Annotated in this window: 68 protein-coding genes, 1 tRNA gene and 1 other annotated feature (1 of these 70 running past the window's edge); of the genes, 51 read left to right on the top strand and 18 right to left on the bottom strand. The window is 45.2% G+C overall.

Annotation, left to right across the window (positions count from 1 at the left end; all coding sequences use genetic code 11):
- From NIES208_RS10720 to NIES208_RS10690, 7 genes are all read right to left on the bottom strand, one after another.
- Positions 1–694, bottom strand: the 5' portion of a protein-coding gene (locus NIES208_RS10720) for a DnaJ C-terminal domain-containing protein (RefSeq protein WP_075892562.1). Its footprint begins 266 nt before the window's first position; 694 of the gene's 960 nt are visible here — the first part of the coding sequence; it begins with the start codon at positions 692–694; its stop codon lies beyond the left edge, outside the window.
- Positions 695–792: 98 nt separating this feature from the next.
- Positions 793–3,096, bottom strand: a complete 2,304-nt coding sequence (dnaK, locus tag NIES208_RS10715) for a molecular chaperone DnaK (RefSeq protein ID WP_075892560.1) — start codon at positions 3,094–3,096, stop codon at positions 793–795.
- 108 nt (positions 3,097–3,204) lie between these two features.
- Positions 3,205–4,110 carry a tetratricopeptide repeat protein gene (locus NIES208_RS10710; protein ID WP_084176603.1) on the bottom strand — a complete coding sequence of 302 codons (906 nt, stop codon included), beginning with the start codon at positions 4,108–4,110 and terminating at the stop codon, positions 3,205–3,207.
- A gap of 90 nt (positions 4,111–4,200) precedes the next feature.
- Positions 4,201–4,401 (bottom strand): hypothetical protein, encoded by a 201-nt coding sequence (locus NIES208_RS10705; RefSeq protein ID WP_075892558.1) that lies wholly within the window; start codon positions 4,399–4,401, stop codon positions 4,201–4,203.
- An 86-nt stretch (positions 4,402–4,487) separates the two neighbouring features.
- Positions 4,488–4,832 (bottom strand): HepT-like ribonuclease domain-containing protein, encoded by a 345-nt coding sequence (locus tag NIES208_RS10700; protein ID WP_075892556.1) that lies wholly within the window; start codon positions 4,830–4,832, stop codon positions 4,488–4,490.
- Positions 4,822–5,178 (bottom strand): nucleotidyltransferase family protein, encoded by a 357-nt coding sequence (locus NIES208_RS10695; protein WP_084176602.1) that lies wholly within the window; start codon positions 5,176–5,178, stop codon positions 4,822–4,824. Before NIES208_RS10695 ends, NIES208_RS10700 begins: the two co-directional genes overlap by 11 nt.
- 79 nt (positions 5,179–5,257) lie before the next feature.
- Positions 5,258–5,992, bottom strand: a complete 735-nt coding sequence (locus NIES208_RS10690) for an HAD family hydrolase (RefSeq protein WP_075892554.1) — start codon at positions 5,990–5,992, stop codon at positions 5,258–5,260.
- Between NIES208_RS10690 and NIES208_RS10685 the strand changes: the two genes are divergently transcribed.
- A complete protein-coding gene (locus NIES208_RS10685; protein ID WP_235641373.1) occupies positions 5,991–6,926 on the top strand; it encodes a tetratricopeptide repeat protein in 936 nt (311 codons plus the stop codon). The two genes, NIES208_RS10690 and NIES208_RS10685, sit on opposite strands and share 2 nt — an antisense overlap.
- A gap of 32 nt (positions 6,927–6,958) precedes the next feature.
- Here the strand turns inward: NIES208_RS10685 and hslO are convergent, their stop codons facing one another.
- The 3 genes from hslO to NIES208_RS10670 form a co-directional block, all read right to left on the bottom strand.
- Positions 6,959–7,855: an Hsp33 family molecular chaperone HslO gene (hslO, locus tag NIES208_RS10680; RefSeq protein ID WP_075892552.1), complete on the bottom strand. Its 897-nt coding sequence runs from the start codon at positions 7,853–7,855 to the stop codon at positions 6,959–6,961.
- Positions 7,856–7,974: 119 nt separating this feature from the next.
- The gene (locus tag NIES208_RS10675) at positions 7,975–9,303 is read right to left on the bottom strand and encodes a PrsW family glutamic-type intramembrane protease (RefSeq protein ID WP_084176601.1); all 1,329 of its coding nucleotides are present in this window, start codon (positions 9,301–9,303) and stop codon (positions 7,975–7,977) included.
- A 115-nt stretch (positions 9,304–9,418) separates the two neighbouring features.
- Positions 9,419–9,619 carry a hypothetical protein gene (locus tag NIES208_RS10670; protein WP_075892550.1) on the bottom strand — a complete coding sequence of 67 codons (201 nt, stop codon included), beginning with the start codon at positions 9,617–9,619 and terminating at the stop codon, positions 9,419–9,421.
- Positions 9,620–9,995: 376 nt separating this feature from the next.
- Between NIES208_RS10670 and ureA the strand changes: the two genes are divergently transcribed.
- Positions 9,996–10,298: an urease subunit gamma gene (gene ureA, locus NIES208_RS10665; protein WP_075892548.1), complete on the top strand. Its 303-nt coding sequence runs from the start codon at positions 9,996–9,998 to the stop codon at positions 10,296–10,298.
- On the opposite strand, the gene NIES208_RS10660 is transcribed toward ureA, so the two are convergent.
- Positions 10,299–10,853 (bottom strand): GNAT family N-acetyltransferase, encoded by a 555-nt coding sequence (locus NIES208_RS10660; protein WP_075892546.1) that lies wholly within the window; start codon positions 10,851–10,853, stop codon positions 10,299–10,301.
- Positions 10,854–11,026: 173 nt separating this feature from the next.
- Here NIES208_RS10660 and NIES208_RS10655 point away from each other — a divergent pair, with 173 nt between their 5' ends.
- From NIES208_RS10655 to NIES208_RS10645, 3 genes are all read left to right on the top strand, one after another.
- A complete protein-coding gene (locus tag NIES208_RS10655) occupies positions 11,027–12,076 on the top strand; it encodes a diguanylate cyclase domain-containing protein (protein WP_225875295.1) in 1,050 nt (349 codons plus the stop codon).
- A 109-nt stretch (positions 12,077–12,185) separates the two neighbouring features.
- On the top strand, positions 12,186–12,917 hold the full coding sequence (locus tag NIES208_RS10650) for a MotA/TolQ/ExbB proton channel family protein (protein WP_459382888.1): 732 nt from the start codon (positions 12,186–12,188) through the stop codon (positions 12,915–12,917).
- The gene (locus NIES208_RS10645; RefSeq protein ID WP_075892542.1) at positions 12,910–13,617 is read left to right on the top strand and encodes an ExbD/TolR family protein; all 708 of its coding nucleotides are present in this window, start codon (positions 12,910–12,912) and stop codon (positions 13,615–13,617) included. Before NIES208_RS10650 ends, NIES208_RS10645 begins: the two co-directional genes overlap by 8 nt.
- On the opposite strand, the gene tmk is transcribed toward NIES208_RS10645, so the two are convergent.
- The 3 genes from tmk to NIES208_RS10630 all read right to left on the bottom strand — a co-directional run bounded on the left by tmk (position 13,586) and on the right by NIES208_RS10630 (position 17,749).
- Positions 13,586–14,218, bottom strand: a complete 633-nt coding sequence (gene tmk / locus NIES208_RS10640; protein WP_075892540.1) for a dTMP kinase — start codon at positions 14,216–14,218, stop codon at positions 13,586–13,588. The genes NIES208_RS10645 and tmk overlap by 32 nt on opposite strands.
- Complete coding sequence (locus NIES208_RS10635) at positions 14,218–15,438, bottom strand: FAD-dependent oxidoreductase (protein ID WP_075892538.1); 1,221 nt, start codon at positions 15,436–15,438, stop codon at positions 14,218–14,220. Before NIES208_RS10635 ends, tmk begins: the two co-directional genes overlap by 1 nt.
- Before the next feature lie 166 nt (positions 15,439–15,604).
- Positions 15,605–17,749 carry a polyribonucleotide nucleotidyltransferase gene (locus tag NIES208_RS10630; protein ID WP_075892536.1) on the bottom strand — a complete coding sequence of 715 codons (2,145 nt, stop codon included), beginning with the start codon at positions 17,747–17,749 and terminating at the stop codon, positions 15,605–15,607.
- A gap of 562 nt (positions 17,750–18,311) precedes the next feature.
- On the opposite strand from NIES208_RS10630, the gene rplC reads away from it, so the two are divergent.
- The 31 genes from rplC to prfA all read left to right on the top strand — a co-directional run bounded on the left by rplC (position 18,312) and on the right by prfA (position 35,319).
- Entirely contained in the window at positions 18,312–18,950 is a 639-nt protein-coding gene (gene rplC, locus NIES208_RS10620; protein WP_075892532.1) for a 50S ribosomal protein L3, read from the top strand.
- A 139-nt stretch (positions 18,951–19,089) separates the two neighbouring features.
- Positions 19,090–19,722: a 50S ribosomal protein L4 gene (gene rplD / locus NIES208_RS10615; RefSeq protein WP_075892530.1), complete on the top strand. Its 633-nt coding sequence runs from the start codon at positions 19,090–19,092 to the stop codon at positions 19,720–19,722.
- Positions 19,715–20,020 carry a 50S ribosomal protein L23 gene (locus NIES208_RS10610; protein WP_075892528.1) on the top strand — a complete coding sequence of 102 codons (306 nt, stop codon included), beginning with the start codon at positions 19,715–19,717 and terminating at the stop codon, positions 20,018–20,020. Before rplD ends, NIES208_RS10610 begins: the two co-directional genes overlap by 8 nt.
- Positions 20,021–20,042: 22 nt before the next feature.
- Positions 20,043–20,870, top strand: coding sequence for a 50S ribosomal protein L2 (gene rplB / locus NIES208_RS10605; protein WP_075892526.1), 828 nt, complete (start codon positions 20,043–20,045; stop codon positions 20,868–20,870).
- A gap of 34 nt (positions 20,871–20,904) precedes the next feature.
- The gene (gene rpsS, locus NIES208_RS10600; protein ID WP_015136293.1) at positions 20,905–21,183 is read left to right on the top strand and encodes a 30S ribosomal protein S19; all 279 of its coding nucleotides are present in this window, start codon (positions 20,905–20,907) and stop codon (positions 21,181–21,183) included.
- A gap of 16 nt (positions 21,184–21,199) precedes the next feature.
- On the top strand, positions 21,200–21,559 hold the full coding sequence (gene rplV / locus NIES208_RS10595; protein ID WP_075892524.1) for a 50S ribosomal protein L22: 360 nt from the start codon (positions 21,200–21,202) through the stop codon (positions 21,557–21,559).
- 46 nt (positions 21,560–21,605) lie between these two features.
- A complete protein-coding gene (gene rpsC / locus NIES208_RS10590) occupies positions 21,606–22,328 on the top strand; it encodes a 30S ribosomal protein S3 (RefSeq protein ID WP_075892522.1) in 723 nt (240 codons plus the stop codon).
- A gap of 66 nt (positions 22,329–22,394) precedes the next feature.
- Positions 22,395–22,814: a 50S ribosomal protein L16 gene (gene rplP / locus NIES208_RS10585; protein ID WP_075892520.1), complete on the top strand. Its 420-nt coding sequence runs from the start codon at positions 22,395–22,397 to the stop codon at positions 22,812–22,814.
- Between the two features lie 3 nt (positions 22,815–22,817).
- Complete coding sequence (rpmC, locus tag NIES208_RS10580; RefSeq protein WP_015136289.1) at positions 22,818–23,024, top strand: 50S ribosomal protein L29; 207 nt, start codon at positions 22,818–22,820, stop codon at positions 23,022–23,024.
- Between the two features lie 20 nt (positions 23,025–23,044).
- Positions 23,045–23,284 (top strand): 30S ribosomal protein S17, encoded by a 240-nt coding sequence (gene rpsQ / locus NIES208_RS10575; RefSeq protein WP_075892518.1) that lies wholly within the window; start codon positions 23,045–23,047, stop codon positions 23,282–23,284.
- Between the two features lie 36 nt (positions 23,285–23,320).
- Positions 23,321–23,689, top strand: a complete 369-nt coding sequence (gene rplN, locus NIES208_RS10570; RefSeq protein ID WP_015136287.1) for a 50S ribosomal protein L14 — start codon at positions 23,321–23,323, stop codon at positions 23,687–23,689.
- Positions 23,689–24,039 carry a 50S ribosomal protein L24 gene (rplX, locus tag NIES208_RS10565; protein WP_075892516.1) on the top strand — a complete coding sequence of 117 codons (351 nt, stop codon included), beginning with the start codon at positions 23,689–23,691 and terminating at the stop codon, positions 24,037–24,039. The genes rplN and rplX overlap by 1 nt, the downstream gene beginning before the upstream one ends.
- A gap of 80 nt (positions 24,040–24,119) precedes the next feature.
- The gene (rplE, locus tag NIES208_RS10560) at positions 24,120–24,665 is read left to right on the top strand and encodes a 50S ribosomal protein L5 (RefSeq protein WP_075892514.1); all 546 of its coding nucleotides are present in this window, start codon (positions 24,120–24,122) and stop codon (positions 24,663–24,665) included.
- 25 nt (positions 24,666–24,690) lie between these two features.
- Positions 24,691–25,092 carry a 30S ribosomal protein S8 gene (gene rpsH, locus NIES208_RS10555; RefSeq protein WP_075892512.1) on the top strand — a complete coding sequence of 134 codons (402 nt, stop codon included), beginning with the start codon at positions 24,691–24,693 and terminating at the stop codon, positions 25,090–25,092.
- A gap of 33 nt (positions 25,093–25,125) precedes the next feature.
- Positions 25,126–25,665, top strand: a complete 540-nt coding sequence (gene rplF, locus NIES208_RS10550; protein WP_075892510.1) for a 50S ribosomal protein L6 — start codon at positions 25,126–25,128, stop codon at positions 25,663–25,665.
- 5 nt (positions 25,666–25,670) lie between these two features.
- Positions 25,671–26,033 (top strand): 50S ribosomal protein L18, encoded by a 363-nt coding sequence (rplR, locus tag NIES208_RS10545; protein WP_075892508.1) that lies wholly within the window; start codon positions 25,671–25,673, stop codon positions 26,031–26,033.
- Between the two features lie 35 nt (positions 26,034–26,068).
- Positions 26,069–26,590: a 30S ribosomal protein S5 gene (rpsE, locus tag NIES208_RS10540; protein WP_075892506.1), complete on the top strand. Its 522-nt coding sequence runs from the start codon at positions 26,069–26,071 to the stop codon at positions 26,588–26,590.
- Positions 26,591–26,639: 49 nt separating this feature from the next.
- Positions 26,640–27,086, top strand: coding sequence for a 50S ribosomal protein L15 (rplO, locus tag NIES208_RS10535; RefSeq protein WP_075892504.1), 447 nt, complete (start codon positions 26,640–26,642; stop codon positions 27,084–27,086).
- Positions 27,087–27,180: 94 nt separating this feature from the next.
- Positions 27,181–28,497 carry a preprotein translocase subunit SecY gene (gene secY, locus NIES208_RS10530; RefSeq protein ID WP_075892502.1) on the top strand — a complete coding sequence of 439 codons (1,317 nt, stop codon included), beginning with the start codon at positions 27,181–27,183 and terminating at the stop codon, positions 28,495–28,497.
- Positions 28,498–28,555: 58 nt separating this feature from the next.
- Positions 28,556–29,119 (top strand): adenylate kinase, encoded by a 564-nt coding sequence (locus NIES208_RS10525; RefSeq protein ID WP_075892500.1) that lies wholly within the window; start codon positions 28,556–28,558, stop codon positions 29,117–29,119.
- A 30-nt stretch (positions 29,120–29,149) separates the two neighbouring features.
- The gene (gene infA / locus NIES208_RS10520) at positions 29,150–29,374 is read left to right on the top strand and encodes a translation initiation factor IF-1 (RefSeq protein ID WP_006276978.1); all 225 of its coding nucleotides are present in this window, start codon (positions 29,150–29,152) and stop codon (positions 29,372–29,374) included.
- A gap of 164 nt (positions 29,375–29,538) precedes the next feature.
- Positions 29,539–29,652, top strand: coding sequence for a 50S ribosomal protein L36 (rpmJ, locus tag NIES208_RS10515; protein WP_006515920.1), 114 nt, complete (start codon positions 29,539–29,541; stop codon positions 29,650–29,652).
- 72 nt (positions 29,653–29,724) lie between these two features.
- On the top strand, positions 29,725–30,102 hold the full coding sequence (gene rpsM, locus NIES208_RS10510) for a 30S ribosomal protein S13 (protein ID WP_075892498.1): 378 nt from the start codon (positions 29,725–29,727) through the stop codon (positions 30,100–30,102).
- A 100-nt stretch (positions 30,103–30,202) separates the two neighbouring features.
- Positions 30,203–30,592, top strand: coding sequence for a 30S ribosomal protein S11 (rpsK, locus tag NIES208_RS10505; RefSeq protein WP_075892496.1), 390 nt, complete (start codon positions 30,203–30,205; stop codon positions 30,590–30,592).
- A gap of 93 nt (positions 30,593–30,685) precedes the next feature.
- The gene (locus NIES208_RS10500) at positions 30,686–31,627 is read left to right on the top strand and encodes a DNA-directed RNA polymerase subunit alpha (protein ID WP_075892494.1); all 942 of its coding nucleotides are present in this window, start codon (positions 30,686–30,688) and stop codon (positions 31,625–31,627) included.
- A 58-nt stretch (positions 31,628–31,685) separates the two neighbouring features.
- Positions 31,686–32,036, top strand: a complete 351-nt coding sequence (gene rplQ / locus NIES208_RS10495) for a 50S ribosomal protein L17 (RefSeq protein ID WP_075892492.1) — start codon at positions 31,686–31,688, stop codon at positions 32,034–32,036.
- Positions 32,037–32,056: 20 nt separating this feature from the next.
- A complete protein-coding gene (truA, locus tag NIES208_RS10490) occupies positions 32,057–32,881 on the top strand; it encodes a tRNA pseudouridine(38-40) synthase TruA (RefSeq protein ID WP_075892490.1) in 825 nt (274 codons plus the stop codon).
- 36 nt (positions 32,882–32,917) lie between these two features.
- On the top strand, positions 32,918–33,373 hold the full coding sequence (gene rplM, locus NIES208_RS10485; RefSeq protein WP_075892488.1) for a 50S ribosomal protein L13: 456 nt from the start codon (positions 32,918–32,920) through the stop codon (positions 33,371–33,373).
- A gap of 2 nt (positions 33,374–33,375) precedes the next feature.
- On the top strand, positions 33,376–33,786 hold the full coding sequence (gene rpsI / locus NIES208_RS10480) for a 30S ribosomal protein S9 (protein WP_075892486.1): 411 nt from the start codon (positions 33,376–33,378) through the stop codon (positions 33,784–33,786).
- Positions 33,787–33,868: 82 nt separating this feature from the next.
- Positions 33,869–34,099 carry a 50S ribosomal protein L31 gene (rpmE, locus tag NIES208_RS10475; RefSeq protein ID WP_075892484.1) on the top strand — a complete coding sequence of 77 codons (231 nt, stop codon included), beginning with the start codon at positions 33,869–33,871 and terminating at the stop codon, positions 34,097–34,099.
- 101 nt (positions 34,100–34,200) lie between these two features.
- Positions 34,201–35,319: a peptide chain release factor 1 gene (prfA, locus tag NIES208_RS10470; protein WP_075892482.1), complete on the top strand. Its 1,119-nt coding sequence runs from the start codon at positions 34,201–34,203 to the stop codon at positions 35,317–35,319.
- Here the strand turns inward: prfA and NIES208_RS10465 are convergent.
- Together NIES208_RS10465 and NIES208_RS10460 are read right to left on the bottom strand one after the other, a co-directional pair.
- On the bottom strand, positions 35,316–35,660 hold the full coding sequence (locus tag NIES208_RS10465; RefSeq protein WP_075892480.1) for an antibiotic biosynthesis monooxygenase: 345 nt from the start codon (positions 35,658–35,660) through the stop codon (positions 35,316–35,318). The two genes, prfA and NIES208_RS10465, sit on opposite strands and share 4 nt — an antisense overlap.
- Positions 35,661–35,762: 102 nt before the next feature.
- Positions 35,763–37,124 (bottom strand): aminopeptidase P family protein, encoded by a 1,362-nt coding sequence (locus NIES208_RS10460; RefSeq protein WP_075892478.1) that lies wholly within the window; start codon positions 37,122–37,124, stop codon positions 35,763–35,765.
- Between the two features lie 280 nt (positions 37,125–37,404).
- Between NIES208_RS10460 and NIES208_RS10455 the strand changes: the two genes are divergently transcribed.
- From NIES208_RS10455 to rplL, 9 genes are all read left to right on the top strand, one after another.
- Positions 37,405–39,003 carry an iron uptake porin gene (locus tag NIES208_RS10455; RefSeq protein ID WP_075892476.1) on the top strand — a complete coding sequence of 533 codons (1,599 nt, stop codon included), beginning with the start codon at positions 37,405–37,407 and terminating at the stop codon, positions 39,001–39,003.
- A gap of 184 nt (positions 39,004–39,187) precedes the next feature.
- Positions 39,188–39,550, top strand: coding sequence for a 50S ribosomal protein L19 (gene rplS / locus NIES208_RS10450; RefSeq protein WP_075892474.1), 363 nt, complete (start codon positions 39,188–39,190; stop codon positions 39,548–39,550).
- A gap of 66 nt (positions 39,551–39,616) precedes the next feature.
- Positions 39,617–39,689, top strand: a tRNA-Trp gene (locus tag NIES208_RS10445).
- Positions 39,690–39,750: 61 nt separating this feature from the next.
- A complete protein-coding gene (gene secE / locus NIES208_RS10440) occupies positions 39,751–39,978 on the top strand; it encodes a preprotein translocase subunit SecE (RefSeq protein WP_075892472.1) in 228 nt (75 codons plus the stop codon).
- A gap of 22 nt (positions 39,979–40,000) precedes the next feature.
- The gene (gene nusG, locus NIES208_RS10435; protein WP_075892470.1) at positions 40,001–40,609 is read left to right on the top strand and encodes a transcription termination/antitermination protein NusG; all 609 of its coding nucleotides are present in this window, start codon (positions 40,001–40,003) and stop codon (positions 40,607–40,609) included.
- A 2-nt stretch (positions 40,610–40,611) separates the two neighbouring features.
- Entirely contained in the window at positions 40,612–41,037 is a 426-nt protein-coding gene (rplK, locus tag NIES208_RS10430) for a 50S ribosomal protein L11 (RefSeq protein WP_075892468.1), read from the top strand.
- A 102-nt stretch (positions 41,038–41,139) separates the two neighbouring features.
- Positions 41,140–41,859 carry a 50S ribosomal protein L1 gene (gene rplA, locus NIES208_RS10425; RefSeq protein WP_075892466.1) on the top strand — a complete coding sequence of 240 codons (720 nt, stop codon included), beginning with the start codon at positions 41,140–41,142 and terminating at the stop codon, positions 41,857–41,859.
- 32 nt (positions 41,860–41,891) lie between these two features.
- Positions 41,892–42,048 (top strand) — a sequence feature (ribosomal protein L10 leader region).
- Positions 42,049–42,090: 42 nt separating this feature from the next.
- Positions 42,091–42,618 (top strand): 50S ribosomal protein L10, encoded by a 528-nt coding sequence (rplJ, locus tag NIES208_RS10420; protein ID WP_075892464.1) that lies wholly within the window; start codon positions 42,091–42,093, stop codon positions 42,616–42,618.
- An 89-nt stretch (positions 42,619–42,707) separates the two neighbouring features.
- The gene (rplL, locus tag NIES208_RS10415) at positions 42,708–43,097 is read left to right on the top strand and encodes a 50S ribosomal protein L7/L12 (RefSeq protein WP_075892462.1); all 390 of its coding nucleotides are present in this window, start codon (positions 42,708–42,710) and stop codon (positions 43,095–43,097) included.
- Positions 43,098–43,372: 275 nt separating this feature from the next.
- Here rplL and gatA read toward each other — a convergent pair whose 3' ends face one another.
- Complete coding sequence (gene gatA, locus NIES208_RS10410) at positions 43,373–44,827, bottom strand: Asp-tRNA(Asn)/Glu-tRNA(Gln) amidotransferase subunit GatA (protein ID WP_075892460.1); 1,455 nt, start codon at positions 44,825–44,827, stop codon at positions 43,373–43,375.
- A 250-nt stretch (positions 44,828–45,077) separates the two neighbouring features.
- Between gatA and NIES208_RS10405 the strand changes: the two genes are divergently transcribed.
- The 3 genes from NIES208_RS10405 to tkt all read left to right on the top strand — a co-directional run bounded on the left by NIES208_RS10405 (position 45,078) and on the right by tkt (position 48,898).
- The gene (locus tag NIES208_RS10405) at positions 45,078–45,317 is read left to right on the top strand and encodes an acyl carrier protein (RefSeq protein WP_075892458.1); all 240 of its coding nucleotides are present in this window, start codon (positions 45,078–45,080) and stop codon (positions 45,315–45,317) included.
- A 165-nt stretch (positions 45,318–45,482) separates the two neighbouring features.
- Positions 45,483–46,736: a beta-ketoacyl-ACP synthase II gene (fabF, locus tag NIES208_RS10400; RefSeq protein WP_075892456.1), complete on the top strand. Its 1,254-nt coding sequence runs from the start codon at positions 45,483–45,485 to the stop codon at positions 46,734–46,736.
- Positions 46,737–46,891: 155 nt separating this feature from the next.
- A complete protein-coding gene (gene tkt, locus NIES208_RS10395; protein ID WP_075892454.1) occupies positions 46,892–48,898 on the top strand; it encodes a transketolase in 2,007 nt (668 codons plus the stop codon).
- A gap of 117 nt (positions 48,899–49,015) precedes the next feature.
- Here the strand turns inward: tkt and NIES208_RS10390 are convergent, their stop codons facing one another.
- Entirely contained in the window at positions 49,016–49,633 is a 618-nt protein-coding gene (locus NIES208_RS10390) for a hypothetical protein (RefSeq protein ID WP_075892452.1), read from the bottom strand.
- A gap of 227 nt (positions 49,634–49,860) precedes the next feature.
- Here NIES208_RS10390 and NIES208_RS10385 point away from each other — a divergent pair, with 227 nt between their 5' ends.
- The 3 genes from NIES208_RS10385 to NIES208_RS10375 all read left to right on the top strand — a co-directional run bounded on the left by NIES208_RS10385 (position 49,861) and on the right by NIES208_RS10375 (position 53,780).
- Complete coding sequence (locus tag NIES208_RS10385) at positions 49,861–52,602, top strand: valine--tRNA ligase (protein ID WP_075892450.1); 2,742 nt, start codon at positions 49,861–49,863, stop codon at positions 52,600–52,602.
- 16 nt (positions 52,603–52,618) lie between these two features.
- The gene (locus NIES208_RS10380) at positions 52,619–53,029 is read left to right on the top strand and encodes a hypothetical protein (protein WP_075892448.1); all 411 of its coding nucleotides are present in this window, start codon (positions 52,619–52,621) and stop codon (positions 53,027–53,029) included.
- Between the two features lie 553 nt (positions 53,030–53,582).
- A complete protein-coding gene (locus NIES208_RS10375) occupies positions 53,583–53,780 on the top strand; it encodes a hypothetical protein (RefSeq protein WP_075892446.1) in 198 nt (65 codons plus the stop codon).
- Positions 53,781–54,044: the final 264 nt, after the last annotated feature.

Genomic DNA, 54,044 nt, shown 5'->3' with positions numbered 1-54,044 from the left:
TCGGGCTTAGGGGTAATTGGCAATAAATATCTGCGCCTTGGATATCAAAAAATGGGTGACGCGCCACCGTGATTTTGAGATAAAGATCGCCGCCATTAATGCCTTGGTTCCGCAGCCGAATGCGTTGCCCATCCACCATATGGGGAGGCATCTCTACTTCCAGCGATCGCCCATCTTCTAGACGAATTCTTTCACGACCACCCCGATAGGCCTTTTCAAGGGGGAGCGTTAACCGTGCTTCCACATCACGCCTAGATGGTGGCTTTGGTGTGGCAACTTTTGTGGTTTTGGTTGTGCCGGGACGGTAATCGTCGTAATTGCTCGTCCTAACACGGGCTTGGGTTTGCTGAGTTGTTTGACGTTTCTTATCGCCAAAGGGATTCACGCTGCCAATATTGGCGAACTGACTAAAATCGTTGCGCTTATTACGGTTGGGTGTACGACTAAAACCGGGACGGCTGTATTTATTGCCTACGGCGCGACTGAACTGGTCGTATTGCGATCGCCGCCCATCATCGGAGAGAATTTCGTAGGCCTCATTGATGTCCTTAAATTTTTCCTCAGCAACCTTATCGCCCGGATTGACATCAGGGTGATAGCGACGCGCTAATCGACGAAATGCCTGCTTAATCTCATCACTCGAAGCATTCCGAGGAACGCCTAAAATTTCATAATAGTTACGCAAATTGTTCATATTTAGGCGACAGAGTAGAGAGAGCTCTCCAGATAGAATGACGCACGATTAAGTTATGTGTTGTTCATTATGCCGGAATTAACTCCGAAAACAAGGGTTTAAAACCACTCGTCATCTTCATCCCAGTCATTTTCGTAGGGAATATTGCGACCTTTACCTTCGCTGTAGTACTTGCGGGAGACATTTCTTTGTTCGTAGGGGTCTCTCGCAGAAGGCTTGGGGCGACGGGGGTCTGGACGATCTGCTGGGCGACGGCGCGGCGCTGCACCATTGCCATAACTGTTGTCATTAGTCGGTTGATTGCCACTGTAGTTTTGGCGCGGTGGATTGGCTGCCCCATAGTTATAATCCCGGCCAGGGGGCTGCTGTCTTTGGGGCGATCGCCGATCATACTCATAGCCTTGATTGCGCTGGGGCTGCCGCGGTTCATCATAGTCATAATCGCCACGTCCTGCCCCATAACCTGTGCTATAACCACCAGAACCGGGTCGCGAAGCCTGACGAGAATCATAATAATAGTCATCATCCTCATCGTCACCAATAAAAGTTTTCTTGATGGTGCTAAAGAAGGATTCATCCTCATCTTCGTATTGCATCCGCACTTCGCGGTTCAGCTCATACAAAGCATCCTGTAAATCTGCCTGGGCACGATCTAGGCGGCGATCGTCATTTTGCTTGAGGCCTTCCAAAATTTCTTGGGATAAGCTTTCAATACGACGGCGATAGTAGCTAGCAAACTGACTACCAAAATCAAGGGTAACTTCCTTTAATCTTCTCGAAGCCTGATCCGTTAACGCCTTGGCCCGATTACGCTTTTCGACTTTTTCACGGCGCTCACGATCCTGCTGGGCAAACTGTTCCGCATTTTGCATCATCCGGTTCACTTCAGCATCAGTCAGCGTCGAAGAACCCTGTACCGTAATACTTTGCTCACGACCAGTGGTTTTATCCCGTGCCGCCACCTGCAAAATACCATTGGCATCAATATCAAAGGACACCTGAACTTGAGGCACACCGCGAGGTGCTGGAGGAATACCCGTTAATTTAAACCGACCAAGGGATTTATTTCCCTGCGCCATTTCCCGCTCACCCTGCATCACGTGAATTTCAACGACTGTTTGATTATTTTCGCCAGTGGAAAAAATGTCAGAGCGCCGGACTGGAATAGTGGTATTTCTCGGAATGAGCTTTTTCATTACCCCACCAATGGTTTCTAGACCAAGGGAAAGGGGTGTTACATCGAGCAAAAGAATATCCTTAACTTCGCCCCCAAGAATGCCCGCCTGAATCGCCGCACCCACTGCCACGACTTCATCGGGATTGACATTTTGGTTTGGCTCCCGGTCAATAAAGCTCCGCACTAAACCCTGCACCAGCGGAATACGCGTAGAGCCGCCCACAAGGACAACTTCTCGGATTTGTACCGGACTAATGCCCGCATCCTGTAACGCACGTTTAATGGGACGGCGTAGGCGGCTAACTAATTCGCCACTAAGACTTTCAAAGGTGGCACGGTCAAGCTGGGTTTCTAAATGCTTTGGGCCATCCTCTGTGGCGGTAATAAAGGGAAGATTAATTTCCGTCGTTGTAACGCCAGACAGCTCAATTTTTGCTTTTTCTGCTGCTTCGGTGAGGCGCTGTAATGACTGACGGTCTTTGCGGAGATCAATGCCTTCGGCTTCGAGGAACTGTTCTGCTAGCCAATCGACAATTTTGCGATCAAAGTCATTACCACCAAGCTGGGTATCGCCACTGGTGGATTTGACTTCGAAGATGCCGTCGCCCACTTCAAGGACGGACACGTCGAAGGTGCCGCCTCCTAGGTCAAAGACAAGAATGGAAGAGCTTTCTTTTTGTTCGAGGCCGTAGGCTAGAGCGGCTGCTGTCGGTTCATTGAGAATCCGGAGTACTTCTAGGCCAGCAATGCGTCCGGCATCGCGGGTGGCTTGGCGTTGGGAATCGTTGAAGTAGGCGGGCACGGTGATCACGGCTCCGGTAACTTCTTCGCCTAGGTAACGTTCGGCTTCGTCTGCTAGGCGGCGAATAATTTTTGCGGAGATTTCTTCGGCGGCAAATTCTTGGCGGAGGCGGGGACAACGAATTTTAATGGTGTCTTCTTCGGTGCGGCGGATGGTGTAGGGAACTTGTTTTGATTCTGGGGTTAGTTCTGCGTATCGTCTCCCCATAAAGCGTTTGACACCGTAGTAGGTGTTCTGGGGATTGAGGACTGATTGTCGCCGAGCCATTTGCCCGACAAGGAGTTCGCCGTCTTTGTTGAAGCCAACGACGGATGGGGTTGTTCTTGTGCCTTCTGAGTTGGCAATAACAATGGGTTTGCTGCCTTCCATTACTGCGACAACGGAATTAGTTGTTCCGAGATCGATGCCGACTACTCTACCCATGCGCTTTTCTATTCTCCTTGGTGTGGCTCGACAATTTATTTATCTTAGGGTGCGCCACGATTGTTAACAATATTTACTTGCTATTTTATCGGAGGCCTTCGGTTTTTGTTAGGGCTGGATGGTATCGAGGAGTTCGAGGGCTTGGGCTTGGTTCTCGATTTGGTTTTGTTGGCCGAAAATTTCTGCGGCTTTGGTAAGGTCGGCGATCGCCTGTTCTGTGTTGTCTAGTTGATAGTGGGAAATACCGCGGTTGAAGTAGGCTTCGGCAAAGTCGCTGCGGCGTTCAATGCTGGCATTGTAGTCGCGAACGGCGGCCTGGTGGTCACTAATGCGATTGTAGGCTAGGGCGCGGTTGTAATAGGCCTTGGCATGGTCTGGCTGAAGGCTAATAGCGGTGTCATAATCAGCGATCGCCTGTTCGTGGTGTTGGCTTGCTAGTGTGGTGTTGCCATTTTCTGAAGCGATGACGGCTAGGTCGTCGTAGGTATTGCCGCGATTGATAAAAAAGTCTGGGTTAGCTTGGGTGAGGGCGATCGCCGCTTCACAATTTTCTAGAGCCGCATCGTAGTTTTTTAATAAATAGGCTGCGTAGCAACGGTTGCCGTAGGCATCGGCAAATTCGGGATTGAGCTCTGTCGCTTGGCCGTAGTCGTCAAAGGCTGCTTGAAAATCCCCTAAAACATGGTGGCTATAGCCGCGATTATAAAATGCATCAGCATCGGTTGGGTCAAGTTCGAGGGAGGCGGTAAAGGCGGCGATCGCCCCATTAAAATCACCGCTGGTCAGTTTATCAACACCATCGTTATAAAACTGAATTGCTTCGAGACGTGCTGTGTCGCTCACTTCTGTTGTAGAAGGATTCTTCTCTGTAGCAGGCTCTACTGGTTCGCTTTCATTTTGAGCGATTGCTAGCGGTAATTGTGGAAGAGTTGACTGCCCTTTAATTTCCGCAGCGAGGGGTGTTTGGGTGAAGAAGAAGGTGCTGCCGAGAATGACCCAGTATCGAAGTTTCATGATTGTCCGTTCTTTGTCTAAAGCGATTGTTTTAAACTCATATCCGAATCCCCCTATTGTAAGGGTCGAGTTGAGCTCAAATCCTTTCCCTTAAGACTTCGCATCAGTAGATTGGTCTACCGGATCGTCTGTTTTAAACTTTGGAATAATGCCTTTGTCGTAGTTGGAGGCGATCGCCAAAAACGCCCCAGCCAAAATATAAATCGGTAATGGCACAAAAAATCCTTTAATGGATTGGAACAGTTGCACTAATACAAAGAGAACTGCAACGCTTGTTAGCCAAACTTTCATGGAAACCTCTCACCACACCTAGACAATTTGTAGCGCATCCAATGCGGCGATCGCCATAGCGCTAGTGTTTTTACAATTTTGATTATTCATGTTTCAGGCTTTTCAGGAACAAGAGGCGAAATGAGTTCGATTAATTCCGAAATATCATTTTGAACAACATCCCACACCAAATCTAAATTAACACCATCGTATTCATGGACGAGTTTATTACGCATGGCAATAACTTTTCTGTAGGGAATCTCTGAATGTGCTTGGCGGAATTCTTTGGAAATGCGTCCTAATGCTTCTCCCAGAACTGAAATTTCGTAGAGAACAGCTGCTTGGGTTTTAAGGTCGTCTGCAAACACAGATTTATCCATACCTGCCGTGAACGTGAGAATACGCTTTGAGAAAATTAGGGCATCCAGCAAGGAGGCTTGATCACGATTCATAAATCACCGTTGCTGTTTCGAGAATATGTTTGCGACGAATCCAATTCTCACTTCTTTCGAGATCGTTTACAAAAATAATATCGACATCTCGTTTGACCAAGTTGCTGAGCTGCTCTTCTAAGTCCAAAAATTCAGAGAAACTGAGGTGCGTATTGTCACTGAGCACAATCAAAAAATCGACATCGCTATCAGATCTAAAATCATTTCTTAACACCGAGCCAAAAATAGCCAGTTGAGTGATCTGCCAATTTCGACAAAAGTCACTAATGAGATCTTTACTAGTCGCTAAACGTTCGTACAGCTGAGTTGAATCTAGAGAAATCTGATTAGCTTTAATTAATTCCATTGTCGTCTTCAGAACATCGTGAAATTAGCGGTTTGATTACTCACTTTAATCCTAGCGAAAAGCAAACAGCAAAGAACGTTTAGACGATTTGAATCTCATCTAATGAGGCGATCGCCACATCTGCCCCCTCAAGATGCGCCGCCGTCGCGTTTCCCCAACAAATTCCCACTGAACCCCCAGCACCAGCATTCTTCGCCATCTGAATATCCCCCGGCGCGTCGCCTACCATTAATGTTTGGCTCGGTTTTGTGCCCAATTTGGCGCAGGCGGTAATAAATAAATTCGGGTCTGGTTTAAGACCAAATTCTGCACCCATCTTTAATTGGATAAAATCTTCGAGGTGATACATCTCCACAAATTTTTCCACGTTAGCCGTGTTATCCATGGAAAGAATGCCCAGCTTTAATCCGGCATCGTGGCAGAATTTCAAAACTTCTAAACTCCCTGTAAATAAAGGCGAAGTACCACTGCGATCACCTAAAACACTTTCTGCTTCTTCAAAGGCTTTTTTGGCGATTTCTAATGAGTCAAACCAACTGCGCCCCGTTTCTGCAATGTAAGCGGCGGCGGCGATCGCGTTTTCTTGATTACTACCGACTGCTAAAAGTCCGGCTGGGTCAAGATCGCCATCGAGCATGCCAAAGGACATTAGCAACGGCTCACCAACTCCCGGAACCTGGGCATCCACTAATCGAGCGCGTTTTTGGGCTAACTGTTTAAGGAAACTGTGGGAGTCGGATAATGTGCCATCTTTGTCAAAAATAATGCCTGTAATATTTTCAAAAATCTTGTCGTGAACCTTAACCGTGACCATGACCCAAATGCCGCGCAAATTTCTTCCATACCCTAGTACGAATCGCTCGGTAATGGACGACCAGATTTTTGGCCTGTCGCTGAAATCCAATGGCGAGGCAGGTTATCCTAAATCAGTGGTTATTTCAGACGGACAAAAAGCGATGCGGGGAATACTCTGTTTGATATGTGGGCTATTGCTGTGGTTAGGTTTACAGGCCTCCCCTGCAACGGCCATGACCGAAGATGATTATTGGCGCGGCGATCGCCTCACCCGTGAAGCGGTGCAAGCGGCCAAACAGGGGGATTTATTTACGGCGGAAAAGATTTGGTCAGAGCTCATTAAGGAATTTCCCGGTAACCCTGCCCTCTGGAGTAACCGTGGTAATACCCGTGCCAGTATGAGCAATTTTGATGAGGCGCTCGAAGATTTAAACGAAGCTGTGCGCCTTGCTCCCGACGAAGTTGATCCCTACTTTAACCGTGGGGCCATCCTTGAGCAAAAACAGCAATTTCAAGCTGCCATCGATGATTACAACAAAGCCATTGAACTAGATCCTGACGAGGCGATCGCCTACCACAATCGCGGAAATGCCTACGGCAGCCTCGGTAACTGGGAACAGGCTGTGAAAGATTACGAAAAAGCAACCGAGCTTGACCCCCGTTTTGCTTGGGCAGCCGAAAGCTATGCCCTTGCCCTCTACCAAAATGGCGATGTCGATAAAGGTATCCAGCGGATGAAAAGTGTGGTTCGTAAATACCCGCTGTTTGCCGATGCAAGGGTTGCTCTAACGGCTATGCTGTGGGGCAATAAACAATTTGGTGAGGCAGAAAGTAATTGGGTGTCTGCCAATGGTCTCGACAAACGCTACAAAGATCTCAACTGGATCCGCAATATTCGTCGCTATCCGCCGAAGGTGGCTAACAGTTTAGATAGTTTTCTGCATCTCAACTAAGCTCTCTAACAATTTCGGGCGGCGATCGCCTCCTAGGCTTCCTGTTGATCTAGCTCAGAAATCAAGCCACTGAGATGATCCACATCAGCATGGTAAACCTCATTGCAGAAATTACAAGTTGCCTCAGCGCCCCCATCTTTTTCGATCATGTCCTGAAGTTCGTCTTTACCGAGCATCTTTAACGCGCCCATCATGCGGTCAAAGGTACAACCACAGTCAAAGCGAACCATTTGAGTTTCAGGGAAAATATGGAGCCCTTCATCTCCGAGGAGATCCTGAAAAATATCATGTAAAGACTTACCCTGTTGGAGCAATGGCGTAAAGCCAGACAAAGTGCCAAGACGACTTTCGAGCTTGGTGACAAGGGTTTCGTCACGGGCGGCCTTAGGGAGAATTTGTAAAAGGATGCCACCAGCGGCGGTCACCCCTTCAGAACCGACAAATACACCGAGGACGAGGGCAGAAGGCGTTTGCTCTGAAGTGGCTAGGTAATGGGTGACATCATCGCCAATTTCGCCAGACACTAATTCAACGGTACTGGAGTAGGGATAGCCATGGCCAAAGTCTTTCACGGCATACAAAAAACCTTTACCCACTGCCCCGCCAACATCGAGTTTTCCTTTGCTATTGGGCGGTAATTCAACGCTCGGATTCTGGACATAGCCGCGTACTGTACCGTCGGGCCCTGCATCGACAAGTAAGCCACCGAGGGGGCCATCACCTTTGATGCGGAGGTTAATTCTAGACCCCTGCTTTTTCATGCTGGACGAAATCAGTAATGCCGATGCCATGGTTCGTCCGAGGGCTGCTGTGGCGACGTAGGACAGCTTATGGCGATCGCGTGCTTCTTGGGTGAGTTTGGTGGTGATAACACCGACGACTCGTATGCCATTGTCGGCTGCTGTACCGCGAATCAGTTGGTCTGCCATAACGTCTAGGGAAAGTGAACTTTTGTAAATACTATTATGACAATTCCCTGCACCGAAGCATAGCCGAATTAAATCTATGGGGCGATCGCCGAGTTTTGATCACTTTTTGTTAAATAGAATTATCGAGCAATGCGGGTGGCAAAATTGTCAGATCTTGTGGGGGAAAGGGTGCGAGCTTTTAGGATTGCCGCCGCTAAAAACGCATAGGAAAAGACTCCGACAACAGCCAGCAACAAACTACTGTAGGAACCGACAGTATTCCACAGCGCGTGGAGCAAAGATGAAGTCAGACAACCAACGATGAAGATTGTCCACTTTTTCGCAGGCTTGAGGACGCTGAGGCCAATAAAATAACCAAAATAGCCGCTATAGGCTATATGTCCAGCCACAGATCCTAGGATGCGGGGAATCAGAAGTTGTAGCCCCAGCAATTCGCCAGTGCTGATGTCAGCTTGCATTGAGACTTCATTCACAATATTTGGCACATATTGTCCTAGGGTTTCGACGAGGGTAAAGCCCACTGCCGAAGCTGTACCGAGCAAAATGCCGTCGAGGGGTTCGGTGACACCGATTTTTTCGCGCCGTTTGACGGATTTGAATTTATTGCCGATGAACATTGCCACAAAGATCGGAATCGCTTTAAGGATTTCTTCCATCAGCCCGGCTCCGAAAAACATGCCGATAAATAAGGCAAAAATGCCACTATCTTCGTAGAGTCCACCGGGTAAGATCTCGCGAAAGACAAAAATAAACAAATTCACGACGGGTGTCACCAACATCAGCATGGTTAAAAAAGCCGAGCCGATTAAAACCCACCAAGCTTTGCGTTTACCGCAGAGGCGATAGATGTAGTAAAAGGCAGCGCCTGCAATGTAGGTGGACAGCAGCAGATTAAAAAAGACTGGTTCCCCGATGGATGCAAACATTAAAACGACGCAAATGACGGTGAGGATGCCGGGAATTAAATAACCCTTGTGGGAGAGGTCTTTGCCGGAGCCTGCAATGGGGAAAAGTTGGGACAGGGTAACGACTTGGGAATCACTACTAGGGTTTGCACCCGAAGGATTTGAAACTTGGGGCGTTGGAATGGGTGAGGCAACTGTTGCGGCCTGGACTGAGGGGATTATTTCAAAAATAAATTCGGGACCGTTGTCGCCTAACATCAGGCGATCGCCGACCTGGAGGATCTGGGGCGAATAAATTTGTTTGCCGTTGATAAATGTGCCATTGGCGCTGCCAAGATCAGTGATTTCCCAACCATCAGGACTTTGTTTTAAAAGGGCATGGCGACGGGAAACGACCGTATAGAGATTAGGCTCTAGGGCAATGTGGCAACTGGGTTCGCGACCAAACACAAGCTCTTGTCCGGCGGCTAGCTCCACGTCTGACAATAGGCCAACTGCTACGCCGCCTGTGGAAATTTGTCGTATTTTGCCAATTTGTGCCATTGCGATCGCCCTAAAACAAAACCCAAGAAAAAATGAAAGACGGATCACTCCGCCCCGTTATTTATAACGGCTAAGACTGGTCTCAACCGTATAAACATCACGCTATTTAATGTTTTTATTCTTGATTAGCGCGACGGGCATCCATAACGGCTAAAACAAAGGAAATCACAGTAACCGGAACGCTACCAGCCAAAATGAGTTGAGTTGTACCGAAACCTAAATCAGGCTCTCCATAACTCAGCTCAAATACACAACCCACAGCGGCGATCGCACTGACACAGGCCAGTAGAAGTAAAATCGCGCTCTTTGGCGTCATTGTAACCATTGAAAAAACTCCCCTAAGACAACTTGCTGTTAATCATAATTCCCCTACAGGATGAGAGACAAGGAAAGTGCTTTAAAGGGCGATCGCCCGTCCCGTAGAATTTCGACGCAGTCTGACAAATAGGACGCGGTGATGCGGAGATAAAGTGACGCGGAGATATTTGTTTTTGTAGTCGCCTTTAAAACCAAAAAAAATTCTGAGTTATCAGGTATTTGTCCGCGTTGCAATTTGCTCGCCGTTTCTCCCCCTTCACCCTATCTCCGTGTCAGCACAAACGCAGCTTAACCGAAGCTCAGGTTACTTAACATTCTCTTTTGGCAAGGCGCGGTAGACTGAGAGCACGTCACATTTGTTGTCAGATTAAGCCATGCAACTTTCGCCACAGGAAAAAGATAAGCTCCTCATTTTTACTGCTGCCCTAGTCGCAGAACGACGCAAAGACAAGGGTTTAAAGCTAAATTATCCCGAAGCCGTTGCCTATATCTCCGCCGCAATTCTTGAAGGGGCACGGGAAGGAAAGATGGTCTCCGAGCTGATGAGTGAAGGCCAAACTTGGCTGTCACGGGATGAGGTGATGGAAGGTGTGCCGGAGATGGTGGACGAAGTTCAGGTAGAGGCGACATTTCCCGATGGTACAAAACTGGTCACTGTCCACAACCCGATTCAATAACTAGTTTGACTTGATCACAGTTTTCGCGGCTAATTCAAACAGTAAAAGTTCAGTATTGTAAAATTCTTTAGTTTTACCTAGAGGAGACATCTGTAAGCGCTCTGCTAGCCGCCGCGATCGCCAATTATCTTCCCGCAATACCGCGTAAATAATCGGTAACTTTAAAACGTTAAAACCATAATTTAATAGACAAGTCGCTGCTTCAAAGGCAAAACCTTGCCCCCAGCTTGCTTGCCGAAAATGCCAACCAATTTCGATTTTTCCGGTACGGCGATCGCCGTTATTATCTGCCAACTCAACTAACAAGATGGTGCCAATGGGTTGAGCCGTGTCTTTTTCAATGACAGCCCAAGCCCCAGTTCCCTGTTTTCCCTGTAACGTTAGATTTCGGTAGCGCTGCAGCGTTTCGATAGTGGCCGCTAAATTTGGAGAAGGCTCGCGGATAAATTGCATAACTGCCGGATCGCCATAGATCTGATGGGCGGCGATCGCATCCCGTTCCGGTTCCCAGAGCCGAATGTCTAAACGTTTCGCGTTCCACAACTGCTTTACCATGAAAAATCCTGAAAAAAGTGCGTATCATCTCCCCTGAAGCTAAAGACATCGTCAGGAATATAACTACAGAAATATAACTAATCGAAAATAGCCGAAACAATAGCCCCAATAAAAACTTTGTTGCAAACGTCCTAGGGAAAAATCAGTAGAAAACATAAATCTACATGGAACTAATGAGCGATTACAAAGCATCAATTTTGATTGTTGATGACACACCCAATAATTTGCGTTTGTTATCTGAGCTTTTGACGCGGCAAAATTACAAAGTAAGAAAAGCAATTAACGGCTCAATGGCGCTACAGTCCATCGTGAAACAGCCACCAGATCTGATTTTGCTCGATATTCAAATGCCAGATATGAGTGGCTATGAAGTCTGCCGCCAGCTTAAAGCTGATGGTACAACTACTTCAATTCCTGTCATTTTTATCAGTGCTCTCAATACAACGAAAGATAAGGTCAAAGCCTTTGGTCTCGGTGCTGTGGACTATATCCCCAAACCCTTCGATGAAAATGAAGTGCTTGCCCGGGTGAAATGCCAATTAGAACTTCAGGAGCTACGTCTCAATCTTGAAACGAAAAATCGCACTCTCAAGCAAGCGATGAAAGACCTCGAATTAGCCTTACTTGAGTCTAGAATGCTACGCACCGACCTAGAAAGAGCAAATCAAGAACTAATCGTCGCTAACCATAAACTGGGAGAACTGGCGATCGTTGACAGCTTGACCCAAATTCCCAATCGCCGTCGCTTTGATGAATATCTCGATAAAGCTTGGGAAGACTGTCTGAAAGCCAAGAAACCACTCGGTTTGATCCTTGGTGATATTGATTGTTTCAAGCGTTATAACGATTACTATGGCCATCATATGGGTGACCATTGTCTTTACGCTGTAGCTCAAGCGGTTAAACAAAGTGTTGTGCTTGCCCGGGATCTACCGGCACGTTACGGCGGCGAAGAAATTGCGGTGATTTTGCCCAATGCCGGTATTGAGGAAGCTAGGGTTGTGGCGAACCGTATCCTTAAAGAAGTGCAGGCTTTAGGGATTGAACATCGCGCATCTGATGTGAAAAATATTGTCAGTATTAGCCTTGGGGTTCACTCTCTTATTCCCAGCGTAGATAAAACGATTGGTGGGTTTATTACTGAGTGTGATCAGGCTCTGTATATTTCTAAGGAGCAGGGACGCGATCGCCTAACGGTTTTTTCCAAAATTTCAGCCAGTTGAAGCAACAAAATAGTTTTGCAAAGGGACTTGATTTAAAGGCGGATAAAACAGCCTAAAATTAAATGATGCCTGTGTGATTGGAGTGAGGTAACGCGTGAATTTTTTTGAAATGATCAATCGGGGCGGTCCCGCTATGTGGCCGTTAATATTACTGTCAATTATGGCTCTCAGTACCATCATCGAGCGGCTCTGGTTTTGGTGGAAAGTCATTCAGAAAAGTCAGCGTGTGCAGGACAAAATTCTTGATGCAGCCCATTATCGATGGCAGGCTGTGAGTGAGATTGCCCGCACTTGCCGAGAACATCCCCTTGGTCGATTCCTTTATGCTCCTCTACGGCAGGAATGTAGCGATCCAGAGATTTTTCATTTGGCTTTGGAAGCTGCTGCCGATGAAGAATTAGCGTTGATGCGTCGCGGCGAAAAACTTCTAGAGGCAGTGATTGCCCTATCACCGTTATTGGGTTTGCTTGGTACGGTTTTAGGTTTGATTAATTCCCTTGGTTCCATTCGGCTTAGTGATCTTGGTACAGATTCAACGGCTGGTGTGACCCTTGGTATTGGTGAATCTTTGATTTCGACGGCATCGGGGTTGATTGTCGCCATTGTTAGTTTGGCGTTTTATCGTTTATTCCAAGCACTATCTAGTAATCAGGTGCGGTTGTTTCGCCAAGCGGGCAGTGAGTTAGAGGTGCTTTACCGTCAAAATTTTATTGATGGTTTACCTAAGCCTGCGGTTACCTCGGAAGCTGAGCTTGTCAATGCAACGGTTGAGACTAATGTCGAGGAAGGAGGTGCGGCGGCGATCGCCTCCGTAGATTCAGAGGATGAGCACCATGAGTAATGAACGCCCGACTCCGCCGTCTAATACCAAGCTCAATACCCTTGGTTTGCGACCATTTAAGCTTTGGCAAGAGGAATCTACACCGGATTTTCGCATTGAAATTATTCCGTTAATTGACGTGATTTTTTGCGTTTTAACGTTTTTTATTTTGGCGGCGGTAAATCTTTCACGGCAGCAGGCGATAAATCTTGATTTGCCTATGGCGAATAGTGGCACTGTTCAGATGCCTAATATGGCGATCGTGAGCTTGACAGATTTTGGTCAAATTTATGTTGAAAAACAGCTCATTCAAACCCAAGCGCAGTTCACTCAAATTATCGAAGATTACCTAGAGCGCAATCCCGAAGGTTTGGTGATTCTCAATGCCTCAGAAAAACGTTCCTATCAAGAGGTGATGCAGGTTTTAGATTGGCTAAAATCCATTGGCGGTACAAGGGTTGCGTTGGGGACGATGTCCGGTTCTCAACAGGTCATGCAAAATCTTGATGGCTTTTTTGATGAAAATCAAAATCCCGGTGTTACCCCCGTGAACCCCACAATTCCTCGTGTCCCAACTTTCCAGCCATCTAATGATTTTGAGTTTGAGCCGCTAGAAAGTGGAGAAACTTTACCTGCACCGGATGGTTTTGAGTTGGAATTGCAGCCATTAGAAGAATTTGGTGCACCGCCTAGTCCGGACCAGATTGAAGCTGAGCAATAGCATTAATAACTTTTTGGTGAATTTTTTCTGGTGCTTGGGTGGCATCGAGCTTTAGCCATTGACCTGTATATTCGGCAAAAATTTGTGCGTAGTTGTTGCGGACTTGGGTGAGTTTAGTCTGTGTCTCGTAAATTTCTTGGTGCGATCGCCGATTGACTCTCTCTAAAGCAACTTCTACGGGCAAATCAAAATAAAACACAATATCGGGATTGGGAAAATCTTGATTCAGACGATAAATAAATTCGTATTCTTCGGCACTATTGGCGTTGTAGGCGAGGGAAGAAAAATAGTAGCGTGTCGTAATCACCTGTGTGCCAGCTTTGAGGAGTTTCATGACACCGTCAATTTCGTTATACAAATGGTCGTGGCGATCGCCAGCAAACAGATAGGCCATTTGGCGATTAAATTGCACAGGATCTGTTGTAAAACGAATCCGTTGGCGGAGGGCTTCTCGCACCAGATTACCGATCATGCCGTTAGAGGGTTCTGGGCTGAGGACGGCGGCGATATTTAGCGCCTGAAAATGTTGATATAAAAGCTCGGCTTGGGTGGAGCTACCTGACCCGTCAATTCCTTCAAAAACGATAAATTTTGCGTCCATTACCAACAAATCTCCGCCGCTATCCCCGAATATTCTAGGAGATTCTGCCACGACTTAAAGGTTTGCTGGGTTTGAATCAAATCTCGGCAATGGTAGATCAATTTGCCAGAGCGATCGCCGAGCACAGTTGCCCCTAATATTTTTTCTTCTTTAGACAGCCACAACTTAATTGTTACATCGAAGGGGAAACGATGCTGATCAACATAATCTAAGTAAAACGTTTTTTCGAGGGTAATACCATCGCTCGGTAAATCTTTTGGCTGATAACCCACATGGTCAAAAGGGTAAGGCTCAAACAATCGATAGGGCACTAAATGATAGGGACAAAGTTGTGCTTTTTTTGCGGTAATTGATTGGGCAAGGTAACTAGTTTCGGCGATCGCCACCTCGGTTAAATCATAGCCTCCTAACACTGAGCCACATCCATAAATATTAGATGCCGGTGCTTGCAGTCGATGGTTAACCTTCAGCCATGGTTGCTTGCCTCGAAAACAGCGCGGCGGCAAATTTAAATGGGTAATATTTCCCTGTCGGCGATCGCCATCGATAATGTTGATATCTTTTCGATTAAGAAGTTTAGCTATGTCTGACGCGGCAGGATTCCGATAAATTTCAATGCCTTCAACTTCAAGAAAGGTTTGGAGACGATGGGTGAGTTGTTGATCTTCCGCACTGAAAAACTGAAAGCCCAGTAAAAATTGAACCTGTTTGCCTTGTTTGCAAAGGGTATAGGCAAGGGCTAGCAGCGCAGGTGTAATGCCCTGAAAAAGAATTTTCGGCCGAAGCTTTTTCCAAGTTTGTGGCTGTAAAAAATCGGGAAAAGTTAAGTGTCGTGGATCATCCGTTTGTTGCCAAACTGTACCTGTGGCGATCGCATAATTGTTTCCTTGAAATTCTCGTTTTTCTGTCACAAAAACAGGGTTAGGTCGCCAGTGAAATTTGCCCCTTTCTGGCACAACATCCACACCTTTTTCGATTAATTTAGCAAGCGGCTCATAAAAATCCGTTGGGGCGATCGCCGCCGTTATTTCTGTCTGTAACTGTTCCCAACTTGTAATTGCGTTATGCAATAAAACTCGTTCTAAAGCCCGTAACTGAATATCCTGTAATGGCTGAGAAACTTGCTGAATTAAAGCCACTCGCTGACCTTCGGCGATCGCCTTTTGAGCAAGATTTAACCCCGCCCGTGTCGCCCCAATAATGACCAAATCATAGTCCACTGTTTCTAAAAATATCCTTGCGCCATTACCAAAGCCACATCATAACCCTTCGCCCCATTTCACCCAAGATTTAGCCAAAGAAAAATCCCCCAGAAACTGGAGGATTATCACCATCAAACAAGCTGTAATGAATTAAATGGTTTTCTGCAATTGAGCAAAAAAGAAATTAATTTGCTTCTTCGCGAGCAGCAGCAGCTTCATCGGGGTGGATACCGAGGCGAGTTAGATTAATGCGACCTTTATTGTCGATTTCGCGGACTTTAACAACCACTTCATCACCGACAGCCACTTCATCCTCCACCTTGCCGACACGCCCTTCCGCCAATTGCGAAATGTGGATCATGCCCTCTTTACCCGGGAGAATTTCGACAAACGCACCAATTTGAATAATGCGAGTCACCTTACCAAAGAAGACATCGCCTTCACCCAATTTACGGGTCATATTCACGATCATCTTCTTCGCATTCTCCGCATTTTCAGACTCAGAAGAGGCGATCGTTACCGTACCATCGTCGGCAATATCAACCTTCGCGCGGGTCTGCTCAGTAATACTTTTAATCGTTTTACCACCCGGTCCAATAACCATACCAATGAGATCGGGATCAATCTTGATGGTAAGTAGACGTGGCGCAGAGGGAGACAGCTCTTTAGGCTTATCGATAACATCAGTCATCTTCTCCAAAATATGGAGGCGAGCAGGTCGCGCTTTGTTAATAGCTTCGGCAATTACATCGACTGCAAGACCTGTGATTTTCATGTCCATTTGCAGGGCCGTAATACCGTCGGCTGTTCCGGCCACCTTAAAGTCCATGTCACCAAGGAAATCTTCGATCCCCTGAATGTCCGTCAAGATACGAACTTCATCGCCTTCTTTAATCAGACCCATGGCCGCACCACTAACTGGCTTGGCGATCGGTACACCTGCATCCATTAGCGATAGGGTGGAGCCACACACAGACCCCATCGACGTGGAGCCATTGGAAGATAAGACTTCCGAAACCACCCGAATGACGTAGGGAAATTCATCTTTTGCTGGCAATACAGGGATTAGAGCACGTTCCGCTAAAGCGCCATGACCAATCTCCCGACGACCCGGCGATCGCATGGGGCGAGTTTCACCAACAGAATAAGGAGGAAAATTGTAGTGGTGGAGATAACGTTTCTCATCAGAAGGATGCAGATCATCCATATCCTGAGCATCACCGGGCGTTCCTAAAGTCACAATCGATAAAACTTGAGTTAAACCACGATTAAACAAGCCACTACCGTGAACAGCACGGGGAAGAACCGATGTCTTACAGGAGATGGGACGCACCTCATCTAATTTACGACCATCAACCCGCACACCATCCTCAACGATCTGCGATCGCATTAACTGTTTAGTTAAAGCTTTAAACGCATTACCAATAAGCTTTTTGTTCTCTTCAGTTTTGACGCGCAGCTCACTGTCTTCCGGCATCGCTTCAATCGCTGCCACGACCTCGTTTGCTTTAATTTCATCTAGTGCCGCATCACGACCGCTCTTATCCAGATCAAATTGGCTTAAGACCTGTTTGATTTTTTCTGAAGCTTTCTCTGCAATAAATGCATCTAAAGTCTCATCCTTTGCGGGGGGCTCTGCTGTAACAATTTCGATGCCCAGTTCTTTAATCAGCTCAACTTGGCTGTCAATGAGTTCTTGGATAGCTTCATAGGCAAAATCGATCGCCTCGATCATATCCTGTTCAGGCAGTTGATTTGCACCAGCCTCAACCATGATCACACCTTCCGGTGTACCCGCCACAACGAGATCCAAATCGCCACCGAGAATCTCACGGTAAGTTGGATTCAAAATAAAATCGTCACCGACCAATCCCACTCTCACAGCAGCCATTGGCCCATGGAACGGTAAACCAGCCAGTAATGTTGCGACAGACGCACCAGTTACCGCAAGCACATCAGGGGGCACATCCTCATCCATCGATAAAGTCGTTGCCACAATTTGAATGTCATCTCTTAGCCACTGGGGAAAAAGTGGACGCATTGGACGATCAATCAAGCGAGAAATCAAAGTTGCTCGTTCAGGAGGACGACCTTCTCTTCTTAAAAAACCACCTGGAATACGACCGGCTGCATATAATCTCTCTTCGTAATCTACGAGTAGCGGTAAAAAGTCAATGCCTTCTCTTCCCGCTGCCGTTGTTGCATTTACTAGGACTGCCGTTTCTCCTGATTCGATGAGTACGGAGCCACCAGCCTGAGGCGCTAGCAAACCTGTTTTTAGTCGAATCTCTCGCCCATCGAAAGATATCGACTTTGTAAACTCTTGCATTATTGCGTTCTTTCCTTTTTATGTATAATCGCTTTTCTCTGTTCTGTGGCAATCGTAACACTTTATGCTGTCCCAGACGGCGATCGCCATACTCTGCAACCATGCAAACAAATTAAAACTTTTTCTTGCATATATGCCGAAGCTTAGTCTATAATTGCTGCTTGTGACTAATCGCACACCTTTTCTTGAGTAATGACGGATACATTTTGCCCCCACGGCAGAAAAAATAAGTCCCGTCACATTTGAGGCATTCGCAATTAAAACTGCCTAGATTAGTCAGCTAGACCCCCGGTAACTCATTTAGGCACACTTAACGCCTAGAGTATATCGAAGCCAAAGCGTTTGCAGTCGTTTTCGGATACTGGAAGCAACCTTGTTTTTAAGTCCTGAACGAAACGTGCTTTGAACAGCACCTGCATCCACCAGTCTTTCAGAGCCTTAAAAACACTCTGAATACTCTCAAGAGTAGAAGACAAGAACCACAACTCTTTACTAGAGCGGTTCATATTATTTCTGCTCAATTTTTAATGTTGTCTATTAGTAGATAAGAGGTCTTTGTTCCGTGTCACTCGGTATCCTCGGCACTAAACTCGGTATGACCCAGATCTTTGATCAGGAAACAGGAGCTGCAATTCCCGTAACCGTCATTCAAGCTGGACCTTGTACCGTTACCCAAGTCAAAACCTCTGAAACAGATGGTTACACATCCGTACAGATAGGTTACGGCGACGTAAAAGAAAAGGCTTTGTCCAAACCTGAACTGGGACACCTTAGTAAAGCTGGTGCAACACCCTTGCGTCACTTAAAGGAATATCGTCTTGACGATGCATCCTCCTACGAGCTCGGGCAGTCCGTTACCGCAAGCATCTTTGAAGCAGGTCAAACTGTCGATGTTTCCGGCAATACGATTGGTCGTGGTTTTGCAGGTTACCAGAAGCGTCACAATTTCAAGCGCGGTAATATGACCCATGGTTCTAAGAACCACCGTCTACCCGGTTCTACCGGTGCAGGCACGACTCCCGGTCGCGTTTACCCCGGTAAGCGTATGGCTGGTCGTTATGGCGGCACAAAAATTACCGTACGTAAACTCGAAGTTGTTCGTGTTGACGAAGAACGCAACCTCTTGCTGATCAAGGGTGCTGTTCCGGGTAAAACTGGCAATCTATTGAGCATTGCACCTAGCAATATCGTAGGCCAGTAAAAAAAAATAAAGTTAGTCATTTCGGCTCAAATTCCATCGAGCTAAATATCTAAACTATTTATTTGATTTCAATATGTAATACAGCTCAGGCTCTGTGGCCTTGAGCACCAGATAACCGATAATCCGATACTTCATCACTATGGTTAACTGCACCGTAAAAAATTGGCAAGGAGACGAAGTTGGCCAAGCCAGCCTCGATTTCAAGACAGCCAAAGAAGAAAATGCATCGCACATTGTGCATCGCGCCCTTGTGCGTCAATTAAATAATGCCCGTCAAGGTACATCCTCTACCAAGACTCGTTCTGAAGTCCGTGGTGGTGGCCGTAAGCCTTGGCGTCAAAAAGGTACTGGCCGCGCCAGAGCTGGTTCCTCCCGCTCTCCCTTATGGCGTGGTGGTGGTGTAATCTTTGGCCCCAAACCCAAAGAGTACAACATTAAAATGAATCGCAAAGAACGTCGCTTGGCACTGCGCACTGCATTCCAAAGCCGCTCTGAGGATTTAGTTGTTGTTGAAAGCTTTGCTGCGCAACTAGCTGCCCCTAAAACAAAGGATTTGCTCGCTGCGATGAGCCGCTGGGGCGTTGAATCCGGAGAGAAGGTGTTGTTGATCATGGACGAATTGACAGAGAATGTTTATTTGTCAGCGCGTAATGTTGCTTCCTTGAAGCTCATTCCTGCAAATGGCTTAAATGTTTTTGATATTCTCAATGCCAATAAAATTGTTGTGACATCTGAAGCGTTGGCAAAGATTCAGGAGGTTTACAATGACTAGTCGTGTCCAGTCCCGTGACCTTGCAGATTTGATTCTGAAGCCAATTGTGAGCGAAAAAGCAACAATCCAGCTTGAAGAAAATAAGTATGTTTTTGATGTTGTTTTAACAGCAACTAAAACAGATATTAAAGCTGCTATTGAGAGCTTATTTGAAGTCAAAGTTGTCAAGATTAACACTGCGCGTTTACCTCGTAAAAAGCGTCGTGTTGGCCGTTTCATGGGTTTTAAATCTCAATATAAGCGTGCTGTTATCACCTTGGCAGAAGGGGACACAATCACTTTGTTCCCTGAAGTATAGTCGTCATTTACTTGAATAAATCATGGGTATTCGTTCATTTAGACCATATACTCCGGGAACTCGTCAGGCTACTGTCTCCGACTTTTCGGATATTACTAAATCCAAACCAGAAAAATCGCTTACTAAGTATAAGCATCGTAAGAAAGGTCGCAACAATCGTGGTGTGATTACTTGTCGCCACCGTGGCGGCGGTCATAAGCGTTTGTATCGCATGATCGATTTTCGTCGTGATAAGCGTGATATTGCTGCTGAAGTGATCGCGATTGAATATGATCCAAACCGTAATGCTCGTATTGCTCTTGTGCGGTATGAAGATGGTGAAAAACGCTATATTCTTCAGCCGGCTGGCTTAGATGTTGGTGACACAATCACTGCTGGTGAAGATGCTGCTTTTGAAGTGGGTAATGCTTTACCGCTTTATAAGATTCCCCTTGGTACTGAAATTCACAATATTGAGCTCTATGCTGGACGCGGCGGCCAAATGGTTCGCACGGCTGGTGGCTTTGCTCAGTTGGTTGCTAAGGAGGGAGATTATGTCACTATCAAGCTGCCTTCGAAGGAGGTTCGCATGGTGAGAAAGGAGTGCTACGCAACAATCGGTAAGGTTGGTAATGCTGAAGCTCGTAACCTCAAGCTTGGTAAGGCTGGCCGTACTCGTCATCTCGGTCGTCGCCCCCAAGTTCGTGGTAGTGTCATGAACCCTGTTGATCACCCCCATGGTGGTGGTGAAGGTAGAGCGCCCATTGGTCGTAGTGGCCCTGTAACACCTTGGGGTAAACCCGCACTCGGTAAGAAGACGCGTAAGAAAAAGAAACAAAGTAGTTCTTTGATTGTTCGTCGTCGTCGTTAATCCCTTTTTGTTCATCACACTCGATTAGAAAGTTATGGGTCGTTCATTAAAAAAAGGTCCGTTTATTGCGGACAGTCTCTTGAAAAAGATTGACAAGCTTAATGCTGCTGGTGATAAGCAGGTCATTAAAACGTGGTCTCGGGCTTCGACGATTCTGCCTCAGATGGTAGGTCATACAATCGCCGTTCATAACGGTCGTCAGCATGTACCTGTCTTTATTTCTGAGCAGATGGTGGGTCACAAGTTGGGCGAGTTTGCGCCAACTCGGACTTTTAAAGGCCATGCCAGAAGTGATAAGAAAGCACGTCGATAAGGGTTAATAACAAATTATGTCTATCGATACTACAAACGAAGTTAAGGCGATCGCCCGCTATATCCGGATGTCTCCTCGTAAAGTAAGACGAGTGTTGGATCAAATCCGTGGCCGTAGCTATCGCGAAGCTTTAATTATTCTCGAATTTATGCCCTACCGCGCCTGCGAACCGATTCTAAAAGTTCTCCGTTCTGCTGTCGCCAATGCTGAGCATAATGAAGGGCTTGATCCTTCCAGTCTCATTGTGAGCACCGCCTTTGCTGACGCTGGCCCTGTGCTTAAACGATATCGTCCCCGTGCCCAAGGTCGTGCCTTCCAGATTCGGAAGCCTACTTGTCACATTACCGTTGCAGTTGCCCCCGACGCAGCTGAATAGTTACACCTCGTTTAAACGAATTGTCAATATCGCAAAGGAATAAGCCGTGGGACAAAAAATTCATCCAGTTGGTTTCCGTTTAGGAATTACGAAAGAGCACTTATCTCGTTGGTATGCTGACTCTAAGCAATATCCTGAACTTCTCCAAGAAGATTACAAAATTCGTCAGTACGTTGATGCCAACCTCAACAATGCTGGTATTTCCAAGGTATTGATCGAGCGTAAAGCTGATCAAGTCGACCTCGAAATCCATACTGCTCGCCCCGGTGTCGTTGTCGGTCGTGGTGGTTCTGGTATTGAAGCTTTGCGTACTGGTCTTCAGCAAACCCTTGGTGACCAACGTCAAATTCGGATTAATGTTGTTGAGGTTGCCCGTGTTGATGCGGATGCTGCCTTAATTGCAGAATACATCGTTCAACAGTTAGAGCGTCGTGTTTCTTTCCGTCGTGTTGTTCGCCAAGCTGTGCAAAGAGCTCAAAGAGCCGAAGTTCAAGGAATCAAAATTCAAGTTAGTGGTCGTCTGAATGGTGCAGAAATTGCCCGTACAGAATGGGTACGTGAGGGGCGAGTTCCTCTTCATACCTTGAGAGCTGACATTGACTATTCCTATAAAACTGCTCAAACAATTTACGGCATTCTGGGTATTAAAGTTTGGATTTTTAAAGGTGAAATCATTCCTGGTCAGGAGGATGTTCCCCCTGCCAATGCTGCACCAATGCCCCGTCGTAAATCTCGTCGTCAGCAGTTTGAAGATCGTAGCGAACAGTAGTTTCGTTGACTTCGATGATGTTCGATTTCTCGTTTCTGCAATTACTATCTATTCCATTAGGAAACAATGCTAAGTCCAAAACGTACAAAATTCCGTAAGCAGCATCGCGGTCGTATGCGGGGAATGGCGCAACGTGGTAACACAGTGCAATTTGGTGATTATGCGCTTCAAGCGATTGAGCCAAGCTGGATTACTGCCCGTCAGATTGAAGCCGCTCGTCGTGCGATGACTCGTTACATCAAGCGTGGCGGTAAGATTTGGATTCGGATCTTTCCCGATAAACCAATCACTATGCGCCCCGCTGAAACTCGTATGGGTTCGGGTAAAGGTAATCCTGAATTTTGGGTTGCAGTGGTCAAGCCCGGTCGTATCATGTTCGAGATGAATGGTGTTTCGGAACCAATTGCTCGAGAAGCTATGCGACTTGCTGCTCAGAAGCTGCCCATCAAAACTAAGTTTGTCACTCGTAATGTGGAGTACATCTAAATTATGGCTTTACCAAAGATCGAAGATGCTCGCAAACTTGATGATCAGGCTTTAGCGGATGAAATTGTTGCTGTTAAAAAGCAATTATTTGATCTGCGTTTGCAGCAAGCTACTGGTCGTCTTGAAAAAACTCATGAGTTTAAGCATGCCCGCCATCGTTTGGCACAGCTTATGACTGTTGAGCGTCAACGCCAACTCCAAGCTCAGTAACTGTCGGAGAAATACCTTGTATGGCTACTAAAGAAAGAGTGGGATTGGTTGTCAGTGACAAGATGGATAAAACTGTCGTTGTTGCTGTTGAAAACCGTTCTCCTCACCCAAAATACAAAAAAATCGTGGTTAAGACTAAGCGTTTTAAGGCTCACGATGAAGAGAATCAGTGCAAAGTTGGTGATCGTGTTCGCATTCGCGAAACGCCTCCTACCAGCAAAACTAAGCGCTGGGCGATCGCCGAAATTCTCAACAAATAGTAATTAACCTTTCTATCTAACCCTTACTACAAAGCCGTGATTCAACAACAAACCTATCTAAATGTTGCCGATAACAGCGGTGCTCGTAAACTAATGTGTTTGCGGGTTCTGAGTACAGGGAATTGTCGCTACGGTGGCATCGGCGATCAAATCATCGCTGTTGTAAAAGAGGCAATCCCAAATATGGGTGTCAAAAAATCTGACATTGTACGTGCCGTTATCGTTCGGACTCGCCAACCCTTACGTCGTGTAAGTGGTATGAGTATCCGTTTTGATGATAATGCCGCCGTGATCATCAATGCTGAAGGCAACCCCAAAGGTACTCGTGTTTTTGGTCCCGTTGCCCGCGAATTGCGGGATAAAAACTTCACTAAAATCGTTTCCCTTGCACCGGAGGTTATCTAATGGCAGGACGTAAAAGTTCCACACCGACGCGCCACAATATGCACGTTAAAAAAGGTGATACCGTTCAGGTGATTTCTGGTCGCGATAAAGGAAAAGTAGGTGAAGTAATCCAGACGCTACCCAAATCTAGCAAGGTAATCGTGAAGGATGTCAATATCCGGACAAAGCACGTGAAACCCCAGCAAGAAGGTGAGTCTGGTCAAATCCAAACCTTTGAAGCACCGATTCATAGTTCGAACGTGATGCATTATTCCGAAAAGGAAAAAGTAGCCAGTCGTATTGGCTATCAAATCACTGACGATGGTCGTAAGGTTCGCGTCCTTAAAAAGACAGGCGAAGTGATCGACTAAATCTTGAACGGTATTTTTCAAAATATTCGATTAATTCTATTTTTCCCTGACCAAGCCCAGGGAGGTTTAAATTAAGCTCTATGTCTCAACGACTCAAAACTCTCTATCAAGACTCTATTGTTCCTAAATTGACGGAGCAATTTGGTTATAAAAATATTCACGAAGTTCCTAAGGTTATCAAAATCTCAGTGAACCGTGGCCTCGGAGAAGCCGCTTCCAATGCTAAAGCAATGGAATCTTCTCGCACAGAATTGGCAACCATTACTGGTCAAAGACCTGTGATCACCCGTGCTAAAAAGGCGATCGCCGGTTTTAAAATCCGTCAAGGAATGCCAGTCGGTGTCATGGTAACGCTACGCTCCGAGAAAATGTATGCCTTTCTAGACCGTCTAATTAGTTTGGCACTTCCTCGCATTCGTGACTTTCGCGGTATTAGTCCCAAGAGTTTCGATGGCCGTGGAAACTACAGCCTAGGAATTCGTGAGCAACTAATTTTCCCTGAAATTGACTACGATTCCATTGATCAAATTCGAGGTATGGATATTTCCATCATTACAACTGCGCAAACCGACGAAGAAGGTCGAGCGTTGTTAAAAGCGATGGGTATGCCCTTCCGCGAAAGCTAAATCTTAGGAGAGATTAAAGGTAATAATGGCGGCGAACGACACCATTTCCGATATGCTGACACGCATCCGTAATGCGTGCATGGTTCAGCATGAAAACACTAAAGTCCCCGTAACCCGTATGACTCGCAGCATTGCTGCTGTCTTAAAAGACGAAGGATTTATTGATAACTATGTAGAAGCTGGTGAAGGCATTCGCAAGCACCTTGTAATTTCCTTGAAATATAAAGGTCGCAACCGCAAGCCGATTATCCAGAAGCTACAACGCGTTAGCAAGCCCGGTTTACGGGTATATAGTAACCACAAAGATTTACCTAGAGTATTAGGTGGTATTGGTATTGCGATCATTTCCACCTCTAGAGGCGTGATGACTGATCGTCAAGCTCGTAAAGAAGGAATCGGTGGCGAAATCCTCTGCTACGTCTGGTAATCGTGGTTGAAACTGATATTCAGGAGAAAACGAATGTCTCGTATTGGTAAAAAACCTGTTCCGATTCCTGATAAGGTCACCGTTTCAGTTGATGGTTTAACCATATCTGTAAAAGGTCCTAAAGGAACTTTGGAACGGACTCTACCTGAAAAGGTAAAAGTCGTTAAGGAAGATAACTCTATCCTTATTAGCCCCGTTGATTCAAGCCGTCCAGCCCGTGAGCGTCATGGTCTTTGTCGCACCCTCGTGGCAAATATGGTTGAAGGTGTATCCAATGGATATAGCAAAAACCTAGAGATCATCGGGGTTGGTTATCGAGCACAAGTTAAAGGCAACACTTTAACACTTAACGTTGGGTATAGTAAGCCTGTTGAAATGGTAATGCCGGAAGGGATTACTGTAGCAATGGGTGAAAAAAATACCCAAGTAATCATCTCTGGTATTGATAAGGAAGTTGTTGGCAACACTGCAGCTAAAGTCCGCGCAGTTCGTCCCCCTGAACCCTATAAAGGCAAAGGCATCCGTTACCAAGGTGAGCATGTTAGACGTAAAGCAGGTAAGGCAGGTAAGTAGTCAAGATGAAAGCAACTCGCAAACAACTTACACAACGTCGTCACTTCCGTATTCGTCGTCGTGTCGAAGGAACTGGCGATCGCCCCCGGCTAGCCGTATTCCGCTCTCACAAACATATCTATGCCCAAGTCATTGATGATGAAAAACAGCACACTTTAGCTGCAGCATCAACCTTGGATAAAGATTTACGCAAAGACCTCAACTCCAGCAGTAACACTTCCGCTTCCACAGCCGTTGGTAATTTAATCGCTAAACGAGCCCTAGAAAAAGGAATTAAGAAAGTCGTTTTTGACCGAGGAGGAAACCTCTATCACGGCAGAGTTAAAGCTCTAGCTGATGCTGCGAGAGAAGCCGGTCTCGACTTCTAAAACTATTGTTGATGTAATCATTAGGACAAAAAACAATGGCAAAGCGCCGTAAATCATCAAGAAATAAGGACAAAGACTCGAACTGGCAAGAGCGTGTCATTCAGATCCGTCGCGTTAGCAAAGTTGTCAAAGGTGGTAAGAAACTAAGTTTCCGCGCCATTGTTGTAATTGGCAATGAGACCGGTAAGGTCGGCGTTGGCGTTGGCAAAGCTGGAGACGTTATTGGTGCTGTCCGTAAAGGCGTAGCCGATGCGAAAAAACACGTTGTTGATGTTCCTTTAACAAAAACAAATACCGTTACTCACCGGATTAACGGAATCGCAGGTGGCGCAAAAGTTATGATGCGTCCCGCCGCCCCCGGTACAGGCGTAATCGCAGGCGGAGCAGTTAGAACTGTTCTAGAACTCGCCGGCGTTAAAAACATTCTTGCAAAGCAGCTTGGATCTAAAAGTCCTTTAAACAATGCCCGCGCAACTGTTGATGCCCTCGGAAATCTCCGTAGTTTTTCTGCTGTTGCCCAGGAACGTGGTGTTTCGATTGATCGAATTTATGCCTAGGTTCCATTTAAGTTGTAGGCATTAGAAAATAACTAAACCTAATCAAACGATGAAACTATCCGATATTTCCCCAAAAGCTGGTTCTAAAAAGCGCCGTCGCCGCGTTGGTCGCGGTATTGCCGCAGGCCAGGGAGCTAGTTGCGGTTTCGGTATGCGAGGTCAAAAATCTCGTTCCGGCACCGGTACAAAAGCTGGTTTCGAAGGCGGTCAAATGCCTTTATATCGTCGCGTTCCGAAGCTGAAGCATTTTACGATTGTAAACCCTAAACACTTTACAGTTGTTAATCTGAGTAAACTTGCAGAACTAGATGCACAAACTGAAGTGACACTTGCTTCCCTGATGGAAAAAGGCATCGTTACTAGCAATGATGGCCCTTTGAAAGTTTTGGGAGAAGGAGAAATTTCTGTGGCTTTGACCGTTAAAGCCGCTGGATTTAGCAAAAGCGCCCAGAGCAATATCGAAGCTGCAGGTGGCACTTGCGAAGTCGTTGGCTAAGCCAAAGATTAGAGAGATTAAGTTAAGATTTTGAAAGAAATTAAGACTCTTTTAATTTATTTGACTTTTTTAATCATCACAGAGAATTTTAATTATGGTTGTTAGTCGCGAAAAAACACCGACAGCACAAGAAACTTTTATGCAAATGGCGCAAGCAGCTGGCCTGAGAGGTCGCTTACTTGTCACATTAGGCTTATTAGTGCTTGTTCGTCTTGGTGTTTTTATCCCTATTCCTGGAATAGACCGGGCTGAATTAAGTGCTGGTATTCAGAATTCCCCTTTCCTTGGCTTTTTAGATGTCTTTGCTGGTGGTGGTTTATCTGCTGTAGGTATTTTTGCCCTCGGTATTTTGCCTTACATTAATGCTTCCATCATTATGCAGTTAATGACTGCAGCGATACCCGCTTTGGAAGACATGCAGAAAAATGACGGTGAAGCTGGGCGTCGTAAGATTTCTCAGATTATCCGCTATGTAACTGTTGGCTGGGCAGCACTACAGAGCTTCGGCATTACTTTACAGATACTACGCCCATATGCCGTTGATCCGGGGTTTGCCTTCGTTCTTGAAACAACCTTGGCTTTGACTGCTGGTTCAGTATTCGTAATGTGGATCTCCGAATTAATTACAGAGAAAGGCTTGGGTAATGGTGCTTCGCTATTGATTTTTGTCAATATTGTTGCTGTATTACCTCGTACCCTTGGAAACACAATTGAGTTTGCCCAAGCTGGCGGCAGAGCCGTAATCGCTAAAGTTATTTTGTTGCTTCTAGTCTTCCTTGTAATGATTATCGGCATTGTCTTCGTTCAGGAAGGTACTCGTCGTATTCCTATTGTCTCGGCAAGACGTCAAGTGGGTCGCAAACTTTATAGAGAACGCACAAGTTATTTGCCTTTGCGCCTGAATCAGGGTGGCGTTATGCCAATTATTTTTGCGTCTGCTGTATTGGTTCTACCTTCTTCTCTTGTTGGTTTTGCGTCAGGTGAAGGAACCCTTAGTAATATTTTGATTGGGGTGACCAATTTTCTTCAGCCGGGGAGAATCCCTTATGTCATTGTTTATTTGACATTGATTCTCTTTTTTAGCTACTTTTATGCTTCTTTGATTGTGAATCCAGTGGATATGTCGCAGAATCTGAAAAAAATGGGTTCGAGCATTCCCGGAATACGACCTGGAAGAGCAACAAGTCAGTACTTGGAGAAAGTGATTAATCGTTTGACTTTACTTGGTGCAATATTCTTGGGTTTAGTCGCAACTGTTCCCACTTTTGTGGAGGGCGCAACTGGTATTACTACTTTGCAAGGATTTGGAGCTACTTCACTATTGATTTTAGTTGGTGTTGCAATTGATACGGCAAAGCAAATCCAAACTTACGTGATTTCCCAGCGTTATGAAGGCATGGTGAAACAGTAAGTTTACTGGGAGCTTCACTATTACGAGCACAAGCAAATTATTGAGATGACTAATTATTATGGCTAAAAGCGTAAAGCTTATTTTTCTAGGCCCCCCTGGGGCTGGGAAAGGCACCCAAGCAAGTTTGCTGGCCGAACTTCATAAAATTCCCCATATTTCTACTGGTGAAATTTTGAGAGCGGCGATCAAAAACAAAACGTCTTTAGGGGTTAAAGCTCAAGGTTTTGTTGATCGGGGTGAGTTAGTTCCTGATAATTTAATTCTTGATTTAATTCGTGAGCGATTGCAGCAACCTGATGTTTCTAATGGTTGGATTCTGGATGGTTTTCCTCGTAATGTGGCTCAGGCTGAGTTTTTAGAAAAACTACTATCTGAGTTGGATCAAGACTGTGATCATGCTCTTAATCTTGAGGTTGATGACTCGGTTCTTATTCAGAGATTGCTAGGGCGCGGTCGTAAGGATGACAACAAGTCCACCATTACTCGAAGACTAGATGTTTATCGTGAGCAAACCGCCCCTGTGATTGAATTTTACAAGCAACGTGAATTATTAGTTTCGGTCAATGGTGATCAAGCATTGGACGATGTGACTAGTGATTTGCAATCTAAAATTTCTGTTTAAAACTACTCAATATAAGGAGCGTTAACTGTTTTGTCTAAACAAGACTTGATTGAAATGGAGGGAACTGTTACAGAATCTCTGCCAAATGCTATGTTCAGAGTCGATCTAGATAATGGCTTTAATGTTTTGGCTCACATTTCTGGCAAAATTCGTCGTAACTACATCAAAATTCTTCCCGGCGATCGCGTCAAGGTTGAGCTAACGCCTTACGATCTAACGAAAGGGAGAATCACCTATAGACTCCGGAAAAAGTAAATATTGTGCTGTACATGTCTAATCTGAAGCTAATTGCTTGTAAGAGATAGTCATGTTGGCTCAATATTGATATGATTGAAAACTTGTGGTGTTTTTTTGATGGTTTTCAAAAAGAACCGCTACTTATGATGTAAAAAATATTGCTCCATCAAAGCAGATAAATTATGAAAGTTAGAGCATCTGTAAAAAAAATGTGCGACAAGTGTCGCGTTATACGGCGTAGAGGCCGCGTTATGGTGATCTGTTCTAATCCTAAACATAAGCAACGTCAAGGTTAGACAGGCATCTTATTCTATATTTAATTTTTAAATTATTTAAGTTATCACTATCGTAATCTAGGAGAAGCAGTAATGGCACGAATAGCCGGTGTTGATTTACCTCGCGATAAACGCATTGAGGTTGCTCTTACTTATGTCTATGGCATTGGTTTATCTAGGGCTCAAGAAATTATCGCAAATACTGGGGTTAATCCTGATACCAGAGTTCGCGATTTGTCTGATGAAGACGCAATGAAGTTGCGTTCTTATGTCACAGATAATTACCAGATTGAAGGTGATTTGCGACGTTTGGAGTCGATGAATATTAAGCGTCTTGCTGATATTGGTACATATAGAGGGCGTCGTCATCGTCAAGGGTTGCCTGTTCGAGGCCAACGTACCCGTACTAATGCGCGTACTCGTCGTGGCCGTCGCGTCACGGTTGCGGGTAAGAAGAAAGCTCCACGCTAAAAATCAACTGGGTTTTACTTTGAGTCATCAGTGTTTTGGGTGAAACCGGTTTTGCATGGGCGTAAAAATGTTTATAGTTTTTGAGTAACTCTAGAGAGATATGGCAAGACAAAAAAAGGGCGGCGCCAAAAAGGTCAAGAAAAATATTCCTAATGGTGTAGCGCACATTCAATCTACTTTTAATAACACCATTGTCACAATCAGTGATACTAAAGGTGAAGCAGTTTCTTGGTCTTCTGCTGGTGCGAGTGGTTTTAAAGGGGCTAAGAAAGGCACTCCGTTTGCTGCTCAAACGGCTGCTGATAATGCTGCTAGAAGGGCAATGGATCAAGGTATGAGACAAATTGAAGTGATGGTAAGTGGTCCCGGTGCTGGCCGTGAGACTGCGATTAGAGCACTTCAGGCTGCTGGTCTAGAAATCACTCTGATCCGTGATGTTACTCCTATTCCTCACAATGGCTGTCGCCCACCTAAACGTCGACGAGTGTAGAACCTTACGAAGTCAGTATTGGATTTGCAGAAGCCAGAGTTCTTTAATGTTGAGAAAGTTCTGGTCACTAAAATAAGGGAGATTGAAAAAAGAGTGGCACAGTTTCAAATTGAGTGTGTGGAAAGTAAAACGCACAAAAATCAAAGTCAATATAGTAAGTTTGTTTTTGAACCTCTTGATCGTGGCCAGGGTATAACTTTAGGGAATTCTCTAAGACGTATTCTCTTGTCTAACTTGGAAGGGACTGCTGTAACTGCATTGCGTATCGGTGGTGTCAACCATGAGTTTGCAACAATACCTGGGGTACGTGAGGATGCGTTAGAGATCATTCTCAATATGAAGGAGATTGTCCTCAAAAGCTTCACTAGTCAGCCTCAGATTGGTCGGCTTGTAGCTTCTGGTCCTGGTCAAGTTACTGCTGCGCAGTTTGATTTGCCTTCTGAGGTTGAGGTTGTTGATTCGTCTCAATATATTGCAACTCTTGCTGATGGCGCCAAGCTTGAAATGGAGTTTCGTATTGAGAAGGGCAAAAGTTATCGTGCGGTACAGCGTGGTAAGGATGAAACTGGCGCACTTGATTTTCTACAAATTGATGCTGTGTTTATGCCTGTTACTAAGGTTAAGTATGCTGTTGACAGCATCCACTCTGAGAATGATGTGGTTAAGGATCGCCTGACTTTAGAGATTTGGACTAATGGTGGTGTCAAGCCTGAGGAGGCTTTATCTCAGGCTGCGGCGATCGCCGTTGATTTGTTTAATCCTCTGAAAGATTTGACCCTTGAAGCAATTCAAGATGATTACCAGGAAGACGAGGATCCCACAAGTCAGATTCCCATCGAAGAGCTTCAACTCTCTGTACGTGCTTATAACTGTTTGAAGCGTGCTCAAATTAACTCAGTAGCAGATCTCCTTGATTATAGTCAAGAGGATTTGTTGGAAATCAAAAATTTCGGACAAAAATCTGCTGAAGAAGTAATTGATGCGCTAAAGACTCGTCTCGGAATCACCTTGCCTGAGGAAAAGGCTGCTAAGTAAAGTCGCTTTTTCATTATGGTATTCGTTTTTTGTTTTTTAGATTAAGGAGGACAAACAAATGCGTCATGGTCGTCGCGTTCCCGAATTAGGAAGACCTGCTGATCAACGTAAAGCTCTTTTGAGGGCTTTGACAACTCAGCTGATTCGTCATGGTCAAGTTAAAACGACTAAGGCTCGTGCCAAGGCTGTGCGTTCTGAAGTTGATCGCATGATTACTTTGGCTAAGGATGGCTCTTTAGCTGCTCGCCGCCGTGCCCTTGGTTATATGTATGACAAGCAACTTGTTCATGCTTTGTTTGAGCAAGCGAAAGATCGTTACGGCGATCGCCAAGGTGGTTATAGTCGTGTTGTGCGGACTATTCGTCGCCGTGGTGATAATGCTGAGATGGCGATCATCGAGTTAGTTTAGAGTACTGTAGGCGATCGCCAATGTCTGTAGACCTGTCTAATCATCGAAAGCGCGTTGCCATGGTTGTGCAATACCTTGGGACAAACTTTTATGGTTGGCAGAAACAAAAACAAGGACGCACAGTGCAAGGCGTGATCGAAGCAACCTTAACAGAAGTTCTCGGCTGTACCACCAAAATACATGGCGCAGGACGAACTGACAGTGGTGTTCATGCCGCAGGTCAATTTGCTCACTTTGAATGTGAGAGTCCAATACCGGGACATAAGTGGTCAAAAATTCTCAATGATCGCCTTCCCGACGACATTGTGATTCGAGCTTCCACGGAAGTTGAACCCAATTGGCATTCCCAGTTTTCGGCCCTTTGGCGACGGTATCGTTACACACTTTACACTCACCCTACCCCAAACCTTTTTGTCCAACCGTTGGCTTGGCATTATTACCAAGCTCCTCTCGATGAAACCTTGATACAGGAGGCCATGACTCCATTGATAGGGCGGCATCATCTCGCTGCATTTCACCGCTCTGGTTCTCAACGTACCCACTCTTGGGTCGAAGTACAGGCGGCAGAATGTTCTCGTAGAGGCTCCTTTATTCATATTGAAATTCAAGCTAGTGGCTTTCTATATGGGATGGTTCGTCTTCTCGTTGGACTCTTGGTTGACGTTGGACAAGGCAAGCGCTCCCTTGAAGACTTTAAGACGATTTGGAGTACTGAAAGACGAGACCTTGTGAAATATTCCGCCCCGGCGAGAGGATTGTGTCTATTGCGAGTGGGTTATCCCACAGCATTATTTCCCGCCCATCTCTGGTTTGATACCCAGCCCACCTTTCTATTAAGCCATTAGTAGAGTTATTATTTGTGCTATTAAAAGCAAAATCCTATGATTAAGACCCCTTTACCAAAACAAGATAACCTTGACCAGAAATGGTACGTTGTCGATGCTGCCGACCAACGCCTCGGTCGCTTAGCAACTGAAATTGCCAAAACGCTACGTGGCAAAAATAAGCCTGAGTTTACTCCTCATATGGACACTGGCGATTTTGTCGTTGTGATCAATGCAGAGAAAGTTGTTGTAACGGGCCGTAAACCTGAACAAAAGCTCTATCGCCGCCACTCTGGTCGTCCTGGTGGAATGAAGGTTGAGACTTTCAATCAATTGCAAGAGCGTATTCCTGAGCGCATCATTGAGAAGGCTGTTAAAGGTATGCTTCCCAAAAATGCCCTAGGTCGTCGTTTGTTCACTAAGCTAAAGGTTTATGCTGGTGCGGCTCATCCCCATGAAGCACAACAACCTGAAGTGATGACTATTAACACTACTCCCGGAGGCTCTAAGTAAAAATGTCTACTGATACTCAAGATCGCGCAGTTTATTGGGGTACTGGTCGTCGTAAGGCTTCCATTGCTCGCGTCCGTTTAATTCCTGGTTCTGGCAATGTCACTGTCAATGGTCGCACCGGTGAAGACTACTTCAACCGTATTGCTGGTTACCTTGCTGTTCTCAAGTCACCTTTAGAAACTTTAGGTCTTGAAAGCGAGTATGACATTTTTGTAAATGCCCATGGTGGTGGTTTAACTGGTCAAGCTGATGCTGTCAAGTTGGGTGTTGCTCGTGCACTCTGTGAGCTCGATCCTGACAACCGTCAACCTCTAAAAACCGAGGGTTATTTAACTCGTGATCCCCGTTGTAAGGAACGTAAAAAGTACGGTCTTCACAAAGCACGGAAAGCGCCTCAGTTCTCCAAGCGTTAATTTTTCTTTTTTCTGGTTAGGGGCGATCGCCTCTAGCTAGTTTAAGACCTTTCAATTTGCACAAAAGTATATAGTTAGTCCTATGCCTAAAGCTGATATTCATCCCGAATGGTATCCAGAAGCCAAGGTTATTTGCAATGGTGAAGTTGTAATGACCATTGGCTCTACCCAACCTGAAATCAACGTTGAAATCTGGTCTGGAAACCATCCTTTTTACACTGGTACTCAAAAGATTATTGATACCGAAGGCCGTGTAGACCGCTTCCTCCGCAAGTACGGTATGTTGAGCAACTCTTCCGACGACCAAGAGTAACCCATTGGTTAAACGTGATTAACCCGGCAGAGACCTGCTGGGTTAATTGTTTTTTAGACAACTCGTCGTTTATTCGCATTTATTCGTAAAGATTTGGAATCATGGCTGAAGCTTATTTACTTGATAAACTGAAATCTGTAGAACAAACATTTCAGGAAATGACTCGTCGCCTAGCTGATCCTGACATTGCGACAAATCCCGACGAGTTGCAACGTGTAGCAAAAATTCGCTCATCCCTAGAAGAAACGGTCAATACTTTTGAGATTTGGAGAGACACCCAAGAAGAATTGGAGGGTGCTAGGGAGATTTTAAAGGAATCCGATAGTGATCCCGAAATGAGGGAAATGGCCTCAATGGAAGTTTCTGAATTGGAAACGCAGATTGAGGAATTAGAAGAGAAGCTCAAAATTCTACTATTGCCTAAGGATCCTAATGATGACAAAAACATCATGTTAGAAATTCGAGCTGGTACTGGCGGAGACGAAGCTAGTATTTGGGCTGGGGATTTGTTGCGGATGTACTCGCGCTATGCTGAAGGTCAAGGTTGGCGATTGAAATTATTGAGTGAATCTGCCGCTGATATGGGTGGCTTTAAGGGGGTTATTCTCGAAATTCAGGGGGAAAGGGTTTACAGTAAGCTCAAGTACGAAGCTGGTGTTCACAGAGTGCAGCGAGTTCCTGTGACCGAAGCTGGAGGGCGGGTTCATACTTCGACGGCGACAGTCGCAATTATGCCGGAAGTTGATGATGTGGAAGTCAAGATTGAAGCGAAAGATATTGAAATGACGACGGCTCGGTCTGGTGGTGCAGGGGGCCAAAATGTTAACAAGGTGGAAACGGCGGTTGACTTGATGCATAAACCGACTGGGATTCGTATTTTTTGTACTGAGGAGCGATCGCAATTGCAAAACCGTGAGCGAGCAATGCAAATTCTGCGGGCAAAGCTTTATGAGATGGAGTTGCAAAAGCAGAAGGATGAAGTGAGCTCAATGCGCAAATCTCAGGTTGGTACTGGTGCGCGTTCTGAGAAAATTCGTACTTATAATTACAAAGATAATCGCGTCACAGACCATCGTTTGGGACAAAATTTTGTTTTATCAACGGCTTTGGAGGGTGAAATTGAGGGGATGATTCAGGCTTGTATTACTCAAGATCAGCAGGCTCAATTAGAGCAGTTGGCTTCTGATGATTCTGCGACGGATGGTTTGGCTACAGCTTAAGTCAGTACTGTTTGAGCGGGTTTAATTTCGCTGCAAACTTCATAAAAATCGGTTTCTGGGGGAGATGCAAATAGTTGATTCATTTCCTCCAGAATTTTTTTGCCTGCTTCGGTTTGGTTTTTTTCCATGTCTTCAATGTTTTCCCACAAAATCATGGCGATGCCTTTGTCGTCATCTGTGCCCATTTTTTGAAGTAAGAATGCGCCTTTAAAACCGTCGTCGTATTTGGAGACGGCTTGTTCGTAAAGTCTCTGGGCTTGGGAAAAGCGTCCGGGTTTGAATTCGCCGATCGCCACGTAGGCGACTTTGTGTTTTAGGCAGTTATTAAATTCTTGAATCATAGTGACCTCTCAACTATTAAATGAAATCAGGCACAACAGCTTCTTTTCAGCCTAACGATAAACGGCTGGGATCTGATTTTTTGCGAGATTTCTTAATTCAAATTAAGGGTTCATAAAATTCTCGATATCGTCGGTTTTGGTAAATAGGGCATGACTGAGGTTTTGGGCATTATTGGTGGTGACTAAAATATCGTCTTCGATACGGATGCCTCGCACATCATGGAATTTTTTTAGCTTGTCCCAGTTAATCATTGATTTAAAGGGTTCACGGGTGTGGCGATCGCCGAGAATAGCTGGTACTTGATAAAAGCCTGGTTCGATAGTGACCACCATATTTTCTTGTAGAGGACGGTCGAGACGGAGAAAGCATTGGCCAAATTTTTTGCTGCGCTGCCGTCCGGAAGCATATCCTGCTAAGTCGCCTAAATCTTCCATATCGTGAACATCTAAGCCTAATAAATGGCCAAGACCGTGGGGAAAAAAGGTTGAGACGATATTTTCGGATAGTAAATCGTCTAGATGGCCTTTTAGAATGCCTAGGTCTAAAAGTCCTTGGGTGATTAATTTGGCCGCTAAGCTATGGAGCTCGTGGAATTCTAGGCCTGGTTTGATGGCGGCGATCGCCTGATCATGGGCATTTAAAATGACGTTGTAGATATCTCGTTGCGTTGCAGAAAATTTGCCGCTAACCGGATAAGTGCGGGTTAAATCAGCCGCCCACCCATTCATCGTTTCAGCTCCAGCATCAACCAGCAGCAGATCACCCAAGTGAAGCGGATTGGGAGAAGATTCGTGATGTAGTACTTCTCCTGCTACAGACACAATACTGTTGTAGGCGCAATTCATTTGCTGGCTAATCAAATAACCTTCTATTGCCCCCCGGACTTGTGCTTCCGTATTTGCTGTGACTGCGGTGCTCATTCCCCTTTTGTGGGCTTGGACAGAAACGGCGATCGCCCTGCGTATTTCCAATAATGCCATCTCATCATGGCTGAGCCGTAAATCAATAATGGCTTCTGCTAATTGGCGATCGCCACCAGTGAGTTGATTTGGCGTGGTCAATTCCCGTTCTAAAATTTGAGACTGCTCTAATCGCTGAAAAGGATCTGTGAGCGGAATCGTAGATGCTCCGGAGATATATTGAGCCAAATCAGATTTCGGCAAAATCTTAGCCACTGCCAATAAAGACTGAAGCTGGTCACGCCTCATAAATTCACCGTGCCATAATGCCTCGTCTGCCGTCGGTAAATCAAAAAATAATATTTGGCGATCGCCCTCAAGATACAGCACTGCCCCAGCCAAAGATATTCCCGCAAAATAAAGGAAGTGACTACTAGCTCTGAATGGATAGCGATTCGCGCGAAAATTACGACTGAGGCGATCGCCCGAAAAAAACATCACAGGAAAAGCAAAACGCTCCATCAACCCCTGCCGCCTTGCCAAAATAGCCATACCTAGCCCCATAACAAAATAATTTCTGAAAATTAATCTGCCATTAATGCACCATCAACGACCTATTAACAGTGAGCGACTTTACTTGAGAGGTATTAAAACCAAATTAAGTTATGTATTAAAATTTACAAGAAGAAATGTGACTTTTTACCTTCTCGTAAATAACATAGCTTTCACTTATCAACATGGCAAAGACCTTTTATTGCAAATCTGTTGCAATTGATGCTTTATGTATACTATGCTACCTTTGCCTAACGTATTAATAAATTCAGGTGTGAGGCTTGATTTAACTATGTCGAACAAAACAAGAAAACTTTTTGCTGGTACCTCTCTCGCCCTCAGTGCGACAGTTGCCTTATCCAGCGCGGCGATCGCAGAAGATAGCCAAGCAGTAATTGACCAGATTAGTCAATACAACGATGCAAACTCTTTCGCCCAAGTAAATAGCGTATTTCAACTACGCGATGTTGCACCTTCCGACTGGGCATTCGACGCACTCCGTAACCTTGTTGAGAAATACAACTGTATCGTAGGTTATCCCGACGGTACATTCCGTGGTAACCGTCCCCTCAGCCGTTACGAATTTGCAGCAGGCCTCAACGCTTGTATGCAACAAATCGAGCGCCTCATCATCGGCGGAGGCTCCGACGTTGACGCAGCAGACATTACCCGTCTTCGTGCCCTTGTTCAAGAATTTGAAGCAGAACTAGCAACCCTCGGTGCACGCGTCGACGACATCGAAGGCCGCGTTGAATTCCTCGAAGACAACCAATTCTCCACCACCACAAAACTGAATGGTGAAGTAATCTTCAACCTCGCCGCTGCTTTGAGCCCAGAAGACAAAGTCAACGGAAGCGGTGATGACACAGATGATGAAGTTGTTTTTTCTAATCGTGTTCGTCTCAACCTAGATACCAGCTTTACTGGAAAAGATCGCCTCCGCACTCGTCTACAAGCTGCTAATATGCCGCGCTTTGACCGTGCCACTGGCGTTGATGCTGCTCGTCTCGGTTATGACAGCGGTGGCGATAACAACGTGACAGTCAGCAAACTATGGTATCGCACTCCCCTCGGTAACAAAGCAACTTTCCATGTTGGTACTGTCGGTCTTGGCTTAGATGATATTTTTGATGTAACTAACCCTAAGTTTGCAAGCAGTGGCGGTGGCGCATTAACCCGTTTCGGTCGCTTTAATCCCATCTATCGTGGCCCTAGTGGTGCTGGTGTCGGTCTTAACCTTGATTTTACAGACCGTGTTTCTTTCTCCGCAGCCTACCTCACAGGTGATGCAAATGATCCTACAGACAAGAATGGTTTATTTAATGGAAGCTACAGCCTTGGTGCACAGCTTGACTTCAAGCCCGCTGATCGCTTCATGCTGTCTGCCACTTACGTGAACCGCTACCAAAAAACTGGAGATGTCAACCTCTCCGGTAGCACAGGAAGTGCGCTTGCCAATGACTTCACATCTGATAACGCAGCCGCCTCCTCCAACAGTTTTGGAGTACAAGCAAGCTGGAAGGCTGCCGAAAAGCTCAATATTGCTGGTTGGGTAGGTTATACCGATGCTTCAGTTGAAGACCCCAATGCTTCTGGCGATGCTGATGTCTTAAATTGGGCTGTTAATGCTGCAATTTCTGATGTCGGTGGTGACGGTAATGTTCTTGGCCTAATCTTTGGTCAAACTCCCAATCTTATTGATGGTGAGTTTAATCAAGTTGATGTCGACAGTAACACTGACACCTCCTACCTCGCCGAGCTGCAGTATCGCTATAAGCTTAGCGACAACATTACTATCACTCCCGGTGCATACGTAATCTTCAACCCTAACGAGAACGATAACAACGATGCTGTTTGGGTCGGTACCCTACGTACTACCTTTAAGTTCTAGTAGAGATAGATAGACTGTGTTGATTACACATTTCTACTGAGTAGAAATAGAAAAAGTGAGTCTTATCGGCTCACTTTTTCTATTGCAAAATCTTATCAAAAAAAATACTAGATACGATGTCCGAATCTTTTTGACTTAAAAAGAATTTGAACATACAATGAGAAATTGTGAGTTTTTTAAAGCCATGAATGCTGAAGCAATTATTAACTCCATCGAATCTGAGCACCTAAAGGATGATCTTCCGACTATCCATGTAGGTGATACAGTTCGTGTTGGAGTCAAAATCAAAGAAGGCAATAAAGAAAGGGTTCAGCCCTACGAAGGCACCGTTATTGCTATGCGAAACGGTGGTATTAATGAAACCATCACTGTACGCAAAATTTTTCAGGGTGTAGGAGTAGAAAGAGTCTTTTTACTTCATTCTCCCCTCGTTGACAACATTAAAGTGATGCGACGCGGTAAAGTTCGTAGAGCAAAACTTTACTATCTTCGTGATCGCGTTGGTAAGGCAACTCGCATCAAGCAACGTTTCGACCGTCCTATCTAAGTCGAGGCTTGCTTCCCTTGAAAAACATGCTATACTTGCTAAGGCTTATTTGATGAAAGTCAACTAGCGTCCTTAGTTCAGTTGGTAGAACGCAGGTCTCCAAAACCTGATGTCGGGGGTTCGAGTCCTCCAGGGCGCGTTTGAAATTAGATTAAAATTTAGTTGCAAAATACTAATGCTCTGGGGAGGAGTTTTTAGCTGTGGCAAAAACCAAAAAAGCAGTCGACACGGAAGAACAGAAATCTGAAAGTTTTGATGCGGTTCAATACGCTAACGAAACTAAAGAAGAGCTCGCTAAAGTTGTTTGGCCATCTCGCCAGCAGCTATTCAGTGAGTCAGCTGCGGTCATTCTGATGGTGACTCTTGTCGCAACTGTTGTATATGTTGTTGATAATCTGTTCATCTGGGTTTCCGGCAAGGTATTTTAGAAACTCCTAGAACTTATTTGTAATGGAAGAACAACATTCAGAACAACAGCAAGGAGTGCAAGCTGGCGTAAAGCCTCGGTGGTATGCCGTACAGGTTGCCTCCGGATGTGAAAAAAGAGTTAAGGCTAGTCTTGAGCAACGAATTCATACTCTGGATGTCGCGGATCGTATCCTTCAGGTTCAGATTCCCCAGACTCCAACAGTAAAAATTCGTAAGGATGGCAGCCGTCAACATAGTGAAGAAAAGGTGTTTCCTGGCTATGTCTTGATTCAGATGATTCTTAACGACGAGGCTTGGCAAGTTGTTAAAAACACGCCCCACGTCATTAATTTTGTCGGGGCTGAGCAAAAGCGTAGTACTGGTCGTGGTAGAGGTCATGTAAAGCCTGTCCCTCTAAGCCGAGCCGAAGTTGAGCGCATCTTTAAGCGAGCTCAAGTTGCTGAACCCACTGTTAAAGTTGATATGGAAGTTGGAGACAAGATTATGGTTTTGTCTGGTCCTTTCAAAGATTTTGAAGGTGAGGTTGTTGAGGTTAGTCCTGAACGAAGCAAATTAAAGGCTCTCTTGTCAATTTTTGGTCGAGATACTCCGGTAGAACTCGAATTTAATCAAGTAGAAAAACAGAGCTAGCAATGGCAAAAAAAGTAGTTACGTTAATTAAGTTGGCTTTGCCTGCTGGTAAAGCTAATCCTGCGCCTCCTGTTGGTCCCGCTTTGGGTCAACATGGTGTTAATATCATGGCGTTTTGCAAGGAATATAATGCTAAAACCTCTGATAAGGCTGGCATGGTTATTCCTGTGGAGATTTCTGTTTATGAAGACAGAAGTTTCACCTTTATTCTCAAAACTCCTCCTGCTTCTGTGCTGATTCGTAAGGCAGCTGGTGTTGAAAAGGGTTCGGGTCAACCCAATAAGGATAAGGTCGGAACAATTACTAGAGCTCAACTTAAAGAGATTGCTGAGACTAAAATGCCTGATCTTAATGCTAATGATATTGAAGCTGCAATGAAGATTGTTGAAGGTACTGCCCGTAATATGGGTGTGACTCTCGCTGATTAAAAGATTGACTTCTATTCGTAATTAGTTGTCTTTATTTTTTGTTCACAAGTTATTTTGTTATTGGGGAGAGGCGTGTGTCTCGTTTGTACCCAAGGAGTTTTTATGGCAAAGAAATTGTCTCGTCGTTTTCGCGAGGCTCAAGAGAAGGTTCAGGATCATGTCTATGAACCTCTTGAGGCTCTCCAATTGTTAAAGGAAACTGCTACTGCTAAGTTTGATGAAACTGCTGAAGCTCACATTCGCTTAGGGATTGACCCGAAGTACACAGATCAGCAATTGCGCACAACGGTTGGCTTCCCTAAGGGAACTGGTCAGTCTGTTCGGGTTGCGGTAATCACCAGTGGTGAGCAGGTCAAGGTGGCTGAGGAGTCTGGTGCTGATCTTGTGGGCTCTGAAGAGCTGATTGAGGATATTCAGAAGGGCATGATGGATTTTGAAATTCTGATTGCAACGCCTGATATGATGCCTAAGGTGGCGCGTCTCGGTCGTCAGCTTGGTCCTCGTGGTTTAATGCCTTCTCCTAAGGGTGGTACTGTTACTACTGATGTTGTGGCGGCGATCGCCGAATTCAAAGCAGGTAAGCAAGAATTTCGCGCCGACCGGGCCGGTATTGTTCACGTACTGTTTGGAAAATCTTCTTTCTCAGCGGAAGATCTTCTGGTAAACTTAAAAACTCTTCAGGAAACGATTGATCGTAATCGTCCCTCTGGAGCAAAGGGACGCTACTGGCGTAGCGTTTACGTATCCGCTTCAATGGGACCTTCCATCGAAGTTGATATCAACGCCCTTCGCGACTTGAACCTCGAAGAGCAAGCTTCTTAATCTCATAGTTCGTAGATTAACTAATCACTAACTAAATATTTGTATCACTACCACAGACAGCAGGTGCAACGAATTTTGCTTAATTACCTGCCGAGGTACTACGCTACATCAACAAGTTTTTCCAAAATTAATTTGGAGAATTGAGCGTGACCTTGGCATTTAGATGTCAGGGTCTATTTTTATCGCTCTCCCCCCTATTAACCTTTCCCGATAAAAGGAGGTGAAAACGTAATGGGAAAATCATTAGCTGAAAAGAAAGTTTTAGTAGAAGAAATTCAAGGATTTCTTGAAGACGCCCATTTGACATTTGTGATTGATTACAAAGGTCTTACCGTCGCTGAAATTTCCGATTTACGCAACCGTCTTCGTCCCGTCGGCGCATCGTGCAAAATTGCTAAAAACACTTTGATGCACAAAGCCGTTGAAGGTGACGAAAATTGGCAACCGATGCAATCTTTACTTAAGGACTCTTCCGCCTTTTTGATTGCTGGTGAAGATGTTGCATCTGCGGTCAAAGCTTATAAAGACTTCCGTAAAGCTACGAAGAAAACTGAACTTCGCGGCGGTGTAATGGAAGGCCAAGCTTTAGATAGTGCTCAGGTGGAAGCACTTGGCGATCTACCGACAAAAGACCAACTTTATGGTCAGATTGCTGGTGCTCTCAATGCTGTTACTGCCAAGATTGCTATTGGAATCAACGAAGTACCTGGTTCTTTGGCAAGAGCATTGCAAGCTGTTTCCGAAAAAGAAGCGGCTTAACGACTAAGGTTGCATAATTGCAATTTTGTTTTACGCAACCTTGATCAATCGATTTTACGAGTAAATTTTTATTTTAAGGAGATATCCTAATGTCTGCAGTTACTGATGAAATTTTGGAAAAGTTGCAATCTCTCACTCTCTTAGAGGCTGCTGAGCTTGTTAAGCAAATCGAGGACACTTTTGGTGTTAGTGCTGCTGCTCCCGTCGGTGGCATGGTAATGGCTGCTCCCGGTGCTGCTGGCGCTGCTGAGCCTGAAGAAGAGAAGACTGAATTTGATGTTATTCTCGAAGAAGTTCCTGCTGCTAAGAAGATTGCTGTTCTTAAGGTTGTTCGTGGCGTAACTGGCCTTGGTCTCAAGGAAGCTAAGGGTCTTGTTGAAGAAGCACCTAAGGCAATTAAAGAAGCTACTGGCAAAGAAGACGCTGAAGAAATCAAAGCAAAGCTTGAAGAAGCTGGTGCTAAAGTTAGCATCAAGTAATTTTCTGGTTAGTACAGATAATTGATTAGTTATTGTTTGTATTACCTTGAGGGATTACTTATAGTCATTTCAAGCAAATTCTGTTGGGACTTGATGCGTCAAATCTCGCTAATGAAAAATTAACGGACATTCATGTTTCGTTAAGGTTCGAAATGACTATATTGTTCAAAGTGAATATTTGCTAGGAAAGGCGGGCGTTCTGGGAACATCCGCCTTTCTGGTTTTGTGTAAATGTGTAAATTAAATTTGCCGGTTAAATTTGTCGGTGCAGTGGTTTACGACAGACGAGCTGTTTGTTTATGCCATTCGGTTGATTGCTCGTAGGCATGGGCTACTTGGAAAAGCAGATTTTCTTGGAGAACATTGCCAATTAATTGCATGCCGATAGGTAATCCTTGTTTGTCAAAACCGCAGGGAACGCTCATCGCTGGCAAACCTGCTAAGTTGACCGGAATGGTCATTAAGTCTGACAAGTACATACTCAAGGGATCATTTGTTTTTTCTCCTGCCTTAAAAGCCGTAGTTGGTGAGGTTGGGCAGATTAGCACGTCAACTTTCGAGAAGGCTGCATCAAAATCTTGCTTAATCAGGGTTCTAACTTTTTGTGCTTTTAAGTAGTAAGCGTCGTAATAGCCAGCAGATAGTGTGTAAGTACCCAACATTATTCGGCGTTTAACTTCTGCGCCGAAGCCTGTTGCCCTAGTTTGGGTATACATTTCCATTAAGTTGCCAGCGTCTTGGTTGCGCACACCATATTTAACTGCGTCGTAGCGAGCGAGGTTTGCGGAGGCTTCTGACGGGGCAATGATGTAGTAGGCTGGTAGGCCATAGCGAAAGCGTGGACAGGAAATGATTTCAACTTCTGCGCCAAGTTTTTTGAATTGTTCGATGGCTTGGTTAACGGTTGCTTCGACTTCTTTGTCTAGGCCTTCTCCGAAGGTTTCTTTAATGATGCCAATTTTTAAGTCTGGTTTGAGGTCAGTGCTTAGGGCTTGACTGTATGTGGGAATTTCAACGTCTAAGCTTGTGGAGTCTTTTGCGTCATAGCCGGCGATCGCCTCTAACAAAATCGCGGCATCTTCAACGGTTTTCGCAAAGGGGCCGATTTGGTCTAGAGAAGAAGCGTAGGCTACTAATCCAAAGCGAGATACGAGGCCATAGGTCGGTTTCATGCCCACAACGCCACATAATGAAGCTGGCTGGCGAATAGAGCCACCTGTATCGGAGCCAAGGGAAATGGGAGCTTCACCAGCTGCTACTGCTGCTGCTGAACCACCAGAAGAGCCACCGGGGACACGCGTCACATCCCAAGGGTTTCCGGTAACTTGATAGCCAGAGTTTTCTGTGGAACTTCCCATGGCAAATTCGTCGAGGTTCGTTTTACCCACCATAATTGCGCCAGCGTCTTTTAATTTTTGGGTGACGGTGGATTCGTAGGTCGGGACAAAGCCTTCAAGGATTTTAGAGCCACAGGTTGTGGTGATCCCCTTCGTACACATATTGTCTTTGATGGCAATGGGAATACCTTCGAGTAAACCAATGTCTTTGCCCGCGGCAATTTTGTCATCAACAGCTTTGGCTTGGGCGATCGCCTGCTCTTGGGTCAAGGTTAAAAAAGCTTTTACATCCGGCTCTACTGCTTGAATGCGTGCAAAAGTGTCTGTCAAAATCTCAACAGCAGAACGTTCCTTGGAAATTAACTGTTGATGTAGTGCGCGGATGGCTGACATTATTGGTCTCTTCTCTCGTTCTTAATACCGAAACCAGTGTATCTATTCGCCTTCGTTCCTGACAATCATCCAGGGAAAAATATTTTTCGGCGATCGCCTCAGTAACGGAACCACCATCCGATACAATAATTGAAGTTTATGCTAATTTAGTAAGTCTGTTTCTCGCTAGCACGACGAAATGCTAAATTGATGAGCGCTTATTTTTAAAGCTCAAATTGCGCTTAAACAAACTTTAGGAATCATCAATTCAATGAACCAAGAAATTTTTGACAAAATCAAAGGTATTATCGTCGACCAACTGGATGTCGATGCCGACTCTGTCACTCCCGAAGCTAATTTTATTTCTGACCTAGAAGCAGACTCCCTAGATACAGTAGAGCTCATTATGGCCTTCGAAGAAGAGTTTGATATTGACATTCCTGATGAAGTTGCTGAGCAAATTACAACTGTCGGTGAAGCAGTGAAAATTATTGACTCCAAAGCTGACTAGTTCAGCTTTAGAACGGTTATGTAATTCTAGTTGTAGAGCTGCGACTTTTTAATAAGTAATCGCGGCTTTCTGGCTAGATTTGTTGTTTAAAGCGACGTTCTTATCACGTCCTGAGTGGACAACGAAGTTACCTTCTCCCCACTGCAAATAGATTTAATCCTTATTATGGCAAACTCATCTCTGCATCGCGTTGTGATCACTGGCTTGGGGGCAATTACCCCCATTGGCAATACCCTCGAAGAATACTGGGACGGCTTGATGGCTGGTCGCAACGGTATTGACCTGATTACAGCTTTTGACGCATCGGAGCATGCTTGTCGTATTGGGGGAGAAGTTAAAGGTTTTAACCCCTTTGAATTTATTTCAAAAAAAGAAGCCAAGCGTATGGACCGCTTTTCCCAATTTGCCGTTGCAGCGAGTAAGCAGGCGATCGCCGATGCGGGACTCATCATTAATGAAGATAATGCACCAGATGTCGGTGTGATGATTGGCACTGGAGTTGGTGGCCTCAAGGTATTAGAAGACCAGCAAACAATTTATTTAGAGAAGGGCCCCAGTCGTTGTAGCCCGTTCATGATTCCGATGATGATCGGCAATATGGCAGCCGGTTTAACCGCCATTCATACCGGTGCTCAAGGCCCAAATAGTTGTACTGTAACAGCTTGTGCTGCTGGCTCTAACGCCGTCGGCGAAGCATTTCGTTTAGTACAACGAGGCTACGCAAAAGCCATGATTTCTGGTGGCACAGAAGCTGCGATTACTCCCCTCAGTTATGCCGGATTTGCTTCTGCCCGTGCTTTATCCCGTCGTAATGACGATCCAAAACATGCTTGTCGTCCCTTTGATAAAGATCGAGATGGATTTGTGATGGGTGAAGGCGCAGGCATTCTTATCCTTGAGGAGTTGGAGCATGCGATCGCCCGCGGCGCAAAAATTTATGGTGAAATTGTCGGTTACGGTATGACCTGCGATGCCTACCACATGACCGCACCAACACCAGAAGGAACTGGGGCAACTCGTGCCATTGAATTGGCTTTGAAAGATGGTGGCTTAGCACCGAACGAAGTGAATTACGTTAATGCCCACGGTACAAGTACTCCCGCCAACGACATCACCGAGACAAAAGCAATTAAACGAGCTTTAGGTGACCAAGCCTATAAAATTTTAGTCAGTTCGACAAAATCCATGACGGGTCACTTACTCGGTGGCTCTGGTGGCATTGAAGCTGTTGCCACAGCCATGGCGATCGCCAATGATCGTGTACCTCCCACGATTAACTTGGAAGAACCCCAAGAAGGATGCGATTTAGACTACGTTGCCAATGAAAGCCGCGAACATAAAATAGAAGTTGCCCTATCGAATTCTTTTGGTTTTGGTGGCCATAACGTGACATTAGCATTCAAAAAATACCACCCCTAATAAATGTTATCGATTTGACAGAAATCATTCTTGCCCATCGATCCCAACAGTGGGATGATGAGTGTAATTTTGGGGAGAGCCCATCGCCATACTCGATGTATTGGTAACCCTTTATAGTTTTTCCTATTTGTTGTTTACAGTCAGAAATACGCACTATGACCGTTGCTACCCAATCTATTGACCAACTTTGTATTAATGCAATTCGCTTTTTAGCAATTGATGGCGTCGAGAAGGCGAAGTCCGGTCACCCCGGATTGCCGATGGGCGCAGCTCCTATGGCTTATACCCTATGGGATAAGTTCATGCGCTTTAACCCCAAAAATCCCAATTGGGTTAACCGAGACCGCTTTGTTCTATCTGCTGGTCATGGTTCCATGCTCCAGTACGCTTTGATGTACTTGGCTGGTTATGACAGTGTTTCCCTAGAAGATCTAAAGCAATTCCGCCAGTGGAAGTCTAAGACTCCCGGTCACCCCGAAAACTTTGTTACTCCCGGCGTTGAAGTTACAACGGGTCCCCTCGGCCAAGGTATTGCGAATGGTGTCGGCCTTGCCCTTGCAGAGGCACATTTGGCTGCCCGTTTCAATAAGCCCGATGCAAAACTTTTTGATCATTACACCTACGTAATTATGGGTGATGGTTGCAACATGGAAGGTATTTCTGGCGAAGCCGCTTCCCTTGCTGGTCACTGGGGTCTCGGTAAGCTCATTGCTCTCTATGATGATAACCATATTTCCATTGATGGTTCTACCGATGTCGCTTTCACTGAAGATGTAAGTGCTCGTTTTGAGGCTTATGGTTGGCATGTACTCCATGTAGAGGATGGCAACACTGACACCGATGCGATCGCCAAAGCGATTGAAGAAGCAAAAGCTGTCACTGATAAGCCCACAATGATTAAAGTCACCACCATTATTGGTTATGGCTCCCCTAATAAAGGCAACACTGCTGGTGTTCACGGTGCAGCCCTTGGTGAATCTGAAATCGAACTAACTCGCAAGGAGCTCGACTGGAACTATGGTCCCTTTGAGGTTCCTGAAGATGCCCTCAGTCATTTCCGTAAAGCCGTTGACCGTGGTGCAAGCGCTGAAGCCGAGTGGAATCAGATTATGGCGACCTACAAGACCAAGTATGCTGACGAAGCAGCCGAACTTGAGCGTCTCCTCTCTGGTGAATTGCCTGCAAACTGGGCTGATTGCCTCCCTACAGCAACCCCTGATGTGGCTGGCATGGCGACCCGTAAGCATTCCCAAGCGACTCTTAATGCGATCGCCCCTGTATTAGATGAGTTGATCGGTGGTTCTGCTGACTTAACCCACTCCAACTTGACTGAAATCAAAGTTTCCGGCGATTTCCAGAAAGGCGCTTACGAAAACCGTAATGTTCACTTCGGTGTACGGGAACACGCCATGGGTGCGATTTGTAATGCGATCGCCCTCCATGGAACTAACTTAATTCCCTACGGCGCGACTTTCCTAATCTTCAGTGACTACATGCGGAACTCCATCCGTTTGTCTGCTCTCTCTGAGACCCGCGTAATCTGGGTGATGACCCACGATTCCATCGCCCTTGGTGAAGATGGCCCAACACACCAGCCTATTGAACAGGTTGCCTCTCTCCGTGCAATTCCCAACCTCTATGTCTATCGTCCCGCTGATGTGAACGAGACATCCGGTGCATACAAGGTCGCTGTAGAAAGTAAAAAGACTCCGACCCTCCTTGCCCTGACACGCCAAAATCTCCCCAACCTTGAAGGTAGCTCTATTGAGAAAGCCGAAAAGGGTGGTTACATTCTTTCTGACAGTGAAGGCACTCCCGATATTATTTTGATCGGTACTGGTAGTGAAGTTCAACTCTGTGTTGCCGCTGCTGATGAACTCCGTTCTACTGGTAAAAATGTTCGTGTGGTTTCCATGCCTTGTGTCGAACGTTTTGAAGAGCAAGATACTACTTACCAAGAGTCTGTACTTCCGAAGTCTGTCACCAAGCGTGTTGCGGTAGAAGCTGGCTGCACTATGAGCTGGTATAAGTATGTTGGCTTTGAAGGCGCAGTTGTTGGTGTTGACACCTTTGGTGCTTCTGCTCCCGGTGGCATCATCATGAAAGAATACGGTTTCACCGTTGAAAATGTTGTTAGCACTGCAAAAGAAGTGCTCGGTTAATTTTATCTGTTAAATTAAACTGAATTATTTGAAATTTGAAAAGGGTAAGCTTTGGCTTGCTCTTTTTTCGTTTATCGACCACCCAATTTACGATTGGTCAAAGTATTCTTGATTTTTTTATTCTGAGTCGACATCGTCAGTTGCAAAATTTCTGAGATTAAATTCTGCTGGTGCAATGTTGCCTGTGCTGAAAGGTTCAGGTGCTATGGCTTCTGGATCGGGGCGAGTATGTGGTGGGGTGAAAATATTTTCCGATAAACTCCGCGCCGTACTTCCTAATATCGGCACTGATTGGGTCGTTTTAGGGGCGATCGCCTGATCTTCTGTTCTTAAACTTTCTCCCGTTGACAGCGGACGCTGTGGCATAACGGCACTCTCATTGCTTATTTGCTTGGGGAAGCTGAGGGCGACAGGGGGAATGGCTGAATAGTTGGGATAGCCAGGGATGCTTGGTTGATTTGTTGCATATTGTGGCAGAGAGGTCGGGATTCTTAGTTCCGGACTAATGGCATAGTCACTTTCAATTGCCTCTTGACTATCTCTCGGAACGAAAACCTGATTTGATTGTTCCTCAGATACTAACGAATTATTTTCTGGTTCTGGGAAAGTCGAGTTTTCTTCCGTAACTTCATTGAGGCGATCGCCATCATTATCAGTGAACAAACTGAGGTACAGGGGAGTAATAATAGCTCCCGCAAGAAATACGCCAATGTACAACAGAGAATTTTTGTTCATGCCACCAAATTTACAAAGCTTTCCTCTTGTAACACATTTAGCTTGACAGCCCACTATCTCCCTAGGAACCTTTTCCAGAGCAAAATGTTTCTTCTCGGTAAAAAACACCATATTTTTTCGTGAGAGCAGCGATTAATTCAGCCAAAATAAACAAGGCTTGAAAATCAAGCGTTCAAATCGCTTTGAATAGCTTTAAAATTATAGTCTCAAGAACATTTAGACCTAGCATGACTAACGAAGCACCAAACCTTCCCAGCCAGTATGACCCCCACGGCACAGAAAATAAGTGGCAACAGACTTGGCTTGAGCAGCAAGTGTTTCAGGCAGACCCCAGCAAAGAAGGCGACTCTTTTTGCATCGTAATTCCGCCGCCAAATGTTACGGGCAAACTCCATATGGGTCACGCATTTAATACCTCCTTGATCGACACAATTGTGCGATATCACCGCATGAAGGGAGAAAATGTGTTGTGTTTACCCGGTACTGACCACGCGAGTATTGCCGTACAGACCATTGTCGAAAAACAGCTTAAAGCAGAAGGCAAAACCCGTTATGACCTAGGCCGCGAGAAATTTTTAGAACGAGCTTGGGCTTGGCGCGAAGAATCCGGTGGCACCATTGTGAATCAATTAAAACGCATGGGTTTGTCGGCGGATTGGTCGCGGGAAAGTTTTACGCTCGACGAAAATTTATCGGAAGCTGTCAAAAAAGCCTTTATTACCCTCTACGATGAAGGCCTTATTTATCGCGGTAATTATCTGGTTAATTGGTGTCCGGCTTCCCAATCGGCGGTGTCTGACCTTGAGGTTGAAAGCAAAGAAGTTGACGGGCATCTTTGGCATTTCCGTTATCCCTTGACCGATGGCAGTGGTTTTGTAGAAGTTGCGACCACTCGTCCCGAAACTATGCTTGGTGATACGGGCGTTGCAGTTAACCCAAATGATGAACGCTATCAACATCTCATCGGTAAGACCCTTACTTTGCCTATTGTTGGTCGTGAGATTCCGATTTTTGCGGATGAATTAGTTGATCTAGAATTTGGAACAGGTTGTGTAAAGGTAACGCCGGCTCACGATCCTAATGACTTTGAAATGGGTAAACGCCATGATTTACCGTTTATCAATATCATGAATCGTGATGGCACACTCAACGAAAATGCTGGCATGTTTGCGGGTCAGGATCGATTTGAAGCGCGTAAAAATTTAGTTGCGAAGCTGAAGGAAGATGGTGTTCTGATTAAAACGGAAGATTATCGGCACGCGGTTCCCCACAGCGATCGCGGCAAAGTTCCTGTCGAGCCTCTTTTGTCAACTCAATGGTTTGTCAAAATCGATCCGCTATCCAGCAAAACTTTGGCGTTTTTGGATGAAGATAATCAACCGAATTACGTGCCTGAGCGTTGGCGGAAAGTTTATCGTGATTGGCTCGTAAAACTGAATGATTGGTGTATTTCTCGTCAGTTGTGGTGGGGTCATCAAATTCCCGCTTGGTATGTGGTTAGTGAAACGAAGGGCGAAATTCAAGACGATACTCCCTTCGTTGTTGCCCATGATGAAGCTGAAGCCAAACAGAAGGCGATCGCCGAATATGGTGAAGATTGTCTATTAGAGCAAGATTCTGACGTTTTGGATACTTGGTTTTCTTCTGGACTCTGGCCATTTTCAACCTTAGGTTGGCCCGATGAAAACGCTCCTGATTTTCAAAAATATTTTCCAAATAGCGTTTTGGTTACAGGCTTTGACATTATTTTCTTCTGGGTTGCCCGAATGACCATGATGTCTAGCCACTTCACTGGCAAGATTCCGTTTAAAGACGTGTATATTCACGGTTTAGTGCGGGATGAAAACGGCAAGAAAATGTCGAAATCTGCCAATAACGGCATTGACCCTCTTTTAATGTGTGATCGTTATGGTACCGATGCGTTGCGTTACACATTAATTCGCGAAGTTGCTGGTGCTGGTCAGGATATTAGTCTTCAGTATGACCGGAAAACCGACGAATCCCAATCCGTTGAAGCTTCTCGAAATTTTGCGAACAAACTTTGGAATGCTGCGCGTTTTGTCATGATGAACCTAGAAGGGCAAACACCAGCTGTTTTAGGTCGCCCTGCTGATGCAGATCTAGAATTAGGCGATCGCTGGATTCTGTCACGGTTACATCAAGTGATTGCCGACACTCACCATAACCTTGCAAATTATGCCTTAGGCGAATCTGCAAAAGCTCTCTATGAATTTATTTGGGGTGATTTTTGTGACTGGTATATCGAATTAGCAAAGCCACGCTTGTATGCCAAAGAAGAAAAAGATGCTTCATCCCGTAGAGTTGCCCAGCAGATTTTGGCGTGGGTTTTAGAAGATATCCTGAAGCTTCTTCACCCTTTTATGCCTCATATCACCGAAGAGATTTGGCAGACTTTAACCCAGAGCAATGGCAACACATTTGTTGCAACTCAACCTTATCCCGCCGAGAATGAAAACCTTGTAGACAAAGCTTTAGAAACAGAATTTACTCTATTAATTGAAACAATTCGCGTCATTCGAAATCTGCGCGCCGAAGCCGGAATCAAGCCCAGCGCAACAGTTAATGTCATTTTACAAAGTGAGTCAACCCCTGAACTGACAACCTTAGAAAAAGGCGAAGCTTACATTTACAAATCGGCGAAAGTTGAAACCTTGAAACTTACTGAATCCCTTAATTCTGATCTAAAACAGGCGATCGCCGGCGTTGTGGGAACAATACAAGTATTAATTCCTTTAGAAGGTTTAGTCGATGTTCCGGCTCTTTGTGCAAAACTAGAGAAGAATTTAAGTAAAGTAGAGAAAGAAATAGCTTCTTTAAGCAGTCGTTTGAATAATCCCGGCTTTGTCAACAAAGCCCCCGAATCGGTTATTCAAAGTGCGAAAAACTCCCTCGCTGAAGCTGAAGCCCAGCAAAACATCTTGCAGGAACGGCTACAGCGCCTACAATAACCACTTTTCCTTTGTAATGCGTCACCTCGCCCAAGTTCAAATTAATCCCTTAACTGGTCATCAACAGCTACTTATTCTTGCCCATGAGCAACAAGACGGTAGCTGGAAACTTGGCGATCGTCTCGAAATTTTACTAGACCATAAGTCCTTTGCAGCAGGAATGCTAGTTATTGTAAAACTTGGCGAAGATAATTCACTTCTCAGCATTCATAACGCAACAGATTGGCTCCTTGAAGTTGTTAAACGACACTTTGCACAGGATTCAATTACACCTGATTTCATTCGTAAAGAGCAAGCAAAAATCGAGACTTGGCGGCAGGAGATCACTTCCCAAAGCCAAGATCTCACACGTCGTCAGCTAGAAATCGAAACCCGCCGTGAACAACTCGAAGAATTAGAAAAAAAGTTAGCCAATCAAGATTCCTAAAAATTCAATAGCATTTTGAGAAGTTGAATGGAACAGACGTAGGTGCTCCCCTAGAACCGAATAATACTTATAAGTACCTTGAGTCCAAATGTAGATTGTGACGCTCACTGCTAGTCCTAACTCTTCAGGCAGTGCTTAGAGCGGTCAATCTAATAGCATCTCCAGCCCATTCAATACACAAGATATCTGTTGATTTGGAGTCCACCTCAATGAGCCTTAGACGGAAAAAGCTTATATGAAAAAGCCTTTACGTTAAGTTGAAGCCGACGAATATTTCAAGCTCCTGCATAACAAGACTCTGAAGCCTATTAAATGCCTTAATCTTGATGACTTTGACTATAGACATGTAAGCATCGATGCCCGTTTTCCGCACCTTGATTCACGTCAAAGAGTAATACGCATTAGGAAGTTAATGGAAGAAGCACAATGCCATCTTCGCTATTTAGCGCCCTAATCTGCACAGATGAATCCCATCGAGAAATGTTGAGGATGGTTGAAACAGAACATCAGAAAAGCGAGGAAAAATATTTTCAAACAATAGAAGAAACTATTGATGCTCTTCTTACCGTTTTGTCTTAATCCTGACAGCTTTGACTATCAAAAGAAAATCACCTGCTATATCGAGGTTAGTTTACCTTTTTTTCCTTTCCTAGTCTGCAATATCCATGGCGACTATTCTTTGCTCGACGACATGACTAATACAAACTCCCTCATTAAACCTGTCCAAGAGCCAAAGAACAATAAGCGTTAACCATAAAGCCACAAATGTAGGATTCGGTTAGTTAGCTTATCAAAGCCAACAAAAATGCAGATTTATTTACCTAGAGCCAATGGCGGTTGCGTGACGAAAGAGAAGAGCTGTGTAGAGATGTCGAGTATATTGCGAGTTTTTTTATATTTCCGAACGATGCTAGAAGGCTTACTGAGAGTCACTTTGAGGGTATGCGAGAAGGGTATCAAAAAATATTTTCAGAAAAAGGTGTTGACATGTCGAGGGAGTGTGGTTAATATAGTT

The sequence above is a fragment of the [Limnothrix rosea] IAM M-220 genome, from assembly GCF_001904615.1.
Taxonomy (GTDB): Bacteria; Cyanobacteriota; Cyanobacteriia; order Cyanobacteriales; family MRBY01; genus MRBY01.
Note: the sequence above shows the minus strand (reverse complement) of the source record. Positions and strands in the feature narration are given on the sequence as shown.

Excerpts from the sequence above, each read along its gene's own strand:
- rplB (WP_075892526.1), top strand. The coding sequence starts at position 20,043 with ATGGGTATTCGTTCATTTAGACCATATACTCCGGGAACTCGTCAGGCT.
- NIES208_RS10660 (WP_075892546.1), bottom strand. The coding sequence starts at position 10,853 with ATGGTAAAGCAGTTGTGGAACGCGAAACGTTTAGACATTCGGCTCTGG.
- NIES208_RS10645 (WP_075892542.1), top strand. The coding sequence starts at position 12,910 with ATGAGTAATGAACGCCCGACTCCGCCGTCTAATACCAAGCTCAATACC.
- secY (WP_075892502.1), top strand. The coding sequence starts at position 27,181 with ATGGTTGTTAGTCGCGAAAAAACACCGACAGCACAAGAAACTTTTATG.
- rplJ (WP_075892464.1), top strand. The coding sequence starts at position 42,091 with ATGGGAAAATCATTAGCTGAAAAGAAAGTTTTAGTAGAAGAAATTCAA.
- NIES208_RS10675 (WP_084176601.1), bottom strand. The coding sequence starts at position 9,303 with ATGGCACAAATTGGCAAAATACGACAAATTTCCACAGGCGGCGTAGCA.
- rplS (WP_075892474.1), top strand. The coding sequence starts at position 39,188 with ATGAATGCTGAAGCAATTATTAACTCCATCGAATCTGAGCACCTAAAG.
- NIES208_RS10405 (WP_075892458.1), top strand. The coding sequence starts at position 45,078 with ATGAACCAAGAAATTTTTGACAAAATCAAAGGTATTATCGTCGACCAA.
- rpsE (WP_075892506.1), top strand. The coding sequence starts at position 26,069 with ATGGCAAAGCGCCGTAAATCATCAAGAAATAAGGACAAAGACTCGAAC.
- rpmE (WP_075892484.1), top strand. The coding sequence starts at position 33,869 with ATGCCTAAAGCTGATATTCATCCCGAATGGTATCCAGAAGCCAAGGTT.
- rpsI (WP_075892486.1), top strand. The coding sequence starts at position 33,376 with ATGTCTACTGATACTCAAGATCGCGCAGTTTATTGGGGTACTGGTCGT.
- rpsQ (WP_075892518.1), top strand. The coding sequence starts at position 23,045 with ATGGCTACTAAAGAAAGAGTGGGATTGGTTGTCAGTGACAAGATGGAT.
- NIES208_RS10525 (WP_075892500.1), top strand. The coding sequence starts at position 28,556 with ATGGCTAAAAGCGTAAAGCTTATTTTTCTAGGCCCCCCTGGGGCTGGG.
- NIES208_RS10670 (WP_075892550.1), bottom strand. The coding sequence starts at position 9,619 with ATGACGCCAAAGAGCGCGATTTTACTTCTACTGGCCTGTGTCAGTGCG.
- NIES208_RS10385 (WP_075892450.1), top strand. The coding sequence starts at position 49,861 with ATGACTAACGAAGCACCAAACCTTCCCAGCCAGTATGACCCCCACGGC.
- prfA (WP_075892482.1), top strand. The coding sequence starts at position 34,201 with ATGGCTGAAGCTTATTTACTTGATAAACTGAAATCTGTAGAACAAACA.
- rpsK (WP_075892496.1), top strand. The coding sequence starts at position 30,203 with ATGGCAAGACAAAAAAAGGGCGGCGCCAAAAAGGTCAAGAAAAATATT.
- NIES208_RS10685 (WP_235641373.1), top strand. The coding sequence starts at position 5,991 with ATGACCCAAATGCCGCGCAAATTTCTTCCATACCCTAGTACGAATCGC.
- rpsH (WP_075892512.1), top strand. The coding sequence starts at position 24,691 with ATGGCGGCGAACGACACCATTTCCGATATGCTGACACGCATCCGTAAT.
- NIES208_RS10650 (WP_459382888.1), top strand. The coding sequence starts at position 12,186 with ATGATCAATCGGGGCGGTCCCGCTATGTGGCCGTTAATATTACTGTCA.
- NIES208_RS10610 (WP_075892528.1), top strand. The coding sequence starts at position 19,715 with ATGACTAGTCGTGTCCAGTCCCGTGACCTTGCAGATTTGATTCTGAAG.
- NIES208_RS10695 (WP_084176602.1), bottom strand. The coding sequence starts at position 5,178 with ATGGAATTAATTAAAGCTAATCAGATTTCTCTAGATTCAACTCAGCTG.
- rplO (WP_075892504.1), top strand. The coding sequence starts at position 26,640 with ATGAAACTATCCGATATTTCCCCAAAAGCTGGTTCTAAAAAGCGCCGT.
- rplV (WP_075892524.1), top strand. The coding sequence starts at position 21,200 with ATGTCTATCGATACTACAAACGAAGTTAAGGCGATCGCCCGCTATATC.
- truA (WP_075892490.1), top strand. The coding sequence starts at position 32,057 with ATGTCTGTAGACCTGTCTAATCATCGAAAGCGCGTTGCCATGGTTGTG.
- NIES208_RS10380 (WP_075892448.1), top strand. The coding sequence starts at position 52,619 with ATGCGTCACCTCGCCCAAGTTCAAATTAATCCCTTAACTGGTCATCAA.
- nusG (WP_075892470.1), top strand. The coding sequence starts at position 40,001 with ATGGAAGAACAACATTCAGAACAACAGCAAGGAGTGCAAGCTGGCGTA.
- rplP (WP_075892520.1), top strand. The coding sequence starts at position 22,395 with ATGCTAAGTCCAAAACGTACAAAATTCCGTAAGCAGCATCGCGGTCGT.
- NIES208_RS10375 (WP_075892446.1), top strand. The coding sequence starts at position 53,583 with ATGCTCTTCTTACCGTTTTGTCTTAATCCTGACAGCTTTGACTATCAA.
- tmk (WP_075892540.1), bottom strand. The coding sequence starts at position 14,218 with ATGGACGCAAAATTTATCGTTTTTGAAGGAATTGACGGGTCAGGTAGC.
- NIES208_RS10630 (WP_075892536.1), bottom strand. The coding sequence starts at position 17,749 with ATGCAAGAGTTTACAAAGTCGATATCTTTCGATGGGCGAGAGATTCGA.
- NIES208_RS10390 (WP_075892452.1), bottom strand. The coding sequence starts at position 49,633 with ATGAACAAAAATTCTCTGTTGTACATTGGCGTATTTCTTGCGGGAGCT.
- rplM (WP_075892488.1), top strand. The coding sequence starts at position 32,918 with ATGATTAAGACCCCTTTACCAAAACAAGATAACCTTGACCAGAAATGG.
- rplQ (WP_075892492.1), top strand. The coding sequence starts at position 31,686 with ATGCGTCATGGTCGTCGCGTTCCCGAATTAGGAAGACCTGCTGATCAA.
- NIES208_RS10690 (WP_075892554.1), bottom strand. The coding sequence starts at position 5,992 with ATGGTCACGGTTAAGGTTCACGACAAGATTTTTGAAAATATTACAGGC.
- rplD (WP_075892530.1), top strand. The coding sequence starts at position 19,090 with ATGGTTAACTGCACCGTAAAAAATTGGCAAGGAGACGAAGTTGGCCAA.
- rplR (WP_075892508.1), top strand. The coding sequence starts at position 25,671 with ATGAAAGCAACTCGCAAACAACTTACACAACGTCGTCACTTCCGTATT.
- rplL (WP_075892462.1), top strand. The coding sequence starts at position 42,708 with ATGTCTGCAGTTACTGATGAAATTTTGGAAAAGTTGCAATCTCTCACT.
- hslO (WP_075892552.1), bottom strand. The coding sequence starts at position 7,855 with ATGGCAGACCAACTGATTCGCGGTACAGCAGCCGACAATGGCATACGA.
- dnaK (WP_075892560.1), bottom strand. The coding sequence starts at position 3,096 with ATGGGTAGAGTAGTCGGCATCGATCTCGGAACAACTAATTCCGTTGTC.
- NIES208_RS10655 (WP_225875295.1), top strand. The coding sequence starts at position 11,027 with ATGAGCGATTACAAAGCATCAATTTTGATTGTTGATGACACACCCAAT.
- rpmC (WP_015136289.1), top strand. The coding sequence starts at position 22,818 with ATGGCTTTACCAAAGATCGAAGATGCTCGCAAACTTGATGATCAGGCT.
- rpmJ (WP_006515920.1), top strand. The coding sequence starts at position 29,539 with ATGAAAGTTAGAGCATCTGTAAAAAAAATGTGCGACAAGTGTCGCGTT.
- NIES208_RS10705 (WP_075892558.1), bottom strand. The coding sequence starts at position 4,401 with ATGAAAGTTTGGCTAACAAGCGTTGCAGTTCTCTTTGTATTAGTGCAA.
- NIES208_RS10710 (WP_084176603.1), bottom strand. The coding sequence starts at position 4,110 with ATGAAACTTCGATACTGGGTCATTCTCGGCAGCACCTTCTTCTTCACC.
- tkt (WP_075892454.1), top strand. The coding sequence starts at position 46,892 with ATGACCGTTGCTACCCAATCTATTGACCAACTTTGTATTAATGCAATT.
- NIES208_RS10465 (WP_075892480.1), bottom strand. The coding sequence starts at position 35,660 with ATGATTCAAGAATTTAATAACTGCCTAAAACACAAAGTCGCCTACGTG.
- NIES208_RS10700 (WP_075892556.1), bottom strand. The coding sequence starts at position 4,832 with ATGAATCGTGATCAAGCCTCCTTGCTGGATGCCCTAATTTTCTCAAAG.
- NIES208_RS10455 (WP_075892476.1), top strand. The coding sequence starts at position 37,405 with ATGTCGAACAAAACAAGAAAACTTTTTGCTGGTACCTCTCTCGCCCTC.
- rplA (WP_075892466.1), top strand. The coding sequence starts at position 41,140 with ATGGCAAAGAAATTGTCTCGTCGTTTTCGCGAGGCTCAAGAGAAGGTT.
- NIES208_RS10460 (WP_075892478.1), bottom strand. The coding sequence starts at position 37,124 with ATGGGGCTAGGTATGGCTATTTTGGCAAGGCGGCAGGGGTTGATGGAG.
- ureA (WP_075892548.1), top strand. The coding sequence starts at position 9,996 with ATGCAACTTTCGCCACAGGAAAAAGATAAGCTCCTCATTTTTACTGCT.
- gatA (WP_075892460.1), bottom strand. The coding sequence starts at position 44,827 with ATGTCAGCCATCCGCGCACTACATCAACAGTTAATTTCCAAGGAACGT.
- rplF (WP_075892510.1), top strand. The coding sequence starts at position 25,126 with ATGTCTCGTATTGGTAAAAAACCTGTTCCGATTCCTGATAAGGTCACC.
- fabF (WP_075892456.1), top strand. The coding sequence starts at position 45,483 with ATGGCAAACTCATCTCTGCATCGCGTTGTGATCACTGGCTTGGGGGCA.
- rplK (WP_075892468.1), top strand. The coding sequence starts at position 40,612 with ATGGCAAAAAAAGTAGTTACGTTAATTAAGTTGGCTTTGCCTGCTGGT.
- rplE (WP_075892514.1), top strand. The coding sequence starts at position 24,120 with ATGTCTCAACGACTCAAAACTCTCTATCAAGACTCTATTGTTCCTAAA.
- rpsS (WP_015136293.1), top strand. The coding sequence starts at position 20,905 with ATGGGTCGTTCATTAAAAAAAGGTCCGTTTATTGCGGACAGTCTCTTG.
- rplX (WP_075892516.1), top strand. The coding sequence starts at position 23,689 with ATGGCAGGACGTAAAAGTTCCACACCGACGCGCCACAATATGCACGTT.
- rpsM (WP_075892498.1), top strand. The coding sequence starts at position 29,725 with ATGGCACGAATAGCCGGTGTTGATTTACCTCGCGATAAACGCATTGAG.